52 protein-coding genes, 1 tRNA gene and 3 pseudogenes (1 of these 56 only partly in view) are annotated in these 56,721 nt (G+C 69.0%); 34 read left to right on the top strand and 22 right to left on the bottom strand.

From position 1 onward, the window contains the following. Both D456_RS0117365 and D456_RS0117360 read left to right on the top strand, forming a co-directional pair. On the top strand, window positions 1-569 hold the end of the coding sequence (locus D456_RS0117365) for a DUF5682 family protein (RefSeq protein WP_017577455.1). Its footprint begins 1,759 nt before the window's first position; the window shows 569 of its 2,328 coding nt (coding positions 1,760-2,328); the start codon falls outside the window, past its left edge; the stop codon is at window positions 567-569. Further along, window positions 566-1,711: a VWA domain-containing protein gene (locus D456_RS0117360; RefSeq protein WP_017577454.1), complete on the top strand. Its 1,146-nt coding sequence runs from the start codon at window positions 566-568 to the stop codon at window positions 1,709-1,711. The genes D456_RS0117365 and D456_RS0117360 overlap by 4 nt, the downstream gene beginning before the upstream one ends. A gap of 393 nt (window positions 1,712-2,104) precedes the next feature. Here the strand turns inward: D456_RS0117360 and D456_RS0117355 are convergent, their stop codons facing one another. Together D456_RS0117355 and D456_RS0117350 are read right to left on the bottom strand one after the other, a co-directional pair. Further along, a complete protein-coding gene (locus D456_RS0117355; protein ID WP_017577453.1) occupies window positions 2,105-2,461 on the bottom strand; it encodes a DUF3140 domain-containing protein in 357 nt (118 codons plus the stop codon). A 30-nt stretch (window positions 2,462-2,491) separates the two neighbouring features. Beyond that, window positions 2,492-3,505 carry an SDR family oxidoreductase gene (locus D456_RS0117350; RefSeq protein WP_017577452.1) on the bottom strand — a complete coding sequence of 338 codons (1,014 nt, stop codon included), beginning with the start codon at window positions 3,503-3,505 and terminating at the stop codon, window positions 2,492-2,494. A 164-nt stretch (window positions 3,506-3,669) separates the two neighbouring features. On the opposite strand from D456_RS0117350, the gene D456_RS0117345 reads away from it, so the two are divergent. Next, window positions 3,670-5,532: a glycoside hydrolase family 15 protein gene (locus tag D456_RS0117345; RefSeq protein ID WP_017577451.1), complete on the top strand. Its 1,863-nt coding sequence runs from the start codon at window positions 3,670-3,672 to the stop codon at window positions 5,530-5,532. Window position 5,533: 1 nt separating this feature from the next. Continuing rightward, window positions 5,534-6,046: a DUF1360 domain-containing protein gene (locus D456_RS0117340; protein ID WP_017577450.1), complete on the top strand. Its 513-nt coding sequence runs from the start codon at window positions 5,534-5,536 to the stop codon at window positions 6,044-6,046. A 28-nt stretch (window positions 6,047-6,074) separates the two neighbouring features. Here D456_RS0117340 and D456_RS0117335 read toward each other — a convergent pair whose 3' ends face one another. Further along, on the bottom strand, window positions 6,075-6,524 hold the full coding sequence (locus tag D456_RS0117335; protein WP_017577449.1) for a hypothetical protein: 450 nt from the start codon (window positions 6,522-6,524) through the stop codon (window positions 6,075-6,077). A 205-nt stretch (window positions 6,525-6,729) separates the two neighbouring features. On the opposite strand from D456_RS0117335, the gene D456_RS0117330 reads away from it, so the two are divergent. The 5 genes from D456_RS0117330 (at window position 6,730) to D456_RS0117315 (ending at window position 11,966) form a co-directional block, all read left to right on the top strand. Next, a complete protein-coding gene (locus D456_RS0117330) occupies window positions 6,730-7,479 on the top strand; it encodes an alpha/beta fold hydrolase (RefSeq protein ID WP_017577448.1) in 750 nt (249 codons plus the stop codon). Next, the gene (locus D456_RS0117325; protein ID WP_017577447.1) at window positions 7,476-8,873 is read left to right on the top strand and encodes a hypothetical protein; all 1,398 of its coding nucleotides are present in this window, start codon (window positions 7,476-7,478) and stop codon (window positions 8,871-8,873) included. Before D456_RS0117330 ends, D456_RS0117325 begins: the two co-directional genes overlap by 4 nt. An 88-nt stretch (window positions 8,874-8,961) precedes the next feature. Continuing rightward, window positions 8,962-9,738 carry an aromatic acid exporter family protein gene (locus tag D456_RS24420; protein WP_017577446.1) on the top strand — a complete coding sequence of 259 codons (777 nt, stop codon included), beginning with the start codon at window positions 8,962-8,964 and terminating at the stop codon, window positions 9,736-9,738. Beyond that, window positions 9,735-10,127, top strand: coding sequence for a hypothetical protein (locus D456_RS27575; protein ID WP_017577445.1), 393 nt, complete (start codon window positions 9,735-9,737; stop codon window positions 10,125-10,127). Before D456_RS24420 ends, D456_RS27575 begins: the two co-directional genes overlap by 4 nt. A gap of 156 nt (window positions 10,128-10,283) precedes the next feature. Further along, window positions 10,284-11,966, top strand: a complete 1,683-nt coding sequence (locus tag D456_RS0117315; RefSeq protein ID WP_017577444.1) for a glycosyltransferase family 4 protein — start codon at window positions 10,284-10,286, stop codon at window positions 11,964-11,966. Between the two features lie 7 nt (window positions 11,967-11,973). On the opposite strand, the gene D456_RS0117310 is transcribed toward D456_RS0117315, so the two are convergent. After that, window positions 11,974-12,729, bottom strand: coding sequence for a hypothetical protein (locus D456_RS0117310; protein WP_017577443.1), 756 nt, complete (start codon window positions 12,727-12,729; stop codon window positions 11,974-11,976). 430 nt (window positions 12,730-13,159) lie between these two features. Here D456_RS0117310 and D456_RS0117305 point away from each other — a divergent pair, with 430 nt between their 5' ends. Further along, a complete protein-coding gene (locus D456_RS0117305; RefSeq protein ID WP_017577442.1) occupies window positions 13,160-14,341 on the top strand; it encodes a UDP-N-acetylglucosamine--N-acetylmuramyl-(pentapeptide) pyrophosphoryl-undecaprenol N-acetylglucosamine transferase in 1,182 nt (393 codons plus the stop codon). A 20-nt stretch (window positions 14,342-14,361) separates the two neighbouring features. On the opposite strand, the gene D456_RS0117300 is transcribed toward D456_RS0117305, so the two are convergent. Then, window positions 14,362-15,591, bottom strand: a complete 1,230-nt coding sequence (locus D456_RS0117300) for an MFS transporter (RefSeq protein ID WP_026115967.1) — start codon at window positions 15,589-15,591, stop codon at window positions 14,362-14,364. 598 nt (window positions 15,592-16,189) lie between these two features. On the opposite strand from D456_RS0117300, the gene D456_RS0117295 reads away from it, so the two are divergent. From D456_RS0117295 to D456_RS0117280, 4 genes are read left to right on the top strand one after another with little or no spacing between them, the layout of a single operon-like run. Further along, window positions 16,190-17,212 carry an iron-siderophore ABC transporter substrate-binding protein gene (locus D456_RS0117295; protein WP_017577440.1) on the top strand — a complete coding sequence of 341 codons (1,023 nt, stop codon included), beginning with the start codon at window positions 16,190-16,192 and terminating at the stop codon, window positions 17,210-17,212. A 13-nt stretch (window positions 17,213-17,225) separates the two neighbouring features. Further along, window positions 17,226-18,263 (top strand): FecCD family ABC transporter permease, encoded by a 1,038-nt coding sequence (locus D456_RS0117290; RefSeq protein ID WP_026115966.1) that lies wholly within the window; start codon window positions 17,226-17,228, stop codon window positions 18,261-18,263. After that, complete coding sequence (locus tag D456_RS0117285) at window positions 18,260-19,366, top strand: FecCD family ABC transporter permease (RefSeq protein WP_017577438.1); 1,107 nt, start codon at window positions 18,260-18,262, stop codon at window positions 19,364-19,366. Before D456_RS0117290 ends, D456_RS0117285 begins: the two co-directional genes overlap by 4 nt. Then, window positions 19,363-20,166 (top strand): ABC transporter ATP-binding protein, encoded by an 804-nt coding sequence (locus D456_RS0117280; RefSeq protein ID WP_017577437.1) that lies wholly within the window; start codon window positions 19,363-19,365, stop codon window positions 20,164-20,166. The genes D456_RS0117285 and D456_RS0117280 overlap by 4 nt, the downstream gene beginning before the upstream one ends. Window positions 20,167-20,326: 160 nt before the next feature. On the opposite strand, the gene D456_RS0117275 is transcribed toward D456_RS0117280, so the two are convergent. Then, the gene (locus D456_RS0117275; protein ID WP_026115965.1) at window positions 20,327-21,541 is read right to left on the bottom strand and encodes a PQQ-dependent sugar dehydrogenase; all 1,215 of its coding nucleotides are present in this window, start codon (window positions 21,539-21,541) and stop codon (window positions 20,327-20,329) included. A gap of 271 nt (window positions 21,542-21,812) precedes the next feature. Between D456_RS0117275 and D456_RS0117270 the strand changes: the two genes are divergently transcribed. Further along, window positions 21,813-23,201, top strand: a complete 1,389-nt coding sequence (locus tag D456_RS0117270) for an L-lactate MFS transporter (RefSeq protein ID WP_017577435.1) — start codon at window positions 21,813-21,815, stop codon at window positions 23,199-23,201. Beyond that, complete coding sequence (locus D456_RS27810) at window positions 23,188-23,316, top strand: MFS transporter small subunit (RefSeq protein ID WP_017577434.1); 129 nt, start codon at window positions 23,188-23,190, stop codon at window positions 23,314-23,316. The genes D456_RS0117270 and D456_RS27810 overlap by 14 nt, the downstream gene beginning before the upstream one ends. A 64-nt stretch (window positions 23,317-23,380) precedes the next feature. Here D456_RS27810 and D456_RS0117260 read toward each other — a convergent pair whose 3' ends face one another. Next, entirely contained in the window at window positions 23,381-23,812 is a 432-nt protein-coding gene (locus tag D456_RS0117260) for a VOC family protein (RefSeq protein WP_017577433.1), read from the bottom strand. A gap of 87 nt (window positions 23,813-23,899) precedes the next feature. Between D456_RS0117260 and D456_RS0117255 the strand changes: the two genes are divergently transcribed. Next, window positions 23,900-24,577 carry a GntR family transcriptional regulator gene (locus D456_RS0117255; protein WP_017577432.1) on the top strand — a complete coding sequence of 226 codons (678 nt, stop codon included), beginning with the start codon at window positions 23,900-23,902 and terminating at the stop codon, window positions 24,575-24,577. 25 nt (window positions 24,578-24,602) lie between these two features. Here D456_RS0117255 and D456_RS0117250 read toward each other — a convergent pair whose 3' ends face one another. The 4 genes from D456_RS0117250 to D456_RS0117235 are packed head-to-tail and all read right to left on the bottom strand — an operon-like array spanning window position 24,603 to window position 27,674. Next, the gene (locus D456_RS0117250) at window positions 24,603-25,298 is read right to left on the bottom strand and encodes a glycosyltransferase (RefSeq protein ID WP_017577431.1); all 696 of its coding nucleotides are present in this window, start codon (window positions 25,296-25,298) and stop codon (window positions 24,603-24,605) included. Next, a complete protein-coding gene (locus D456_RS0117245) occupies window positions 25,295-25,891 on the bottom strand; it encodes a class I SAM-dependent DNA methyltransferase (RefSeq protein WP_017577430.1) in 597 nt (198 codons plus the stop codon). The genes D456_RS0117250 and D456_RS0117245 overlap by 4 nt, the downstream gene beginning before the upstream one ends. Next, window positions 25,888-26,634, bottom strand: a complete 747-nt coding sequence (locus tag D456_RS0117240; RefSeq protein WP_017577429.1) for a PIG-L deacetylase family protein — start codon at window positions 26,632-26,634, stop codon at window positions 25,888-25,890. Before D456_RS0117240 ends, D456_RS0117245 begins: the two co-directional genes overlap by 4 nt. Beyond that, window positions 26,631-27,674 (bottom strand): acyl-CoA dehydrogenase family protein, encoded by a 1,044-nt coding sequence (locus D456_RS0117235; RefSeq protein WP_026115964.1) that lies wholly within the window; start codon window positions 27,672-27,674, stop codon window positions 26,631-26,633. The genes D456_RS0117240 and D456_RS0117235 overlap by 4 nt, the downstream gene beginning before the upstream one ends. A gap of 1,017 nt (window positions 27,675-28,691) precedes the next feature. Between D456_RS0117235 and D456_RS0117230 the strand changes: the two genes are divergently transcribed. Further along, window positions 28,692-29,531, top strand: a complete 840-nt coding sequence (locus D456_RS0117230) for a peptidoglycan recognition protein family protein (RefSeq protein WP_017577427.1) — start codon at window positions 28,692-28,694, stop codon at window positions 29,529-29,531. Window positions 29,532-29,757: 226 nt separating this feature from the next. Here the strand turns inward: D456_RS0117230 and D456_RS0117225 are convergent, their stop codons facing one another. Next, window positions 29,758-30,195 carry a GNAT family N-acetyltransferase gene (locus D456_RS0117225; RefSeq protein WP_026115963.1) on the bottom strand — a complete coding sequence of 146 codons (438 nt, stop codon included), beginning with the start codon at window positions 30,193-30,195 and terminating at the stop codon, window positions 29,758-29,760. 150 nt (window positions 30,196-30,345) lie between these two features. On the opposite strand from D456_RS0117225, the pseudogene D456_RS27570 reads away from it, so the two are divergent. Continuing rightward, window positions 30,346-30,584, top strand: a pseudogene (locus D456_RS27570) (cell division protein FtsK); the annotation flags it as partial. On the opposite strand, the gene D456_RS0117220 reads toward D456_RS27570, so the two are convergent. Continuing rightward, window positions 30,539-30,763, bottom strand: a complete 225-nt coding sequence (locus tag D456_RS0117220) for a hypothetical protein (protein ID WP_017577425.1) — start codon at window positions 30,761-30,763, stop codon at window positions 30,539-30,541. The pseudogene D456_RS27570 and the gene D456_RS0117220 overlap by 46 nt on opposite strands. 429 nt (window positions 30,764-31,192) lie before the next feature. Then, window positions 31,193-31,266, bottom strand: a tRNA-Gly gene (locus D456_RS0117215). 198 nt (window positions 31,267-31,464) lie between these two features. Here D456_RS0117215 and dcd point away from each other — a divergent pair. From dcd to D456_RS0117190, 5 genes are all read left to right on the top strand, one after another. Next, entirely contained in the window at window positions 31,465-32,052 is a 588-nt protein-coding gene (gene dcd / locus D456_RS0117210; protein WP_017577424.1) for a dCTP deaminase, read from the top strand. A gap of 431 nt (window positions 32,053-32,483) precedes the next feature. Continuing rightward, window positions 32,484-33,482, top strand: coding sequence for a quaternary amine ABC transporter ATP-binding protein (locus tag D456_RS0117205; protein ID WP_017577423.1), 999 nt, complete (start codon window positions 32,484-32,486; stop codon window positions 33,480-33,482). Continuing rightward, entirely contained in the window at window positions 33,479-34,705 is a 1,227-nt protein-coding gene (locus tag D456_RS0117200) for an ABC transporter permease (RefSeq protein WP_017577422.1), read from the top strand. The genes D456_RS0117205 and D456_RS0117200 overlap by 4 nt, the downstream gene beginning before the upstream one ends. A 61-nt stretch (window positions 34,706-34,766) precedes the next feature. Further along, a complete protein-coding gene (locus D456_RS0117195; RefSeq protein WP_026115962.1) occupies window positions 34,767-35,702 on the top strand; it encodes a glycine betaine ABC transporter substrate-binding protein in 936 nt (311 codons plus the stop codon). Between the two features lie 159 nt (window positions 35,703-35,861). Next, window positions 35,862-36,794, top strand: coding sequence for a glycine betaine ABC transporter substrate-binding protein (locus D456_RS0117190; RefSeq protein ID WP_017577420.1), 933 nt, complete (start codon window positions 35,862-35,864; stop codon window positions 36,792-36,794). A 105-nt stretch (window positions 36,795-36,899) separates the two neighbouring features. Here D456_RS0117190 and D456_RS0117185 read toward each other — a convergent pair whose 3' ends face one another. Together D456_RS0117185 and D456_RS0117180 are read right to left on the bottom strand one after the other, a co-directional pair. Beyond that, window positions 36,900-37,520, bottom strand: coding sequence for a rhomboid family intramembrane serine protease (locus D456_RS0117185; RefSeq protein ID WP_017577419.1), 621 nt, complete (start codon window positions 37,518-37,520; stop codon window positions 36,900-36,902). 98 nt (window positions 37,521-37,618) lie between these two features. Then, complete coding sequence (locus D456_RS0117180; RefSeq protein WP_017577418.1) at window positions 37,619-38,077, bottom strand: hypothetical protein; 459 nt, start codon at window positions 38,075-38,077, stop codon at window positions 37,619-37,621. A gap of 681 nt (window positions 38,078-38,758) precedes the next feature. On the opposite strand from D456_RS0117180, the pseudogene D456_RS24415 reads away from it, so the two are divergent. From D456_RS24415 to D456_RS0117150, 6 genes and pseudogenes are all read left to right on the top strand, one after another. Next, window positions 38,759-40,458, top strand: a pseudogene (locus D456_RS24415) (ABC transporter family substrate-binding protein). A gap of 90 nt (window positions 40,459-40,548) precedes the next feature. After that, entirely contained in the window at window positions 40,549-41,559 is a 1,011-nt protein-coding gene (locus D456_RS0117170; protein ID WP_017577416.1) for an ABC transporter permease, read from the top strand. Further along, a complete protein-coding gene (locus D456_RS0117165) occupies window positions 41,552-42,466 on the top strand; it encodes an ABC transporter permease (protein ID WP_017577415.1) in 915 nt (304 codons plus the stop codon). The genes D456_RS0117170 and D456_RS0117165 overlap by 8 nt, the downstream gene beginning before the upstream one ends. Then, a complete protein-coding gene (locus D456_RS0117160; RefSeq protein ID WP_017577414.1) occupies window positions 42,463-44,619 on the top strand; it encodes an ABC transporter ATP-binding protein in 2,157 nt (718 codons plus the stop codon). Before D456_RS0117165 ends, D456_RS0117160 begins: the two co-directional genes overlap by 4 nt. Before the next feature lie 192 nt (window positions 44,620-44,811). Then, complete coding sequence (gene dacB, locus D456_RS0117155; RefSeq protein ID WP_017577413.1) at window positions 44,812-46,446, top strand: D-alanyl-D-alanine carboxypeptidase/D-alanyl-D-alanine endopeptidase; 1,635 nt, start codon at window positions 44,812-44,814, stop codon at window positions 46,444-46,446. A gap of 353 nt (window positions 46,447-46,799) precedes the next feature. Further along, complete coding sequence (locus tag D456_RS0117150) at window positions 46,800-48,800, top strand: ABC1 kinase family protein (RefSeq protein ID WP_017577412.1); 2,001 nt, start codon at window positions 46,800-46,802, stop codon at window positions 48,798-48,800. A gap of 171 nt (window positions 48,801-48,971) precedes the next feature. Here D456_RS0117150 and D456_RS0117145 read toward each other — a convergent pair whose 3' ends face one another. Both D456_RS0117145 and D456_RS0117140 read right to left on the bottom strand, forming a co-directional pair. Next, window positions 48,972-49,544 (bottom strand): TetR/AcrR family transcriptional regulator, encoded by a 573-nt coding sequence (locus tag D456_RS0117145; protein WP_017577411.1) that lies wholly within the window; start codon window positions 49,542-49,544, stop codon window positions 48,972-48,974. Window positions 49,545-49,558: 14 nt separating this feature from the next. Further along, entirely contained in the window at window positions 49,559-49,882 is a 324-nt protein-coding gene (locus D456_RS0117140; RefSeq protein ID WP_017577410.1) for a DMT family transporter, read from the bottom strand. A gap of 321 nt (window positions 49,883-50,203) precedes the next feature. Between D456_RS0117140 and D456_RS0117135 the strand changes: the two genes are divergently transcribed. Then, on the top strand, window positions 50,204-51,481 hold the full coding sequence (locus D456_RS0117135) for a L,D-transpeptidase (protein ID WP_017577409.1): 1,278 nt from the start codon (window positions 50,204-50,206) through the stop codon (window positions 51,479-51,481). Window positions 51,482-51,587: 106 nt separating this feature from the next. Here the strand turns inward: D456_RS0117135 and fmdA are convergent, their stop codons facing one another. After that, the gene (gene fmdA, locus D456_RS0117130) at window positions 51,588-52,844 is read right to left on the bottom strand and encodes a formamidase (RefSeq protein WP_017577408.1); all 1,257 of its coding nucleotides are present in this window, start codon (window positions 52,842-52,844) and stop codon (window positions 51,588-51,590) included. Window positions 52,845-52,881: 37 nt separating this feature from the next. Next, window positions 52,882-53,154 carry a hypothetical protein gene (locus tag D456_RS0117125; protein WP_017577407.1) on the bottom strand — a complete coding sequence of 91 codons (273 nt, stop codon included), beginning with the start codon at window positions 53,152-53,154 and terminating at the stop codon, window positions 52,882-52,884. A gap of 318 nt (window positions 53,155-53,472) precedes the next feature. On the opposite strand from D456_RS0117125, the gene D456_RS0117120 reads away from it, so the two are divergent. Beyond that, a complete protein-coding gene (locus D456_RS0117120; RefSeq protein ID WP_230479968.1) occupies window positions 53,473-53,910 on the top strand; it encodes a MarR family winged helix-turn-helix transcriptional regulator in 438 nt (145 codons plus the stop codon). Between the two features lie 64 nt (window positions 53,911-53,974). Here the strand turns inward: D456_RS0117120 and D456_RS0117115 are convergent, their stop codons facing one another. Further along, complete coding sequence (locus D456_RS0117115) at window positions 53,975-54,865, bottom strand: hypothetical protein (RefSeq protein WP_017577405.1); 891 nt, start codon at window positions 54,863-54,865, stop codon at window positions 53,975-53,977. Between the two features lie 182 nt (window positions 54,866-55,047). Between D456_RS0117115 and D456_RS0117110 the strand changes: the two genes are divergently transcribed. Both D456_RS0117110 and D456_RS0117105 read left to right on the top strand, forming a co-directional pair. Continuing rightward, window positions 55,048-55,530, top strand: a complete 483-nt coding sequence (locus D456_RS0117110) for a MarR family winged helix-turn-helix transcriptional regulator (RefSeq protein WP_017577404.1) — start codon at window positions 55,048-55,050, stop codon at window positions 55,528-55,530. Window positions 55,531-55,668: 138 nt separating this feature from the next. After that, a complete protein-coding gene (locus D456_RS0117105) occupies window positions 55,669-56,133 on the top strand; it encodes a DoxX family protein (protein WP_017577403.1) in 465 nt (154 codons plus the stop codon). A 250-nt stretch (window positions 56,134-56,383) separates the two neighbouring features. Here the strand turns inward: D456_RS0117105 and D456_RS25815 are convergent. Then, window positions 56,384-56,629, bottom strand: a pseudogene (locus D456_RS25815) (transposase); the annotation flags it as partial. Window positions 56,630-56,721: the final 92 nt, after the last annotated feature.

Raw genomic sequence — 56,721 nt, 5'->3', positions numbered from 1 at the left:
CGGCGGCCCACATGGCCACACTCGTCGACCACACCCACCACGCCGTCACCCTCCTGGGCGAAGAACCGCTCCGCACCTGGACCGCGACCCTCGCCGCGCACGCCGGTGACGACCGTCTTCCCGGACGTGTGGCCGGACGCCTCGACCGCATCCTCAACGACGCCGACGAACTCGACCGCGACACCCTCCGCCGGCGCCTGGCCCGCACCATGTCACCAGGGATCGACCCCGCACGCGCCGCCGCCTGGCTCGAGGGCTTCCTCCAGGGCAGCGGGCTGATCCTGGTCCACGACGAGCGCCTCCTCGACCTCATCGACACCTGGCTGACCGGGCTCGCCCCGGAACGTTTCGCCGCCGTTCTCCCGTTGCTGCGCCGTACCTTCGGTGCCTTCGCCGCACCCGAACGCCGTCAGATCGGGACCGCCGCCACCCGCGCCGTCCCGCCCACCGGGACAGTGTCCCTTCCCCTGGACCCCGAACGCGCCGTACCCGCCCTGAACTCGGTCGGCGCGCTCCTGGCCCGTGCCGCCACCGACCGCCGGAACAGCCCCGGGAGGGCAGAGGTATGAGTACCGACGAGACCGAACGCGCACGCCGCTGGCGCCTGGTCCTGGGCCAGGACGCTCCCGAGACCGATCTGTCCTCCTCCGACCGGGGCATGGACTCCGCTCTCGCCGACCTCTACGACAGTTCCGGCAGAGGGCCGGGCGAGCGTGCCGGGGGCCTCGGCGCATCCGTCCCCCGTGTGAACCGTTGGCTCGGCGACATCCGCACTTATTTCCCCTCCTCCGTCGTGCGGATCATGCAGAGGGACGCCATGAACCGCCTCGGTCTGCACCGCATGCTGCTCGAACCCGAGCTCATGGAAACGGTCGAGGCCGACGTGCACCTGGTCGGCACCCTGCTCTCCCTCAACTCCGTCATGCCGGACCGTGCCCGGGAGAGCGCCCGCGCCGTCGTACGCAGTGTCGTCGACGAGCTCGAACGCCGCCTCGCCCAGCACACACGTTCCCTGGTGCAGGGGGCGATCGACCGTTCCACCCGCACCCACCGCCCGCGCCGGGTCGCCGACATCGACTGGAACGCGACGATCCGCCGCAACCTCGCCCATTACCTGCCCGAACACCGAACGATCGTGCCGCGCACCCTCGTCGGCCACGGACGCCGCAACTCGGGCGTCCATAAGGACGTGGTGCTCGCCATCGATCAGAGCGGTTCCATGGCCGAGTCGGTCGTGTACGCGAGTGTGTTCGGTGCGGTCCTGGCATCGATGCGCAGCGTGAGCACGTCCCTGGTCGCCTTCGACACCGCCGTCGCAGACCTCACCGACCACCTCTCCGACCCCGTGGAGGTGCTGTTCGGTACCCAGTTGGGGGGTGGAACCGACATCAACCGGGCGATCGGTTACTGCCAGGGGCTGATCACCCGGCCCACCGAGTCGACGTTCGTTCTGGTCAGCGACTTGTGCGAGGGAGGGGTACGGGAACAGATGCTGCAACGGATCGCGCAGATGAAGGCCGCCGGCGTCCAGGTCGTGGTGCTGCTCGCCCTCTCCGACGAGGGCGCAGCCTTCTACGACCACGGCAACGCCGCAGCCCTCGCCGACCTCGGCGTGCCGGCGTTCGCCTGCACCCCCGACGCCTTCCCCGAGCTCATGGCCGCCGCGCTCCGGGGCGATCCCGTCACCGCCCCGGCGGGCACTCACGCATGACCGTGGTGCTGCACCGCACGAACCGAGCAGGCTGGTGACGTTCCGGAAGGAGAACCCTGTGAGCACACCGATCAGGATCCTCGCCCCGCAGCAGGCGCGGCTGACGGTGGGTGCACGGGGCCTTCCGGCTGGTGAACACCGACCGCTCACAGCCACGCAAGTACGGGTGGTGCTTCAGGACCGACGACGCGACGATCGCCCGGCTGAAACCGGGGACCGTGGCTCCGGTGGTCCCTCTCCCGTCCATAAGGGCGGCGTGGACCGTGACGCCACGGGCGCAGGGCCCGCGAACCTCTCTGACCGAGGACTCTCTCACGGCCTCGGAACTCCGCCAGGGCCGGTGCCCCCGGTTCCCCGCCGGCCGCCCCTGGACGCCATGGTCCCCGTACGCCGTCAGAGCTCCTCGTCCTGGGACGGGGACGAGGGCGCGAGTGGGTCGTGCCCCACGGCCATGAGCCGCCGGCGCCATTCCTGGTCCTCGCGTTTCGGGTCGGCGAGCTCATTGCGCACGAACTCCGCGACCTCGTTCATCAACTCCACGTCGGACTCGGTCACGTCGGTCTTGCGCTTGCCCAGGATCGCCACGACCTCCTCGCCGCGGTCGGACACCGGATGGCCCGGATCGCTCGACAGCCCCTCCTCGCCGGCGGCGTCGGTGAGCAGCCACTCCCGCAGCTCCTCGCTGGACATGTTGACCACGGAGTGGAACTCCTGCCAGACGCGATCGGTCTCGGCGCTGTGCTCGGCCATGATCCCTCCTCGTTCTCTCGGCCGCGGTGTTCACGCACGGGCCCGGCGCCAGGCGACCGCCCCGACGGCGGCCAGCCCGATCGCGGTGCCCGTCACCGCGAGCCGTCTCTCGTTCAGCCACTGCTGGACACTGCTACCGCGGGACTCGTCGTCGAACACGCCGTGGGCGCCGTAGTCGCGGTCGGCGTCGAAGGGGCGGAACAGGTTGCCCTCCTTCTCCGGTTCGCCCTCACGCAACTGTCCGTCGACTTCGGTACGGCCCAGGATCAGATCGAGCACACGCGGCGCGACCCGTTGGCCGAGCGCGGTCTGGACCGTCGACGGCGCCACCCAGTAGGTGCGTCGACGCGGGTGCTCCGCCGCCCAGGCGATCGCACGTCCTGCCACCTCGGGCTGGTAGACGGGGGCCATGGGCCGGGTGGGACGGTCGGTCCGTGTGCGAACCCAGGAGAACTGCGGGGTGTTGAGGCCGGGCAGGTGGACCTCGGTGATCCGCACACGTGACCCGGAGTCGACCAGTTCGGCCCGCACGGAGTCGGTGAAGCCCCGGACGGCGTGTTTGGCTCCGCAGTAGGCGGACTGGAGAGGGATGCCCCGGTAGGCGAGTGCGGACCCCACCTGCACGATCGTGCCCCGGTCGCGGGGTTCCATCAGATTCAGAGCGGCACGGGTCCCGTTCGCGGTGCCGTGGTAACAGACGTCTGTGACCCGCCGGAACTCCTCCGGGGTCGAGTCGACGAACCGGGACATCAAGGTCGCGAATGCCGCGTTGACCCACAGGGTCACCGGTCCGAGCTCTGCCTCGGCGCGTTCTGCGGCCTCCTGCACGGCCTCGCCGTCGGCCACGTCGACCTCGGCCGTGTACACCCGCACCCCCGTGGAACGAGCCTCCTCGGCTGCGGCCCCCAGACCTTCGCTCCCCCTGGCGAGGAGCCCGAGCGAGTAACCGCGTCGGGCGAGTTCGCGGGCGGTGGCCCGTCCCACACCCCCGCTGGCGCCGCACACCACAGCGACATCGCTCTCCTCGGCTCCTCTCCTGGTCATGTGGTCGCCCCCTCTCCTCTTGCTGTCGGCGCTACCCGACCGAACCGCCACATAAGCCTCTTCCGTCTACTCGGAGGGCACCGCCGGCCCACCGTTTCGGCCGACGGGTCGTAGGGCAGTCGAGGTCCGAGGGGCCTGCACACCGAACACCGCCTGGGGGAGGCATGGAGTGGACCGGTGAGCCCGGGATCGGGGAACACGCTTTCCTATCGGACTGCGGCACCGCAGCCCTGTTGGATCCGTACGGCACGATCGACTGGCTGTGCGTACCCGACTTCGATTCCCCGCCGCTCTTGTGGAGCCTGCTGGACCGCGATCGCGGCGGCTCCTGGAGCATGCACGTGGAGGACGCCGTGCCCACGCGTCTCACGTACGCCGCCGACACCCTCGTGGCGGAGACCCTGTGGGAGGGGCCGGGCTGCCGACTGCTGTCGCAGGACCTGTTGGCGGTCCGGCCCGACGGTGAAGGGCTGCGTCCGATCGGTGTGCTCGTCCGTTTCCTGGCGTGCCTCGAAGGCCGGGCACGGATCCGTTCCACGTTCCGGGCCGGGCCGGACCTCGGCCGTGCACGCGCGGAGTGGACGGCCGTGGAGTACGGGGCGCTGCGTCTGCGGGAGGGCGTGCTCCTCTCCGGAGGTACCGCGCCGGTTCTCGACGGAGAGGGCGATCCCGCCTACCGTGTCGGCCTGGCAGCCGGCGAGTCCACGTCGCTGGTGCTCGACTACTCCCGAGGGGACCGGCAGTACGGCGTCGAAGAGGCCCGCACCCTGCTCGAGGGCTCCCGTAGGGCCTGGCGGGACTGGGCCTCGCGTACCTCCTACGAGGGCGAGGGGGCCCAGCACGTGCGGCATTCCGCCGTGGTGCTGCGCGGGCTCCTGCACGAGGAGAGCGGAGGGATGGTCGCCGCGCCCACGGCCTCGCTCCCGGAATGGCCCGGCGGACCCAGGAACTGGGACTACCGCTACGTCTGGCACCGCGATGCGCCCTTGGTCGTGCTGTCCTTCCTCAGGCTCGGACACGCCCACGAGGCCGGTTCCTACCTGCGGTACCTGCTGAGTACGACCGAGGGACCCGTCGAACGCCTGACGCCGGTCCACGGCCTCGACGGGAGGGAACCGCCCGAGGAGACCGAGGTCGACCACGTCCGCGGGTACGCCGGCTCGCGGCCGGTGAGGGTGGGCAACGACGCCGATGTCCAGCACCAGTTGGACGTCTACGGCCACGTACTGGACGCCGTGCTGACCTATCAACAGGTCGTGGGCGACCTCCCGGAGAAGAAGGTGAAGCTCGCCGACGACGTGGTCGAAGCTCTCCGTGAGGTGTGGAGGGAACCCGACAGCGGGTTCTGGGAGGTGCGTTCGGGGCAGCGCCACTGGACCAGCTCCAAGGTCTACGCGTGGGCCTGCCTGGACCGGGCCGTCCAATTGGCCCAGCATCTCGGAAGACAGGAGGAGGTCACCTTCGAGGACTGGTGCCGGGAGCGCGACGTGATCCGCGCCGAGGTCCTCGAACGCGGTTACGACCCGGGGCCAGGGACCTTCACCCAGTCCTACGGCGCACCGCGCGTCGACGGTTCCCTGCTCCGGTTGCCGCTCCTCGGATTCCTGGAGGGGGACGACCCGAGGATCACACGCACCGTGGACCGGGTGATGGAAGAGCTCGGAGGGGTCGGGGCCCTGGTCCACCGGTACGACCCCGAGGGCACCGACGACGGGCTGCGGACCCCGGAGGGCGCGTTCCTGATGTGTTCGTTCGACCTGGTCTCGGCCCTGGTGCTGGCCGGGCGGGGCGAGGAGGCCGAGGACCGGTTCCGGCGGCTGTGCGGGTCGTGCGGCGACCTCGGGCTGTTCGCCGAGGAGATGTCCGACGAGGGCGTGATGCTCGGGAACTTCCCCCAGGCCTTCACCCACTTGGCCCTGATGGAGGCAGCGGTCAACCTCCGCGACGCCGACCACACCGAGGCACTGCACATCTGGGCCCGGCACCGTGACGGCCGGGGACCGCACATCGAGAACGAGAGGGGATGACATGGCACAGGTCGAGGAGACGATCCGGCAGGAGGCCGAGGAGTACCAGGGGGACAGTGATCAACCGCTCGGCGGGTACGCCCTCACGGCCGCCGCCTATCTCGGGCTGGTGGGCGCGGGGCTCCTCGTGGTGCGCCGCCGCCGCGACGCCGGACCGGGGAGCACCGTGGGACCGTGGGACCTGGTCCTGATGTCCTTGGCCACGCACAAGGCATCGCGCATGGTGGCCAAGGATCCCGTGACCAGCCCGCTGAGAGCCCTGTTCACCCGGTTCCGCGGTGTCTCCGCCCCGGCCGAACTGGCGGAGGAACCAAGGGGTGAGGGCGGCCGACGGACCGTGGGCGAACTCGTCGCCTGCCCGTTCTGCCTTGCGCAGTGGGTCGCGACGGGTTACGCGTTCGGCCTGGTACTTGCACCCCGTTTCACCAGGTCTGCGGGCGCGGTACTGAGCGCGGTGGCGGTCTCCGACTGGCTCCAGCTCGCCTACGCGAAACTGCAGCAGGCACAGGAGTGAGGCCGGGCGTGCCCGCCACCGTCGGGTTTCAGACCGGCCGCTCGGTGGCGGACCCGCCTCCCTCTTCTTCCTCGTGCGCCGGCACCGGACGTTTCGGCGGATCACCGAGGACCACCCCGTAGAGCAGGTGGTCGCAGAAGAGCGCGACACGTTCGGCGGGACGCGACCGGTGCGCGTGAGCCAGGCCGAGGGCGGGCGCCACCCCGAGCTCGAAGGCCGCCCAGACGAGGATTCCGTAGACCGGCCCGGTGGCACTGTGGCTCCGCAGCCGGGCGGGTAGGAGCGAGTAGGCCGCCCCGGCCGTACCGCCGTATCCCCAGTGCGCCAGCTCGACCAGGGCCGTCCGACGGTTCTCCGGCACACTGCGCAGCAGCGACGGCGCACCCTCGGCCAGGACGGCTTCGGGCGGGGTGCGGTCGATCAGTCCGAGCCCGACGAGGAGCTGCCGGGCCCCGCTCATGGCCATGGCGCCGACCATGCCTCTCCCCAAGCCACGTGGAACACGCCGTCGGATCGGGTCCTTGTGCAGAGTGCCCATCGTTTCCTCCCCACACGGAAAGATCTCTTGGAGGTCACTGACCGTTCGGTACGGGTGTGACACCTGTGCGAGCCGAGGTTTTGCCGCAACGAGAGCGGGGGTAGGGGCAGTCCTCATCGGACCAGGAGCCGGACAGGACACGGTGATGCGGGTGGGGCCCGAACAGGAGACCGACGAGGTGTTGGGTACGGAGATCGCGAGCTGGTACGTGCGGGGGAGGCACCCGCCTCTCGTGTGCGTGCACGGCGCCGGGGTCTCCTCCCGGCAGACCATGCCGCTGTTGGAGGCGCTCGACGGCAGGATCGAGACGTGGGCGCTGGACATGCCCGGGTACGGCCGGAGTGGGAACCCGGGCCGCTTCCTGCACGTGGCGGAGATGGCCGACGTCCTCGTGCAGTGGCTCCGGGAACGGGGACTGCAGGACCCCTGCCTCCTGGGTGTCTCCCTGGGAACCCAGGTGGTCGCGGAGGCCGCCGCACGGGAACCGGACGCCGTGGGTTCGGTCGTCCTGGTGGGTCCGACCACCGACCCGGCCGCCCGATCGTTGCCGCTCCTGGCCCTGCGGCTCGTGCACAACAACTTCCACGAAGGGCTGGGTGTGATCCCGCAGAGCTTCCGCGACTACCGCGATGCCGGTCTGCGCCGTGTGGCGATGAGCTGGCTCGAGAGCAAGAACCACCGCATCGAGGGGGTCCTGCCGCAGGTCCACCAACCGGCGCTGGTGGTGTGGGGGACCGCCGACAAGGTGAGCCGCCACTTCTGGGCCGAGGAAGTCACGCGCATGCTCCCGCACGGCCGCCTCACCGCGATCCCGGGCGGACCGCACGCCCTGACCGCTGCGGCCCCCGGCGAGTTGGCCGACATCGTCGACGAGTTCCTCGCGGAGGATCGATGAGGGCCGAACGCGTCGTGGCCGGGTTCGACTCCGCCACCGCGCTGCTGCGAGATCTCTCCTCCCACCTGTCCGGTGCCCGTGTACCGCGCCCGGGGGAACGGCCTGGTACGGGCCAGGACCTCCTGGCCTCGGCGGGGGAGAAGGCCAACCATCTCCCGCGTGGCCTAAAGGAGAGGATCTACGCGCTCTCCGGCTGGACCGAGGCCGTGCAGCGACACAAGGTCGGCGACATCCGGTCCGACCGGCTCGCGGAGTGGGTGGCGGGCCACTACCCGAAGCAGCAGAGCGACGTCGCCTTCGTCGGCTCCTCCAACGGGGCTCTGACCCACCTGGCCGCCGCGCTGAGGGCCCCGTGGCTGCCGCAGACCCTGCTCCTCCCGGTACGCAGGCACGGGGTACCGCCGGAGGATGCCTCGGAGGACCTCCGCCGGATGCGGTCCACGGGAGAGGAACTGCTGCGCGCGAACCCCGACTGGGCGCTGCACCACATGCACGACCCCAACCAGGACCGTCTGATGGTCGCGGGCATGTGCTACTTCCGCACCAAGTGGCTCCGCCTCCCGGCCGCTTACGAACGCCACCTGCGCGATGTGCTGCGGCCCGGAGGAAGCCTGGTCGTGTCCGATTGTGCGATGACATGGCCCACCACACGTGTGGGGGAGCGGTACATCTTCCAGCACGGCGGGTTCGGGGGAGCGACCACGGACGAGCTCCAGCACGGCAGTGACCGTGTGCGTGAGTTCCTGCGCGCCTACGGCTCCGATTACACGAAGTTCGTCGCTCCCGAGCCGGACGACGAGAGCCCCGAGGCCGAGTGGGGGTTCGAACCGCGCCTTCTGGAGGACCTACGTGACCTCGCCGACCGCCAGGGGTGGAACCTGGTCCGCCTGCGCTACGACGAACCCGAGACAGTGAGCCCGCCCGTCGCCGACATCCACCGGGACTGGTACCGGGACCGCGGCCTGCCGACCGGACGCCTGCTGGTGGAGTCCTTCATGCTGATGGACACCTACGGGGCCCTGCGCACCGGTTCCGTGCCCTTCTGGACGGTGTTCAACAAGGAGCCCTCGCTGCGTGCCCTCGAGAGTTACCTCGACTCGCGTGAACCCTTCGACGAGATCCGGATGGCGCTGTTCTCCCACGGGGTCGAATCGGTGGGGCTGGCCTGGGCCGACCAGTGGGCCGGTGTGTTGGCACGGGCGCGCGAACTGGGTACCTTCCTCGGCACCGACCCCGAGTCCTTTCCCCGCGACTTCGCGGTCCTGGTGCGGTTCGGACGGGAGCTCGCGCAGGTCAGGGGCAAGCAGCCGCTTCCGTCCCCGCTCCGTTGGGAGGAAGCGGCACCGCGTCTGGACGCGGCAGAGGGCGTCGAGCTCTCCGAACTCATGCGGTGAGTGTGCGTGCAGGGGTACAGCAGGTAGTCGGCGGGTTGTCCAGGTAAATGATGAGTATTTCGGGATAGATACAGACGGACGGGACAAGATGGCAACGGTGTGGGGCCGTGTGAAAGAGGCCTACCAACGTGTGTGGGAGCGTGCGAAAGAGGCCTACCAACGTGTGTGGGAACGGCGGGGATACGAGCGGGAGACCGCCGTCCTCGTCCTCAAGTCCGCTGTGGCGGCGACGCTCGCACTGGCCGTCGGGATGCCGCTCGACCCGCAGGGTTCCTTCGTCGGGTTCGCCCCCTTCTCCGCCCTCCTGATCGTCCAGCCGAGTGTGTACGGCGCGGTGTACCAGTCGTGGCGCTACGTGGCCGCCGTGGTGGCCGGTGCGCTCTTCGCCGGTGCCGGGGGACTCACCGTCGGGCTCGAGATCTGGTCGTTCGCGTTGGCCGTGTTGGCGGCTCTGGTCGTGGGGCAGGTCAGATTCTTCGGCGGACAGGGAAAACAGGTCCCGGTGGTGGCGGCCTTCGCCCTGGCGAACGGGTCGGCCGAAAGCGTCACGGATCTGGGCCAGCTCCTCCTCATGGTGGGCCTGGGCGCGTTGTCGGCCTTGCTCACCAACCTCGTCATGGCGCCGGCCATCCGCTTCAGGGACGCGGAGAACGCGGTCCTGGACTTCACCGACACCATGCGTGACATCACCACGGGGCTCACCGAGGAACTGCGGGGGGAAGTGGACGAGAGCAGGATCGATTACTGGACACGCAGGTCCGAGAGCCTGGACAATATCGCGGACAATGCCTGGGACACGGTGGAACGCCAGGAGAACCGCGTGCGGCTGAACCCGCGGCGCCTCCTGTCCCCCCCCAACGGGTGACCACACGCCTCAGCGGGTACCGCACATGGATCCTGGCGCTCGAACGTGCCTCACGTGACATCGAGTCGATCACGAAGGGTATCCGGAACCTGTACGGAGGGCGCTACGATCACATCGAGCTGGGTGGCGAGTTCCGACACGCGTACGCGGACCTGCTGGAGGAGACCGCGAGCGTCCTCCAGGGGATCCACGATGAGCAGGAGCCCGCCCGGGACACGATCTCGGACCGGTTGGCCGAGCGTCTGGACGAGGTCCTGGCGAACGTGAGCGAGTGCCGCCGCAACCTGCTGGCGGACCCGGGTGATGAGGAACCGGCGCGCGCCGCCCAGCTCACCGACCTCTCGCGGCTCCTGGACGAACTGAACCGGGCACGGGAGCACACCGGTTGACCCGACCGCCCCGGGCCGCAGTGGCTACCCCGCGGATGACACACGGGAAACGGTCACGCAGCGTGGCCACTCCTCTGGTTAACGTGGTCGGTGCTTCCCGGGCCCTCCAGTGACGGGACACCGGGAACCATCGCTGTTCAGCCATGAGGGGGCGACATGGGGTTCTCACCGGTAGGGAAGCGTCGGGCCGCAGCGGTCGCGGGGGCGGCCTGCACCGCGGCCGTACTCGGGGCCGCCGTCGCGGGGGCCCTCACGTGGCCCACCGCCCTGCTCCTCCTCGGCTCCCTGGCGGCCGTGGCCGCCGCCGGCACCGCCGCGTTCCTGGCCCGCCGGGCCGACCGGCGCACCGCCCGCCTGCACACCGCGCTCACCCACGAACAACAGCGCCCGGACCATCCTTCCGACCGTGTCCGGGACAAGGCCGCCGGACGTGCCCGCGCCAAGGCCGAGGAACTCTTCTCCGACGGGCGCATCCAGGAGGCCGCCGACGAACTCGCACCCCACACGGCCCACGACGAGGCAGCGGCCCGCCGACACCATGACTATCTCAGCCACCGCCGGAGCATCGGCCCGCTGCCGCCCCTGCCCGAACCCCCGATCGTCGCACGGATCCCCGTCCCAGGCCGGGTCCTGCACGTGGTCACCAACTCACTCCCGGGCACCCAGGCCGGTTACACCGTGCGCACCCAGCGCATCCTCGCCGCCCAGCGTGCCGCCGGCCTCGATGCCCGCGCCGTCACCTTCGCCGGGTATCCCGCCCCCAAGGACCAGGACACCGAACGCTACGTCGATGTCGAGGGGGTTCCCTACCACCGCATCGAACCGGGCCGCCGCTACCCCGGCATGTTCGAACGCATCGACGCCTCCGTCCACGCGGTCACCGAGCTCGCACGGGAACTGCGCCCGGCGGTCCTGCACGCGGCCAGCGGCAACAAGAACGGCACCATCGCCCTCAACGTCGGCCGCGCCCTCGGTATCCCCGTCGTCTACGAACTGCGCGGCCTCCTGGAGGAGAGCTGGCTGACCGGCCCCGGGTCCCACGACCGTCGCGGCAGCGAATGGTTCCGCCTCACCCTGCAGCGCGAGACCGACCTGGTCCGTGAGGCCGACGCCGTGGTCACCCTCGCCGACACCATGCGTGACCGGATCCTGGAACGCGGTGCGGACCCTGAACGGGTCTTCCTGGCCCCCAACGCCGTCGACGAGAGTCTGCTGGACGAACGCCCCGACGGCGCCGCCTTCCGTGCCGCACACGGCATCGGCCAGGAGGAGTTCGTCGTCGGCTCGGTCTCCAGCCTCCACCCCTACGAGGGGTTCGGTACGCTCCTGGAGGCCGCCGCCCTCATGCGTGATCGCGACCGCGAGGTACGGGTCCTGCTGGTGGGCGACGGCCAGGACCGCGGGGACCTGCTCGCTCTCGCCGAACGCCTGGGCATCGCGGACATGTGCGTGTTCCCCGGCCGGGTCGAGCCCGCCGACGCACTGTGTGCCCAGGCCTCCCTCGACGTGATGGTCGTCCCGCGCCTGGACACCGGTGTGGCCCGGCTGGTGACACCGCTCAAACCGGTGGAGGCCATGGCCTACGGGGTCCCGGTGGTGGCCAGTGACCTGCCGGCGCTGCGAGAGCTCCTCGCCGACGGCCGGGCCGGGAGCCTGGTGCCGCCGGCGGACCCGGAGGCCCTCGCCGAAGCGGTCACCAGACTCCGCAAGGACGACACCCACCGCCAGGGACAGGTCGCCGAGGCGTTGGAGGAGGTGCGCAGGTTCCGTACCTGGCCGAGCGTCGTGGAGACCTACCAGCAGGTCTACACCCGAGTCGGAGCCCACGCCCTCGGCTGAGACCGGATCAGTCCCGGCCGGGCACCAGCCCGCGTACGAGGACCTCCTCGGCCAGGACCCGGCGCAGCTCGTCGCGCTCCCCGGGGTGGCCCGGGTGTCCGCTGCGTTCACGGAGTTCGTCCCGGAGCGCGCTCAGCACCCGGTCACCGACCAGTGCGTCGGCCACCGACCCGGCCTCCAACCCCTCACGCCACTGGCGCAGGGCGTCCAGACGGCCGTGCTCGACCGCTTCCCTCGTCAGGTGGAAGAGACTGTCGACGTTGTGCTCGTGGGCGTCCTCGTCGAGCAGGTCCACGTCGAGGACCACGACCGGGCGGGGTGTACCACCGTCCGGGTCGGGCCGCAGGTGGTAGAGGCGCCACAACCGGCCGTTGGTGAGTACGACCCACTCGGCCCCCTCCTCCGCGGCCAGGCGACGGGACATCTGGATGTTGCGCAGGTCCAGTTCGGCACCCACCCCGCGCACCTCGATCGGTGCGAACAGGGCGCCGTCCAGTACCACCGCGTAGTCGATGGAGTCGCCGCTGGTGCGGTACTCGGTGGTGAGGTCCTGGTACTTGCTGAAGTTGAGGCCCATGCTGAAGAAGTCGGCGACCAGCAACCGGGTGTCGCCGTCGTTGGCGTCGCGTTCGACCAGGTCGGCGAGGGGACCGGAGAACCGGTCCAGGGCCGCCTCCACCCTGCCCCGGACGGTGCGTTCCCAGCCCATCGTGGTGGTGAACTCGCCCGTCCTGCTCATGACCTGGGTGTCTTCAGCGTCCATCTGTGTACCGTTTCCGAGTTGTCGGCGAAGCCCCTTCGGGGCCTCCGGCACCGGGCGGCCCGCGACGAAGGGGGAAGTTGCGGGCACGATCGTATCGCTCCCGGAGGCTCCGTACAGCGGGGCGGTCCGCAGCTCCGGGGAGCACGGTGCAGCCCCCGGGGTGACGGGGCACCGGCGAGGTGCGGTTACGGTGCATTGGGACCACGACGGGTGCGGGGCGCACTCCCCCGGCCGGACCTCGTGCCGGGCCCCGGCCTTCCGGCGGGCGCTGCGGCCGTGGGGCCTGCATGTTCGCCCGAACGGGGGCGGGGCACCTGGGCTCGGACACCGTCCGCACCCGCCCGAGTCTTGCAGGAAGGTACGACATGAGTAAGCCACATCTGGATCCCTTTCCCGGTCCTGAGGCCGGCACGTCCTCCGGGAGGGCCCGGTGAACGGTGACAACGGCCTCCTCGCGACCCAGGACATCCGCCTGATCGTGACCGGGGGCGGAACGGGAGGGCACACCTACCCGGCCCTGACGACCGTGAACGCCCTGCGCACACGCCTCGCCCAGGGCGGATTCTCCCTGGACGTGAAATGGGTGGGTGCCGAGAACAGCCTGGAGTCGCGGGTGGCGGCGTCGAACGGGATCCCGTTCGACGCCGTGGCCACCGGCAAGGTCCGGCGGGCCAGCAACCCGCTGAAGATGATCTCGCCGGCCAACATCAAGGACATGACCAACGTGCCCAGGGGCGCGGCACAGGCCTGCTCGCTCATCTCCGACTTCGCCCCGGACGTCGTCCTGGCGACCGGCGGGTACGTCGCCGTCCCGGTCGGCCTGGCCGCCAAGCTCGCCCGCCGGCCCCTGGTCGTGCACGAACAGACCGTACGTCTGGGGCTGGCCAACAAGGTCCTGGCCCGCACGGCCGCGCGCATGGCGGTCTCCTCCGAGTCCACGGTCGGGCTGCTCCCGGACGACGCCCGCGACTACGCGGTAGTGACCGGCAACCCGGTGCGTCCGGAGATCTTCGAGGGCCGTGCGGACCGCGCCGTGCAGGCCCTGGGTTTCACCGGCCACGACCCCGGCCGCCCCACCGTCTACGTCACCGGCGGCGCCCAGGGGTCGAAGCAGATCAACGACACCGTGGGCGCACTGCTGCCGTGGCTGCTGGCACGCGCCAACGTCGTCCACCAGTGCGGGGCCTCCCACCTGGAGCCGCTGCGTGAGGCGGCGAGTGAACTCCCGCCGGGCCTGCAGGAGCGGTACCACCTGACCGACTTCGTGGGCCCGGAACTGCCGGATGTCCTCGCTCTGGCCGACGTGGTCGTCTCACGCAGCGGTGCGGGCACGATCGCCGAACTGACCGCGCTGGGCAAGGCGTCGGTGCTCGTCCCGTTGGCGACCTCGGCCGGGGACGAACAGCGCCACAACGCCGAGCACCTGCAGGAAACGGGCGCGGCGGCAGCACTGGTGTCGGATGTGGGGCCGGACACGCTGCGGCAGGTGGCCGAACCCCTGTTGGCCGACCCGGTCCGGCGGGTTCGGATGGCCGAGCGCGCGCGTGAGCACGGGCGTCCCGACGCCGCCGACCGGCTAGTGGACGTGGTGCTCTCGGCCGCGCGCCAGTGAGCGGGCCCCGCGGTCCGGTCTCAGACACGGACCCGGCGGCGGCCGGTGGCGTTGAGCAGCCCGGCCCCCAGGACGACCACGAGCATCAGTCCGGCCGGGAGCATCAGGCCGGTCCCCACGCCGGTCTGGGCGGCCACGGCCCCGATGACCGGTGACCCCACCAGAGGGCCGGCGTAGCCCATCGACGCGACGGTGCCCATGTTGGTGCCCACGCGTTGCGGGTCGATGTCGGCCGCGGCGTTGAGGATCTGCGGGACCAGGCACGACAGCCCCAGCCCTACCAGGGAGAACCCGGCCAGGGCGGCCGAGGCGAGCGGGACCGAGAGGGCCAGCACGAACCCGGTGAAGGCCGTGGCCGCGCCTGCGCGGACCAGGAGCGTCCGCCCCAGGAGCAGGGTCAGCCTGTCGCCCATGAGGCGGCCGCACGCCATGGCGACGGTGAACGCCGCGAACACGCTGGCAGCCATGGTTTCGCTCGTCCCCACCGACTCCTGGGCGAAGAGGGCGCTCCAGTCCTGGACGGAGCTCTCGGCCAGCACGCCCATGAGGGCGAGGCCACCCAGCAGCAGCACCATGGGCGATGTGCTCGGCCGGAACCGGGGACGTCGGGCCATCGGCTGGGGACGGGTGGTCTCTTCCTGCGGCATGGTGCGCAGGAGGGTGCGTGCCGTGCCCAGGGCGACCACGACCAGGGCCAGGCCGGCCGCCTGGAACGTGGTGAACGGGTCCAGGTTCAGACGGGTCGAGGCCACACCTGTGAGTGCCCCGGCGCAGCCGCCGATGGACACGAAGGCGTGGAAGGTCGACAGCATGGACCGCCTCTGGAAGTTCTGCAGGCGAGCGGCCTGCATGTTGACGCTGACGTTCAGGAACGACTGACAGCTGCCCAGCACGAGCAGGGCGATGGTCAGGTGGAGGGCCCCGGTGGCGGTGCCGGGCAGCAGCAGCGCCACCGAGGCCGCGATGGCCACGGGCACGATGGCGCGCCGGGGGCCGATCCGGTCGAGCACCGCGCCTCCGGAGCGGGCGGTGATCGTGGCCGCTACCCCCATGCTGAACAGGGCGATGCCGAGGGCGTCGGGCCCCACCTCGCTCTGTGCCGTGACGGCGGGGATACGGGAGGCCCAGATGGGCAGCAGTGCTCCGGTGATGAAGAAATAGGCCGACAGAGCGGCCCGGGCGCGCCTGGCGGTGGCCCATGTGTCGGTGTTCCGGGCGTGGGTCTCTGGGGTGTCGGGTTTCAAGGACACGCTCCACTCTCGAAGAGCCGGATCTGAGAACTCGGCCGCTGCCAAGAAAAGTCCGGGGTGTCAGCGCGCGGACTTTCGCGGTCCCGGGTGCAGCAACAGAAAAAGTGGCCGAGAAAATTGAGGCTACAAGACTCACCCGACAACAAAAAGCCTTTTGTGCCCGATCCAACCTTTCGTGAATCATGAAACGGGTGCTATTTTCGCACTTGAGAGGGGTTGTGGTGCTGTGTGCGGGTCGTTTTGGGGAGGGCTGGAAGGGTCGTTCGTCCCGTGGAGCGGGCAAGGATTGACTTGCGGTTTTTGTGGTGTGCAATTCGCCCTGGGTTTGCGGGGACAATGCTTCTTATGTTGCTTTCGGGAAAGTTATTTATTTTCCTGGTTGCGTTGGCTGGGTGAAAATTTTTGCCGCGCCCGGGCGTGAGAAAAGTGGGTGATCCGACACACAAAGAGCCGCCCGGGCGGGGCGGCTCGGCAGGGGATGGTGCGGGGTGGTGGGGCATTGAACCCAGCAGGGGAGTTAGGTTAGGCTAATCTTCGTTCGCTTCCGCCGTAGTGGAAGCCGTACTCTCCCCTTCTCCCAGGAAGAACAGGCCGACCCATGCACATCGCCCTCAGAAGTCTCGGCGCCAGCGTAGCCGCTACGGTCCTGGCCGCGGCCCTGACGTCCTGCGGGGACGACGGGGACAGCGGCGAGGACGCTGCCTCGGGTGAAGGGTTCCCCGTCACCGTCGAGAGCGCGCTCGGAACAGCTGAGATCCCCGACACGCCCGAACGTGTGGTCACACTCGGCCAGGGCTCCGCCGAAACCTCCATCGCCCTGGGCAACGTCCCCGTGGGGGTCGAGGAGTACGAGTGGGGCAGTGACGAGACCGGCTACCTGCCCTGGATCCACGAAGCCGTCACCGAAGAGGGCGAGGAGCTGCCCGAGCAGTTCCGGGGCGGCGAGGACATCGACTTCGAGGCCATCATCGAACTCGAACCCGACGTCATCCTCGCCCCGTGGTCCGGCATCACCCAGGACGACTACGACATCCTGGCGGACATCGCACCCACGGTCGCCTACCCCGACCTGCCGTGGAGCACCGACTGGGACCAGCAGATCGAACTCATCGGCAAGGCGCTCGGCCAACCCGACGAAGCAACCGGCCTCATCGAGGACATCGAGAACACACTCGCCGAGACCGCCGAGGAGAACCCCCAGTTCGAGGACGTCACGTTCTCCTACATCTACACCGACGGTCCCGGCACGCTCGGCGTCTTCCTCCCCGACGAGCAGCGGGTGGCGATGGTCCGCGGCATGGGCCTGACCGTCGACCCGGTCGTCGAGGAGTTCCCCGAGACCGAGGGGACCGACTCCGCACTCATCGGTCTGGAGAACGCCGACCAGCTCTCCGACAGCGACCTCGTCTTCACCTTCTACAGCAACGAGGAGGACCGCGAGGAGATCCAGAGCCAGGAGCTCTACAGCGCCATCCCCGCCGTGGAGAACGACGCCGTGGTCGCCAGCGAGAACAACGCCTTCGTCACCGCCACCTCGCTCATCAACCCCCTCACCGTTCCCTGGGTCACCGAACGCTACGTGCCCATGATCGACGAGGCCCTCGAGAACGCCGAAGGCTGACCGAGAACCCACGATGGCAACACAGACGACCGCGGCTACGGGCCCCGACCGGCGCACACGCCCCGGTGGGGTCCGTGTCGCTCTCATGTTCGGCCTGGCCGCGGCCGCCCTGGCCGGCGCGGCCGTGCTCAGCCTGGTCATGGGCAGCCGCATCACCACACCCGCAGACGTCATCGGAGCGCTCACCGGCACCGGTGAAGAATTCACCACCACGGTCGTGGAATCGCGCTATCCCCGTACCGTCCTGGGCATCATGGCCGGCGCCTCCCTGGCCCTGGCGGGCACCCTCATGCAGGGCATCACCCGCAACCCCCTCGCCGACCCGGGCCTGCTCGGTGTCAACGCCGGCGCCGCCGCGGCCGTGGTCACGGTGACCGCAGTGGCCGGCCCCACCACCGTCACCGGCACCGTCTGGGCGGCCCTGCCCGGCGCGGTGCTGGCCGGCGCAGCCGCCTACACCGTGGGCACCCGCGGAGGCGACGGCGGCATGGTGCGCCTGATCCTGGCCGGAGCGGTCATCTCCGCCGTCCTGACCGCCTATGTGCAGGCCATCGCTCTCAGCCTGCCCGACTCCTTCGACAGCTACCGTTACTGGGTCGTCGGCTCCCTGGCCGGACGCAGCTTCGACGTCTTCTGGGCCGCACTGCCCGTCGTCGGCGCCGGGCTCGTGCTCGCCCTGTGCGTCATGGGCGGGCTCAACGCCATGGCCCTGGGCCGGGAGGCCGCCGTCTCCCTCGGGGTGTCCACGGCCTGGGTCCAAGGCGGTGGACTGGTCGCAGCGACCCTGCTCGCGGCCGGCGCCACCGCCGCCGTCGGCCCCATCGCCTTCGTCGGACTCGCGGTGCCCCACGTCGTGCGCGCCATGGTCGGCGTGGACTTCCGGCTCCAAGTGCCCTTCGCGCTCCTGGTCGGCCCCACGCTGCTGCTGCTCTCCGACGTCGTGGGCCGCACCCTTCTCCGTCCGACCGAACTCATGGTCGGTGTCGTCACCGCGTTCGTCGGGGCGCCCGTGCTGCTCTACGCCATTCGCCGGATGAGGAGTACCGCGTGAGCCGCCAGACCACCCTCGCCTCCCGCACACAGCAAGCACAGCCCGCACCGGAAGCCGAGTACGGGCCGCCGCCGGGCGTGCTGGTCCTGCGCCTGGGCCGTGTCGGTGCACTGCCGATCCGCCACCGGTCCCTGACCGTCTGGCTCCTGATCACGGCCGCAGTGCTCGGGGCCTCCGCCGTCACCCTCACCATCGGCGACCTCGGCATCTCCCTCACCCAGCTCCCGAGCCTCCTGACCGGCGGGGGAGAGGCCACCGACCGCTTCGTGCTCTCCCGGCTGCGCGGCCCACGCCTCCTGGTCGGTGTCGGGGTGGGCGCCGCGCTCGGTGTCGCCGGCGCCCTCTTCCAGGCCGTGACCCGCAACCCTCTGGGCAGTCCCGACGTCATCGGTCTCGGCGCCGGGGCAGGAGCCGGCGCGTCCGTGGCCGCACTCATCGCTCCGGGGGCCGTGCCCGTCCCCCTCGGCGCGCTCCTCGGCGCGGGGATCGCCATCGGGCTGGTCACCCTGTCCACCGGGACGGGACTGCGCCATCCGGGACGCATCATCGTGGCCGGTATCGGCGTGTCCGCCATGGCCCAGGCCTTCACCCACTTCGTCGTCGCCTTCATCGCCCGCGACGAGGCGACCTCCCTGGCCACCTACCTCAACGGCAGCCTCACAGCCCGCGACTGGGGACACGCAGGCATCATCTGGGGTGCGCTGCTGTTCTGCCTGCCCGTCCTGCTGTACCTGGCCGGTCCGGTCCGGCTCGGCGAGATGGGTGACGAGACCTCCCAGACCCTCGGCGCACCCGCCAGGACCACCCGTACGGTCGCCGTCCTCATGTCGGTCCTGCTCTCGGCCGCTGCCGTGAGTGTGGCCGGACCGATCTCGTTCGTGGCCCTGACCGCTCCGCAGATCGCCCGGCGCATGGCCGGTGCAGGAGGCCCCAGCCTGGTCCTGTCCGCTGCCGTCGGCGCCCTCCTGATCGTGTGCGCCGACCTGGTCGTCCAACGGGTACCCCTCGGTGAGGGGCTGCCCGTGGGCATCGTCACCATGGCCCTGGGAGGCATCTACCTGGGCCACCTGCTCATCCGTGAATGGCGAAAGGGAACCCTTTGAGCGCCCCCTCCAACGCCGTACTGGCCGCCCGGTCGCTGACGCTGGGCTACGGCGCCGACCCGGTCGTGCACGGGGTCGACCTCGAGATCGACCCCGGCGAGTTCACCGTCGTCGTCGGCCCCAACGGGTGCGGCAAATCGACCCTGCTCAAGGCACTGGGGAGGGTGAACCGACCCATGTCCGGGCAGGTGATGCTGCACGGCCGCGACCTGCGCACCCGACGCACCAAGGCGGTCGCCCGCGAGCTCGCCCTGCTGCCGCAGAGCCCCGTGGTGCCCGACGGGGTCACGGTGCGCTCCCTCGTCGAGCGGGGCCGGTTCGCCCACCACACGTTGCTGCGCCAATGGAGCCCCGAGGACGAGCAGGCCATCGCCGAAGCGCTCGACCTCACCGCCACCGCCGACCTGGCCGAAGTGCCGCTGGCCTCCCTCTCCGGCGGGCAGCGCCAACGCGCGTGGGTGGCGATGGTGCTGGCCCAGGACACCGGTGTGCTGCTGCTGGACGAGCCGACCACCTACCTCGACATCGCCCACCAGTACGACCTGTTGCAGCTCTTCGCGCGGCTGCACCGGCGCGGGCGCACGGTCGTCGCCGTGCTGCACGACCTGGCGCAGGCCGCCCGGTTCGCCACACGCCTGATCATGATGGACGGCGGCCGTGTGGTCGCCGACGGCGCCCCGCACGAGGTCGTCACCAGTGACCTCGTCGGTGAGGTCTTCGGTCTGGCCTGCGACGTCGTACCCGACCCGCGCACCGGTACCCCGCTGGTGATCCCGCACGAGGAGCCCGTCGCCGGCTGAGACCCCACATCCGGACGTACAGGTCACGGTGCTCTGGGTGGACCAGGTCCTCGGCATGCATCGGTGGACCGCTCCCACAGAGTGGCGTCCGTGCTGTGCCAACACGGCCTTGTGGCCGCACACGGGCATCGCGGGCCGGTCCTTCCGAGGTTTTCCGGTGTCACCCGTCGGCGGTCAGCCTCACGAGCGGGGCGCCCTCGTCGTCGAAGGCCACGTACACGGCGCCGTCCTGCGGGCCGACAGCCACGTCGCGCACCCTGAGACCCTCCTCGACCAACAGCTCCTCGGCCTCTTCGACCTCCCTGCCGTCGACGGTGAACCGGGCCAGGTACTGCTGTCCCAGGCCCGCCACCAGCAGGTCGCCGTCCCAGGACGGGAACTCCCCGCCCTCGTAGAAGGCCGCCCCGGCCGGCGGGAACCCGTCCGATCCGCACTCCCAGTGGTGCACCGGGGCCTCCACGTCCTCGCGCTCGAACGGGTCGTCACCCACGGGCACGTCGGTCCCGTACTCGCAGCCGGTGTGTGCGACCGGCCAACCGTGGTTCTGGCCGCCCTCGATCGTGCGCAGGGAGTCGCCCTCCTGCTCGCCGTGCTCGCTCAGCCAGATCCGGCCGGTTCCGGGCTGGACGGCGATGCCCTGCGCGTTCCGGTGTCCGTAGGTGAAGATCTCGTCTGTGACCTCGTCGTCGTCCACGAACGGGTTGTCCCCGGGTACCGAACCGTCGCGTTCCAGGCGCACCGTGGTGCCGAGTGTGTTCGAGGTGTCCTGCGCCGGGTGGTCGGCGAACTCCTTGCTTCCCCGGTCGCCGAGGGTCACGATGAGCTTGCCGTCGGCGTCGAAGGCCAGCACCGACCCGAAGTGCTCGCCGCTTGTGTCCGGCTCACCGGTGAAGAGCACCTCGAAGCCCCGCAGGCTGCCCTCGTCGGCGTCGAGCTGTCCGCGGCCCACGTGGGTGCTGGTGGTGCCCTCGCCGTCCCCGGCGGAGTAGGTGAGGTAGACCCACGGTTCCTCGGGATACTCCGGGTCGACCGCGACGTCGAGGAGGCCGCCCTGCCCCTCAGCGGTGACCTCGGGGGTCCCGCTGATCTGCGTGGTCCCACCGCTCTCGGTGTCCACCAGCGACAGGGCGCCGGTGACCTGGGTGACCAGCAGATCCCCGGAATCGGGCAGGAACGCCGTGCCCCAGGCCTGGCCCAGGTCGTCGACGACCGTCTCCACTCGGACCCCGGGCCCGTTCCCGCCCGTGCCCGAGATGTTGTCGGCGATGTCCGGGGCGCCGTCGGGGCCGTCACCACCCAGGACGAAGAACGCGGCCGCAACCACGACGGCCGACGCCGCTGCCACGGCTATTGCGATACGGGTCCTCGCGTTCAAACGGTTCTCCCGGAACAGGGGGCACGTCCTCCACCAACCCTGGACGGCGCGGTCGGGATCCGGAGGCAGCAACACGACCCCGGTCGCTGAGACCCGGCCGACACCACGGCCCGGAGGCGTGCTCCTCGGAACACCACGTTCCGAAGAACGAAAACTTCCGTTGACATCGTGAAAACCGCCCGTTTATCGTCGATTCACCTTAAAACTTCCGCTCAGCGGAACCCCTCAGCCACACCTTCCACACGACCCCCGCAATCCCCTACCGGCCCCCATGTCCACGGACGCACACAACGGTGAACGAGCGTGGTTGATGCTCTCTCTTCTTGACCGCGAGCGAAGCGTCGCTCCGGCCGACTACAACCGGTGGTTCATTCCACCGTCGGCGCTGGCCGTGCATCTGTCCATCGGCCAGGTGTACGCCTTCAGCGTCTTCCGCAACCCCCTGGTGGAACGTTTCGAGACCTCGCTGACGGCGATCGGGGTCATCTTCAGCATCGCCATCGTCATGCTGGGCCTCTCCGCCGCCTTCGGCGGCAAGTGGGTGGAGCGCAACGGTCCGCGCAAGGCGATGTTCTTCTCCGGGATCTTCTGGAGCGCAGGGTTCCTCGTCGGCGCCCTGGGCGTGGCCACCGGGCAACTCTGGCTCCTGTACCTCGGGTACGGGGTCCTGGGCGGCCTGGGCCTGGGGATCGGCTACATCTCCCCGGTCTCCACCCTCATCAAGTGGTTCCCCGACCGCCCCGGCATGGCCACGGGCATCGCCATCATGGGTTTCGGCGGCGGCGCACTCATCGCCTCGCCGCTCACCTCGGCACTGCTGGAGAACCTGGGTGAGACCCCCGCCGACGCCATCGCCCCCACGTTCCTGGTCCTGGGCGCGGGGTACTTCGCGGTCATGATGATGGGCGCCTTCACCGTGCGCGTGCCCCCGGAGGGCTGGACCCCGCAGGGCATGAGGGCCCCCAGGCCCCAACCCGACGGGGCGCCCGCCGCCGACGGCGTCACCGTGGAGACCGCCTTCACCACGCGGCAGTTCTGGCTGGTGTGGACCGTGCTCTTCTGCAACGTCACCGCCGGCATCGGGATCCTCGAACAGGCCGCACCGATGGTGCAGGAGTTCTTCGGCGACGTCGGACCCGCCGAAGCGGCCGGGTACGTCGGTTTCCTGTCGCTGTGCAACATGCTGGGCCGCCTCGTGTGGTCCTCGGCCTCGGACGCCCTCGGCCGCAAGCGCACCTACCTCGGCTACCTGGGGCTGGGCGGGCTGCTGTACCTGCTCATCGCGGTCGCCGGAACGAGCTCGGTGGTGCTGTTCGTGGCTCTGACCGGTGTGATCCTGTCCTTCTACGGGGGCGGGTTCTCGACCGCACCGGCCTACCTCAAGGACCTGTTCGGCACCCGCAACGTCGGCGCCATCCACGGACGCCTGCTCACCGCCTGGTCATTGGCGGGGATCGCAGGGCCGATGATCATCAACGTCATCGCCGACATCCAACTCGCCGCCGGACGCGAGGGCCCCGCCCTCTACGAGCTCTCGCTCCAGGTCATGGTCGGGGTGATGGCGGTCGGACTCCTCGCGAACACCCTGGTCCGCCCGCTGCCCGCGTCGGCTCTCCACAAGGACGGTACGAAGGAGGAGGTCGTCCATGACCGGGACTGAGACCAAGATCCGGTCGAAGATCGCCGCCGTGGTGCTCTGGGGGATCGTGCTCGTCGCCCTCGGGTACGGCGTCGTGCGGACGGCCGTCGACGCCGCCGCGCTCTTCGTCTCCTAGACCGCTCGACCAAGGACGGCCGCCCGTGCGCACGACGGGCGGCCGTCCTTCTCTCCTGCCGGGATCAGACCGCGAAGACCTGGGAATCGTCGGCGAAGGCCTTGAACTCCATCGCGTTGCCGGCCGGGTCGAACAGGAACATCGTCCACTGCTCACCCGGCTCGCCCTCGAACCGCACGTAGGGTTCGATGACGAACTCGGTGTCCGCAGCACGCAGGCGCTCGGCGAGCTTCTGGAACTCGGCGACGGTCAGGACGAGCCCGAAGTGCGGGACGGGCACGTCGTGGCCGTCCACGGGGTTGTGGATGCGGCGCTGCCCCTCGGGAGCCAGGTGGGTCACGAACTGGTGGCCCTCCAGATTCCAGTCGATCCAGGTGTCGGAGCTGCGCCCCTGGGAGAGACCGAGCACCTCACCGTAGAAACGCCGGGCGGCCGCGAGGTCGTCGACGGGAACGGCCAGGTGGAAACGGGGGATGGGTGAGTCCAGAACGGTCATGCCGACACCTTCCTGTGGAGGACCGAGAACGGTCGCACTCAATGTCCGAATGTTGACATTAGAGTGTCCGGAGGAGGTTCGACAAGAGTGGCAACAGACAACAGGCCGCTGGGCGGGGTCGGCCCGGCACGCCGCCGGGGGCTCGCCGACGAGGTCGCCGACAGCGTCCGCGCAGCGATCTTCGACGGGACCTACCCGCCCGGCACCCAGCTGCGCGAGACCGAACTGTCCTCCGCGCTCGAGGTCAGCCGCGGACCGGTCCGCGAGGCCCTCATGTGCCTGGAGGGCGAAGGGCTGCTGCGCAGCGGCTGGCACCGCGGCGCCGTGGTCGTCGAACTCTCCGGCGAGGACGTGGCCGAGATCGACAGCCTGCGCGGAACCCTCGAACACCTCGCCGTACGGCTCGCCGTCGAACGGGCGTCGGAGGAGGACCTCGACACCCTCGCACGTGTCGCCGACCGCATGCGCCGAGCCGAGGACGCCCACGAACTGGTGGCCCTCGACATCGCCTTCCACGATGCGGTCTACGCCGCAGGCGGCCACCGCCGCCTGCAGGAGGCCTGGCACACGATCCGCTCCCAGGTGCACCTGTTCCTCGTCAGCCGTATCGGCGTCAGCGTCGAGGACTACCTCGCGACCGTGCCCGGCGAACACCGCGACCTCGTCGAGGCCCTACGCGCACGCGATCCCGAGGCCGCGCTCCGTCTCTTCGCCGACCACCGCTCGCACGCCCTCCACGTGCTCACGGGACGGGACAGGGCCTGACCGCACCGGAGACCGTCCGAACCGGTCACACCACTCCCCGCTCCAGGGTGTCGAGCAACCGTCCGAAACCCTCCGGTGCCCGGAACGACCGCCGGGCCGAGGTCCGTACCGGGAGGTCCCCGGGGCTGCGCACGGAAAGGCCGAGGCCGGTGAGGCGCTCCACCAGGGCGTGGTCCTCCCCCGACCCGAGGTCGGGAAAGCCGCCTGCGTCGACGTACGCGGAGGCCCGGACCCCGAGGTTGGCACCGTGAACATGATCGTGCCCGTCCGCCACGGGGAACCGCAGTCCGAACCGTTCGGCCAGTCCCTCGGAGCGCAGTGACCAATCGGTCACCTCCACGGTCCCGGCCACGGCGTCGTGTCCGGCCTTCGCGTGCACGAGCTGGTCGGCGATCCACCGGACGGGAACGAGGGTGTCGGCGTCGGTCGAGGCCAACCAGACCGAGTCGGCCGGGACCCCGCCCGCCAGGGCCAGTGCGCGCCGCACGCCCACGTCCCGGGCCGCACCCACACCGCAATGGGGCACCTCCACCACGTGGGCGCCCAGGAGACGGGCTGCCGAGGCCGTTCCGTCCCGGCAGCCGTCGGCCACGACCACCACGTGGCGGTGCTCGGGAGGCACGGGCGCGTGCTCCAGGGCGCGGTGCACCGCAGAGAGGCAGGCCGCCACACATGCACTCTCGTCGTGGGCAGGGACGACCACCGCGACCGTCCGGATCACGGTGCCTCTCCGCGCGCCGTGCCCAGATGCCCGACCGTGAAGGCCTCCAGGAGGAAACCGTCCTCGATGTGGCGGCACGTACGCGACAGCCACGGTGTCCCGTCCAGGATCCGGTGGACGTCGTCACCGGTACGGACGTGCTCGGCGGCCTCGTGGCGCCAGTGCACGGCGATCACCGTCGCCCCCGGAGCCGAGGAGGACAGAGTGCGGTCCAGGACCCCGCGCAACTCGGTGTTGTCGAAGTAGTAGAGCACCTCCGACAGCACCACCAGGTCGAAGGTGCCCTCCGGCCAGTCCTCGGGCACCCGCCCCCGCACCACCCGTACGTGGTCGAGCCCGGACAGTTCACGCCGTGCCTGCGCGACCGCCCCGGGAGCGGAGTCCATGGACAGGATCCGGGAACACCGGGCCGCCAGCCCCCGGGTGAGCAGACCGATCGAGCATCCGGCTTCGAACGCCGACCCGTACCGCTCCTCAGGCAGGGCGGCCAGGGTGAGACCGCGTTTGCGGCGTTCGTACCAGCGGTCCCGGAAGTCCCACGGATCGGGCGAGCGTTCGTACATCCGGGTGAAGAGAGCAGGGTCCGTGCTCAACCGAACACCACCTCCTCACCACGCCCGAAGTGCTCGACCATCTCCGCGCCCAGTACGGCCTCGTCGCCCGGCAGATCACTCAACGGTGCGATCTGCGTGGTGAAGCACCCGATCGCGGCCGACTTCCGGGACAGGGCCCGTTCCGACAGTTCCACGCGGTACGCCCGGTCCCAGGGAACGGCCGCGGCGCCGGGCTCGGCCCAGTGCCACATCCACACCGGATACTGGAACAGCTGCACACCGCAGGCACGCGCGGCATCTGCCGCGGCCGATCCGGCGGCCATGTGGTCCGGGTGCAGGTCCCCCGCCCACGAGCTCACACACAGGTCGAACCCCGACAGGAGCCGGGACAGCCGCAGGGCAATCTCGGCCTCGGCGCCGCCGGCCTCGCCGTCGGGTACACCCAGCCGGATCACGTCGGTGTCGGGCACCCCGAGCTCGGCCAGGGCCGCGGAGCGCTCCTCCACGCGTCGCTGCACGAGCTCCTCGGGCGAGGTCGTGGGACTGCGCGGATGAGAACCCTCGCCGTCGGTCACGGCGACCACACGCACATGGACACCGCGCTCCGCCAGCATGGCGAGTGTCCCGCCGAAACCGAGGACCTCGTCGTCCGGGTGCGGGGCCACGACCGCGAGGGAGCGCACACCATCGAGGTCCAGGTCGGGGATGCGGGCCGTCCGCTCCCAGTCCAGCCACCGGTTCTCGTCCGTTCCCGGACCGTCGATCGGATGGGGTGGTTTCATGACCGGTCCCTCCCGTGTTCGTGTGCGGCCGACTCACCGAGACGCGCCAGATCGCGGTCCCCGTGGTGTTGGCGGATGTAGACGGACAGGTCCTGCGCGGCCCGGGTGTAGGCCGGGTCCGAGGCGAGGGGTCCCGCTCCCAGGGCCTCGGCGCAGTGCTGCAGAACCGAGGTGCAGGACGAGACCACCGCCGAGCGGACCAGGAGGGCACGCTCGGCGGCCCTGCCCTCGGCGTCGTCCGGGTCCTCGTCGATCTCCCGTGCTGCCCGCCGCAGTACGTCCTCGGCGCAGCGGAGGTCACGGACGACCGCGCCGAAATGGGCCAGTGTGTGCGGGTCGGTCCCTTGTCGGCGTGCCTTCGCCGCGAGGGGTTCGGCCACCGCGAGGGCGCCCCCGTACCAGCAGGCCGCCACGCCGGCCCCGCCGTGGTGGAAACCGGGGCGGTCCGTGTACGCGTTCGGTGCACCGACCCGGACCGCGCGGACGTTCCTGAAGTCCACGGTGCAGGTCTCGCTGTCGGACATGCCTGCTGCGGCCCACGTCCCGGGGTCAGCGATGGTGTGCTTGTTCTCGATCGTGAACAGGAGGCGTTCACCCGAGTCGGGTTCTGCGCTCACCAAGGCGCGTGTACAGGTCCGGGCTCCCGAACAGAACGGCTTGCTGCCCTCGAGGACCCATCCGGTGTCGAGTGGGCGGGCGCGCAGCCGGTACCCGGGTGGATGCGCGGCCCAGACGCCCCAGACCGCGCTCCGGGAAGGCGGGGGGTCGCCGAGTTCGGCCAGGATGGCCAGCGCATCGACGTGGCCCTCGGCCAACCGTGCCAAGGACAGGTCCTCGGTCCCCAGGCGGATCAGGGTCTGCCACCTGAGCCAGGTGTCGCCGCTCCCCGGGAGCGGGATATCGAGGCCCCCGCTCTCTATCTCCCGCAGGAGCGCCCGTGTCGCCGGGGACGTATTCTGTCCGTTCTCGTACCGGTGAGCGGAAGAGCCGGTACCCGCGGCGTTCCGCACGCGTGTTCGTGCTGTTCCGACCGTGCTCATGTGCACCCCCGTGCAGCAGCGGTGTGACCCTGCGCTGCCCCGGCGGGACGAGCACCAAACAGGAGCAGGGCCTCTGCCCGGCATGCCGTGCAGAGGCCCGTACTGTTCAGGGGCGTTCCTCCCGTTCTCCGGGAGCCTCGTGAACCCTGTCGGCCCCAACGGGGTGGGTGGCCAGGCCGTGGAGCCGGGTGTCGGGGCCCGGGAAGCGTGTACCAGCCGTGCGAACGCGTGTTCACCGGTCAGCTGGTACCGCTCCATGAGGATGCCGGTCGCCTCACAGCTCCGCGACCGCGGAGCTCCCGGCCGTTCGGTGAGCAGACGTCGGGGGCGGCCCGGTTCTCCCCCGGAAACCGGGCCGCCCCCGTGAGGGACACCCGCCCCGGCGTTGCCGGGATCCCTCGGGAGCTCGGGTGGCCCGACGGGAATGGACTTCCGCGGTCACCCGAGCAGGCTCACCCGCTCCCTGCACAGCACCCGCCCCTCTGAAACAGACCGGCCCCGTCGGAACGTCGAGGGCCGTGCGGCCGCCCCCGCGGGGTCGGGACGGCGTGTACGAACACCCATCGGCAGCGGCTCGTTCCTGACCGGCCGGGAGAACGTCCCCGTGTGAATCGGGGACCGGGTGGAGAAAGGAACCGGAACCCGACAAGGCGTGTGTCGGGTGAGGTGATCTCGCTCCTCAGTGCTTACGGTGGGAAAACCGTGTCCAGTCACTGTCCGGGCGCGACGAGGAACTCCCTTGTTCGGCCACCGGTTCTTTTGTCGATCCGATGTTCTTCCTGCGCACGGGGGTAGAAAGTTGGTTCATGGGTTCAGGGGGGATGTGGTGTCGATAAGAACCCTCTTCCCTTTTTTCGGGGTTCCTACAGCATCAGACTATTTCTGCCCATGGGGTGAAGAGACGGTCGCCTGGCCGGAATCGGACAAAGGAATATCGATATGACCCTTTGTGTGGCATATGCCCCATGGCTTTTCATGAACGGGCACGCATCCCAACGATTCGAAAGGGAATCCCCCATGGCCGACATCCTCCATTCGGGGCCCGACAGGCGCAGCCTCCTGCGTGGAGCCGCCCTCGCCTCGGGTGCCATCGCCCTGGGCGGAGGTTTCACCGCGATGGCCGCCACGAGCGCTTCCGCCGAAACCTCCGGAACGAGCTCGGCAGTCCGTGCGGCACAGCCTTACCTGTACTGGCGAGGCGCATGGAACGCACGCCCGCCGAGCAGCCCCGTCCAGGTTCTGGCCTCGGCCCCGAACTACATCGTGGTTCACCACACCGCGACGCCCAACAGCACCGACTACTCACTCGACCATGCCCTGAGGCTGTCCCAGTCGATCCAGAACTACCACATGGACACCCAGGGCTGGATCGACACCGGCCAGCAGCTGACCATCAGCCGTGGTGGCCACGTCATGGAGGGCCGCGACCGCACGGGCGAAGCCATCCAGGCGGGCCAGCACGTCGTGGGAGCCCATGTGGCCAACTACAACAGCAGCGCCATCGGTATCGAGAACGAGGGCCTCTACACGAGCGCGAGCCCGACGCAGGCCCTCAGCGACTCCCTGGTGACGACCATGGCGTGGCTGTGCGGGGCTTACGGGCTCAACCCGCAGAACGCGATCGTGGGCCACCGTGACTTCAACGCCACCGCCTGTCCCGGTGACGTGCTGTACAGCATGCTCCCCGAGCTGCGTAACAGGGTCGCCCGGACGATGGAGGTCTACGGATTCTCCACCGGCGAGCGCAGGAGCGTCCCGGCGGAGGACCGCCCGACCTACCCGTCCGTACCCGAGAACGAACCGGAGCGCGAGTTCTACCACGGTCCCGCCCGGGGCCCGGACGACTTCACCCGCTAGGAAGTCCCGTCCTCAGGTGGGGCTCAAGGGTCACCCCGGACACGGGGCGGCCCACGCTTCCTTCGGCCGGGCCGCGGACCGTGACCGCCGTGGCCCGGCCGGCCCGGGCGTCCCGGGTTCTGCACCGGTCCCGTGCGGGCCGACCGGGCACGCGGCGCACGACCCCGGAAACAAGAACGGCCAGGTGTTCGAAGAACTTCGAGAGCCAGGGTGGAGACACCCGGGGTTACAGAGGCTTTGTGAACCGCGTGCCTGAAGCGGTGTATCCGCGACTTGTGTAGAAGGTGTGCGCCTCGGTTCGCCGGTTTCCGGAGTTCAGTTGAGCCCGGCCCGCGCCCTTGGCCATGGCCCACTGTTCGAACATGGTGCACAGAGCTGTTCCGACGCCTCGCCCCCGTGCTCGCCCGGCGGTGACCAGAGCGATGAGCTGCGCGGCTGGAGCGTCGTCCTCCACGGGAAACAGCAGATGGCCGGCAGCGAAGCCGATCAGCTCTCCGGTTGCATCCTCGACGACCCAGAGCTCATAGGTGGGGTCACCAGCGAGACGTTCGAGGCGGTTCCGCACTTGCATGGCCGTCGCGGGGTGCGACAGATCTGCAAAGAGCGGCACGAGTTGGCCTGCATCTGTGGGATGAGCGCTCCGGACCGACAGTTGGGGTGACATCCTCAGAACCCTAGTTCTGGGGGACGGCCGTCAGTTCTCGCCCGCCACGGCCTTTGGCCGGAAGTGTCCGGTAACGCTGGAGCCCGTCACCCGGGACGGACGTATCCTCGCTACCGGGCGGGCTCGGGATCTGCGCACGTCATCAGCCGAGCCCTGCGACCGGACGAGGCCTCGCGGGTCGACACGGTCCTCGGGAAGGTGCGCGTGAACGCGGGGCTGAGGCGCACCTGATCGGCCCCACTCTCCCCGGGGTGGCCTATGTGCTGCTGGAGACCTCACAACCTCCCGCCCGGGTACGGGCCGCGTTCGTCTCTGATGACGACATCGCCGCCATGGCAGGAAGCTACGCGGTGGGCTCCTCGGGATCCGTGGATGAGGAGGTTTCCTGATGCTGCTCGTACCGATGGTCGCGGAACCAGAAGAGCCCGATCCCCGAAAAAGCCAGTGCCATGAACAGGTGCCACACCAAGTCCATCGAGGGCCCGACCAGGAAAAACCGGGTGATGCCCCATCCCGCCCACAGCAGGCCAAGAACCAGGTTCATCCAGCCCGCGTAATAGCTGTTCAACGGTGTCCTTCATCCGGACCGGAGGTTCTGTGATGCCCATGTCCACTGGCAGGAGCACCCGGTCCGAGCGGCTTGCACAACCCCTGCCCTACGAGTAGGAGCACACGGGTCGAGTGGTGCGCGCAACCCCCCAGAAGTATCGGGCGGACGTCTGCGTGGTGGTAGGCCCGGCGAGCGTCCCCCTTCTCGACCCCCGGAACACGGGTAACACCTTCGCCGGTGGGGCCGGGGGAGAGGGGCGCCGGGGGAGAGGGGCGCCGGGGAACTCGAGCGCAACGGTGCGGACGGGGACGCCTCACCGACCGATCGCCACTGCGCCCGGGGCTCGCCCATGGGGCGCGTGCGTGGCACGCCGCCGGGCGAACGGCCCCGGAAACACGAACGGCCAGGTGTTCGAAGAACCTCGAACGACCTGGCCTTGCGTCTGTCTGGAGCGGATGACGGGAATCGAACCCGCGTTATCAGCTTGGGAAGCTGAAGTTCTACCATTGAACTACATCCGCGTCGTCGTGCCGGGTGCGTGGCCCCGGTCGGCAACAGGACTCATCCTAGCCCACGTTCGGCCCCCGTCGGCAACTCGGTCCGCCGGTCCGAGTCGCGCCGGCTCGTGCGGGGCGATGGGAACCTGCCCGCACCGGGGCGGAAGAGCGGTGCGTCGACCGAGGTCGTCCGGGGTGTCGGCACAGCGGTAAGTTCGGAGCGTGCTGCTCTCCGATCGTGATCTCAGGTTCGAAATCGATTCCGGCCGGGTCAAGCTCGACCCCTTCGATCCCGGCCTCGTCCAACCCTCCAGTATCGATGTCCGGCTGGACCGCTTCTTCCGGGTCTTCGAGAACCACAAGTACCCCCACATCGACCCGTCGGCCGAACAGCCGGACCTGACGCGGTTGGTGGAGACGGACGGGAAGGAATCGTTCATACTCCACCCGGGTGAATTCGTGCTGGCTTCGACCTACGAGATGGTCTCGTTGCCCGACGACATCGCCAGCCGCCTGGAAGGCAAGAGCTCCCTCGGGCGCCTGGGGCTGCTCACACACTCCACGGCCGGTTTCATCGATCCCGGCTTCTCCGGCCACGTGACGCTGGAGCTGTCGAACGTGGCGACGCTGCCGATCAAGCTCTACCCAGGCATGAAGATCGGACAGCTGTGCATGTTCCGGCTCTCCTCACCGGCCGAACACCCCTACGGGTCGGCGGTCTACGGCTCTCGCTACCAGGGACAACGGGGGCCCACACCTTCGCGTGCACACCAGAACTTCATCCGGACCCGTATCGAAACCGAAGACTGACCTGCGTGCCTTCACGGCTCACCGTGTTTACGGTACGGTCATAGACCGCCACATACTGTCCTCATATCTCCTCTATGCATGATTGTTACGCATATCACCGTAAAAACGGGAGTGGCGTAAATCACGATCGGGCGCCTTGTGGGATCCACAACCGCCGCTGTAGGTCGGAGTACGGCTTTTATCTCAGTTAAACCTGTTATCTCCTGGTGACATACCTCCTGAACTGTGCGTTCACAAATCGGTAAGGTGGCGCTCCGACGTGAACCGGGTAGCAGGCCCTGCCTTGGCTGGTGCGCACAGGGGGCTCTGCGTAGGCCTGCTGCCCTCGGTATCCGCGGGTCCGACGTAGGGAGTGAACACAGGCTCCGTGCGTGCCTCGCGGTCGGGACAGCCCCATAGAGGAGACCGTGCCAGCAGTACGCGCAGACAACTTGTACAAGGTGTTCGGGAAGCAGTCGAGATCTGCCGTCGAGCGACTCTCCGACGGCAGCCACCGTGACACCATCACAGATCTCGACGTGACCGCAGCCGTCATCGACGTGTCCTTCGAGGTCGAAGCCGGAGAGACCTTCGTCGTCATGGGCCTCTCCGGATCGGGGAAATCGACCCTGATCCGGATGCTCAACGGCCTCCTGGAACCCACCGCGGGCACCGTGGAGGTCGACGGCGTCGACATCACCTCCCTGAGCAAGAAGCACCTGTTGAACCTGCGGGGCGAGAAGGTCAGCATGGTCTTCCAGCACTTCGCCCTGCTCCCGCACCGCACGGTGCTGGAGAACGCCGCCTACGGCCTGGAACTGCGCGGCCTCCCCAAACAGGAGCGCGAGACCAGGGCGATGCGCAATCTCGAGATGGTCGGCCTGGAGGGCTGGGAGCACAAGCTCCCGCACCAGCTGTCCGGCGGTATGCAGCAGCGTGTGGGCCTGGCCCGCGCACTCGCCGCCGACACCGACATCATCCTCATGGACGAGGCCTTCAGCGCCCTCGACCCGTTGATCCGTCGGGACATGCAGACCCAGCTCCTGGAGCTGCAGAAGCAGCTGGGCAAGACGATCATCTTCATCACGCACGACCTGAACGAGGCCATGCGCCTCGGTGACCGGATCTGTGTGCTGAAGGACGGTCGTGTCTCCCAGATCGGAACGGCCGAGGAGATCCTGAACAAGCCGGCCAACGAGTACGTGACCCGCTTCATCGAGGACGTGGACCGTACCCGTGTGCTGACCGCCGCTTCGGCCATCGACGCCGACGCGGCCGCCGACCCCGAAGCGCGCCAGGTCGACGCCGCCACCCCGATCGCAGAACTGTACGACGACATGAGCACGGCCGATCAGCTCCGTGTCGTGTCCGAGGAGGGCGAGGTCCTGGGCATGGTGTCCCGTGGTTCCGTTCTTGCCGCCCTCGCACCCGGGAAGGAGGACCAGGGATGAGTCAGGTCGCTTTCCCGCCCGAGATCCCGATCGGCGACTGGTTCGAGGCCGGTAACGCGTGGCTCAAGGCCAACTTCGGCATCGTCTTCGACGCCATCGGTGCTTTTGTACGCTGGGCCGTCGAAGTACTGTCCGGTTTCTTCATGGAACCGGCCGCCGGCCAGCTGGCCTTCATCGCCGCTCTGCTCATCGCCGCGCCCCTGGTCCGTTCGGCCAAGCGGTTGCCGTTGGCGATCATCGTCGGCGTGGTCTCGTTGCTCTACATCCTGCACATGCAGTTCGAGCTCGGGAACACCATCATCAACAGCATGCCGCCCTTCCTGTTCCTGTGGGCGGTCAACCTGTTCGACGCCGGGGTCGTCGACGCCTACTTCTGCATCTCACTGCTCTTCCTGATCGCGGTGACGGTTCTCGGTGCGTTGCACAAGAGCACCCGGATCCGCACTGCGGTGATCTCCGGCGGCTGGCTGGTCGCGGTCCTCCTGGGCTGGCTCGTCCTGCCCATGGTCGTCACCACCCCCATGTCGCTGCTGACGATCCTGCTGCTGAGCCTGCTCGCCCTGGTGGTGGCCGGATGGCGTATGGGTCTGTTCGCGGTCCTGACACTGACCCTGGTCGCCTCGGTGGGCCAGTGGGACAACGCGATGGACACCCTCGGCCTGGTCCTGGTGGCCAGCGCCATCGCCGTCGTCATCGCGATCCCCATCGGTGTTCTGGCGGCCTACAACAACACGGTCAGCAAGATCGTGAAGCCGGTCCTGGACCTCATGCAGACCCTGCCGGCGTTCGTGTACCTGATCCCCGCGATCTTCTTCTTCTCCATCGGCGCGGTCCCCGGCGTCGTCGCCACCATCGTCTTCGCGATGCCCCCCGGTGTGCGCCTCACGGAACTGGGCATCCGCCAGATCGACAAGGAACTGGTCGAGGCGGGCGAGGCCTTCGGTGCCTCCAGCCGCAAGATCCTCACCGGTATCCAGCTGCCGCTGGCCCTGCCGACGATCATGGCCGGCGTCAACCAGGTCATCATGCTCAGTCTGTCCATGGTCGTCATCGCCGGCATGGTCGGCGCCGGCGGTCTGGGCAGCGACGTCTACCAGGGCATCACCCGCAACGACGGTGCGCTGGGCTTCGAGGCCGGTATCGCCGTGGTGATCCTGGCGATCTTCCTCGACCGGCTGACCGCGGCCGTCACCAAGAACGGACCGAAGTCCGCTGCGGTCTGACCCGGCCGCACACAGCCACAACCCCGCACAATCACAAAATTCCCCGAGGGAAGGAACCCGTATGTACAGCCGTAAGCGAATGACCGGGCTGGCTGCCGCCGGCATGAGCGGTGCCCTGCTGCTCACCGCGTGTGGCGGTGGTGACGGCCAGGACCTGACCGGCGACAACGGTGGCGCCGGGGAGGACGCCAAGGAGATCGAGATCGCGCTGATCGCCTGGGAAGAAGGCATCGCGGTCACCCACATGTGGGAGGCGATCCTGGAGGAGAAGGGTTACGACGTCACCCTCACCGAGGTGGACGTCGCTCCGGCCTTCCAGGGCATCGCGAACGGCGACGTCGACCTGTTCCTCGACACCTGGCTCCCCACCACTCACGAGGAGTACTGGAACGACTACGGGGACGACCTCGAGGACCTGGGTTCCTGGTACGACAATGCGACCCTGACGTTGACGGTCCCCGCGTACATGGAGGACGTCAACGAGATCGGTGACCTGGCCGACCACGCCGACGAGCTCGACAACCGGATCGTCGGTATCGACCCGGGCGCCGGTCTGACCGCCCAGACCGAGAACGAGGCCATGCCGGGCTACGGCCTGGACGAGGACTTCGAGCTGGTCACCTCCTCCGGTGCGGCCATGCAGGCCGAGCTGGCCTCGGCGATCTCCGAGGAGGAGCCGATCGTGGTCACGCTGTGGCGTCCGCACCCGGCCTACGCCGAGCACGACCTGAAGGACCTCGAGGACCCCGAGGGCCACATGGGTGAGACCGAGAGCCTCCACTCCATGGGCCGTACCGGCTTCTCCGAGGACTACCCGTCTCTGTCCGGCTGGATCGAGGACTGGGAGATGAGCGACGAGGAGCTCTCCGCGCTCGAGGTCCTCACCCTTGAGGAGTACGAGGACGAGCCGACGGAGGGCGCTCGGGTCTGGCTGAGCGAGAACCCCGAGTTCCTGGAGCGCACCATGGGCGAGGACGCCGAGGGCCTGGAGTTCTGATCCCGGTCCGGCGCAGCCCGTTTCCTTGAGGCCCGGTTCCCCCTGAACGCCGACTGCGGCTGTCGAGCGCAACGGTCTAGGGGGAACCGGGTCTTCCTGTGCACAGGTGTTTCAGTGACCCCCCGATCACCGAGTCCCTTGAGAAGAAGGAATCTCACGATGTTCAGCCATGAGCGCATGCTCGGGTTGGCCGCAGCCGGTATGAGCAGTGTCCTGCTGCTCACGGCGTGTGGCGGTGACGGCCAGAACCCCACCAGTGACACCGAGGAGGCTGCTGAGGATCCCAAGGAGATCGAGCTGGCGGTGGTGGCCTGGGAGGAAGCCCTCATGGTCACCGCGATGTGGGAAGTGATCCTGGAGGAGAAGGGCTACGAAGTCGAGGTCACCGAGATGGACCCCGCACCGGTCTTCCAGAGTTTGGAGAACGGGGAAGCGGACGCCTACCTCGACGCCTGGCTTCCCAACACCCACGGGGAGTACTGGGACGAGTACGGGGACGACCTCGAGGACCTGGGCGTCTGGTACGACAACGCGGTCCTGACGTTGACGGTGCCCGGGTACATGGAGGACGTCGACGAGATCGGTGACCTGCCCGGCCATGCCGATGAGCTCGGCAACCGGATCGTCGGTATCGACCCGGGTGCCGGCCTGACCGCGCAGACCGAGAACGAGGCCATGCCGGGCTACGGCCTGGACGAACACTTCGAACTGGTCACCTCCTCCGACGCCCGGATGCAGGAGGAGCTGGAATCCGCGGTCACCAGGCAGGAACCGATCGTGGTGACCCTGTGGAGACCGCACCAGGCCTACGCCCAGCACGACCTGAAGGACCTCGAGGATCCCCAAGGCCTCATGGGTGAGCCCGAGACTCTGCACGCGGTGGGACGTGACGGTTTCACCGAGGAGTATCCGGTCCTGTCCGGCTGGCTCGAGAACTGGCAGATGAGTGACGAGGAGCTCGCCGAGCTCGCGGTCTTCGCCCTGGACGGGTACGAGGACGCCCCGAAGGAGGGCGCCCGCGTCTGGCTGGGCGCCAACCCCCAGTTCCTGGAGCGCACCCTGGGCGCGGACGCCGCAGGGCTGATGTTCTGATCCCGGCTCTGCGCGTGCGGTCGCTGAACCGGGCTCTCGCCATATGAGCGCGGGCCGCTTCCCGGACGGGAAGCGGCCCGCGTCGTCGTGTCAGGGGCGGCCGGTTCAGATGCCGTAGTAACGCCCTTGGGCGCCGCCCTCCTGACCGGGATCGATCCGTGCGCGCCGTGCGTCGCGTCGGGGCAGCATGTAGGCCGACGCCAGGCCGCCGATGAAGCCGAACAGGTGGGCCTGCCAGGAGACACCGGGGTACTGGGGCAGCACACCCCAGATCATCGTTCCGTAGAAGAGGACCACGCAGATCATGATGACGATGTCGACGGTCTTGCGTTCGATGACGCCGCGTAGGACCGTGTAGCCGAAGTAGCCGAAGACGAGGCCGCTGGCACCGACGGTCAGGCTGTGGGGGGTGCTGAACAGCCACACGCCCACGCCGCTCACCAGGACGATCACGAGCGAGGTGAGCAGGAACCTGCCCAGTCCGCTGAAAGCGACGAGTGAGCCCAGGACCAGGAACGGCAGTGAGTTGCCGAGCAGGTGCTCCAGGTTTCCGTGCATGAACGGCGCGGTGAGCACGGTCCAGGGCGAGTCGAGGTTCCAGGCACGCAGGCCGAAGGCGCGGTCTAGTTGGCCGAACATCAGGAAGCTGTCGATCAGCTCGAAGACCCACATGGCGGCGAGCATGCCGGCCACGGTCACGATGGCGGTGATTCTGGACTCCTTCACGCCATCGAGGGTAGAACACGCGGCTCCGGTCGAGCATGCGCATGTGGTGTGTGTGACGCAATGGGCTGAGATGACAGGAAAAGCCCGATATGGGTGTTTCAGTGCTGGGTGAGGGAGCGGTCCCGTGGAGGGATCCCTGCGGCGGCCATGAACATCTCGACGCGACCCGGGTCGGTCATGCCGGTCAGTGGCAGGTAGGAACGTGCGGTGCGCCGGTTGTGCAGCGAGGGGAAACGCATGGGCCGTCCGGTGTTGTCGCGCAGGCCGAGGGAGCGGGTGCGCCCGGGGAGCACGTGGTAGGAGCCGATCTCCTCGAGGACCACGCTGACGCTGTAGTGGCCGAGGGTGTAACGGAACTCCTCGGTGTCGAACTCCATGACGGGCGCCTGGATGCGGTGGCCGTGCACGATCAGTGCGGCGCCGAGGAGGGCGAGCAGGAGGCCGAGGACGATGTTCGCCCAGTGCGCCGGGTCGAGGACGACGGTGAGCACCGCGAGCACGAACAGAGTGTAACCGGACCACAGCTCCACGTGTTTGCGGCCTGCGGGGCAGGCCATGCGGACTGTCTCGGGCACGACGCGAACCTCTCTCGGTGGGCGCTGCGCTGAGTGGGGGCGGCAGCGGGGGTGGTCCTGCGCGTCGATCCTAACGGCTCGGGTCGGGTGGCATTCCTGGTTTCGGTCATCCCGGGGGCTCGTTTGCGGACACGCTCTGTGATCTTTTGTCGCACTTAATTCCTTTTGTCTGTTTTGTGGGAAACCCAGAGATAGATGGGATGATTGAGTGGTCAGATCTGCCGATGATGTGTCAGGTTCGGCGTGAGGCGATGTGTGGGTGACTAAAATTACCTTATGCGTGTTTTGTCTCTTATGCCTGCTTCTCTCTGCGTCACTATTCGGCTTTTCTCCGTGAAAAAAAGGCCGAGGAGAAAGGTAAGCACTGTTGACGCAAGGATCGTCGGGTGCATTTCTCTGCGGTGGCCGAATCCAGGGCGCGGATGTGGCTGTATCTCTGGTGGTCTGCGGAAACGCCGCTGTTTCGGCCCTGGGGATCCCATGTTCGCTGTCGGGGGCCGATGGGCGCGAGCGGGTTGCGGATGTGTCACGAATCCGGCATTGGGGCTATACATACATTTCGCTGAATGGTGTCGTGTGCGACTAATCGCCTAAGTTCGGCGAGTGTGCAGAAGTGTGCCTCGCCGCGAGAACGGGTCGTTTCACGGATCAAAGGTGTCATCAATGCACAAACGCAGGAAAACGCTGGCTCTGGCCGCGGCCGCGACATCAGTGGCGATGCTCGCGAGCGGCTGCTCCGGTGAGGGTGGCGGCGACAGCGGACCGGACAGGCCACGTGGGTGATCAACAGCCTCCCGTCCGCCTGGCAGGCCGTCAGCATTGCCGGCGGCAGTGTCTATGTCGTCCAGATGCTCTCCGGGGTGCTGCCCTACACCGGCCAGTGGAACCCCGAGGGCGAGTACGAATACAACATGGACGTGCTCGCCGAGGAGCCCGAGCTCGTCAACGACGACCCCGACGAGGGCCCCTTCGAGTGGAAGTTCACCTTCGACGAGGACGCCGTGTGGAGCGACGGCACCCCGATGAGCGGGGAGGACCTGAGGGCCACCTGGATGATGTCGGCCTCGCCGGACGAGGGTTACTGCGAGGGTTGCGACTCCCGAGGCACCATGAGCGCCGACAAGATCGAGGAGATCGAGACCGACGGCCAGACCGCCACCATCCGCCTCAAGGAGGGGCTGGCCGACCCCGAGTGGGAAAGTGTCTTCGACGCCCACAGCGTCGCCGGCGGTTTCCTGCCCGCGCACCTGGCCGAGGAGAACGGGTGGGACATCGACGACCCGGCTCAGCTCGGTGAGTACTACGAGTGGCTGCACAGCACCATGCCCGAGTGGTCGGGCGGCCCGTACCAGATCGTCGAGGGAGACCTGAACACTGAGGTCATCAAGGAGCCCAACCCCGAGTGGTGGGGTGACGAGCCAGGCCTCGACCGCATCCGGATGCCGTTCAACGACGACGAGGGCACCTTCTACAACGCCTTCGTCAACGACGAGATCGACGGCGCCAACCCCGCGGACTACAACGAGGACGTCTTCACCCAACTCGAGGGTGTGGACAACGCGAACATGGGCATCGACGAGGGCTCGACCTGGGAGCACCTGTCCTTCAACCTGGAAGTCGAGGCGCTCCAGGACGTCGAACTGCGCCGGGCGATCTTCACCGCGATCGACCGCGACGACATCGCCAGCCGCAACTACGAGGCCGGCTACCCCGAGTACGAGCTGAAGAACAACCACATCTTCGGCAACGACAGCGAGTACTTCGTCGACCATTACGAGGACGAGACCCAGGGCACCGGTGACATCGACGCCGCCACCGAGATCCTCGAGGACGCCGGTTACGAGATCGAGGGCGACCAGCTCACCCTCGACGGCGAGGAGGTCGGCCCCTTCAGCCTGCGCAGCACCGACTCCAGCGTGCGCAACACCTCGGTCCAGCTGATCCAGCAGAAGCTCGCCGAGATCGGTATCACCGCCAACATCGACATGACCGATGACCTGGGCACCATGACCGCCGAGGCCGACTACGACATCGTGCAGTTCGGCTGGTCCGGTTCCCCCTGGTTCGCCACCAACCCGGAACAGTTCTGGCACTCCGAGAGCGGCAGCAACTTCGGCGGCTACGCCAACGACGAGGTCGACGAGCTCACCGAGGCGGTCACCAACGCCTCGAGCCTCGATGAGGCTGCCGACAAGGCCAACCAGGCCATGGAAGTCCTCGTCCCCGAGGCCTACGTGATGCCGCTCATGGCCGATCCGAACTACTTCTTCGCCGACGAGCGGCTGGAGAACGTGCACGACAACCTGAACTCCAGCTACCGCGCCACTTACAACATCGGTGAGTGGACCCTGGCCGACCAGTAGGCACCGGCCCGTCAGGGCCCACTCGGCCCGGCCCAGGAACACCCCCGCCCGGGCCGGGCCGGTCCTCGTCATCCTCGAAGGATCACACCCATGCTCGTTTACACGATGCGGCGGCTGGTGGGCGCGATACCCGTCCTGGTCCTCGCATCCATCCTCACGTTCGTGATGGTCGACATCTCCGGAGACCCACTCCTCGAGCTACGGACGGCGACCCCGCCCCCGCCCGAGGCAGTCATCGAGCAGGAGGCCGAACGCCTCTACCTGGACCGCTCGATGCCCGAGCGCTACTGGCTCTGGGTCACCGGGATCGGCGGCGAAGGCAACATCGGCCTGCTGCAGGGGGAGTTCGGCCCCTCCACCCAGGGGCAGCAGTACGAGATCGGACCGGAGATCGCCGAACGGCTGTGGACCACGCTCCGCCTGGTCGGCATCGCGATGCTGCTCGCGCTGGGCCTGGCCATCATCGCCGGTGCAGTGAGCGCCATGCGCCAGTACTCCAAGCTCGACTACACACTGACCTTCGTCGGTTTCCTGTGCCTGGCCATGCCGACCTTCTGGCTCGCCGGGATCGTCCAGGCCTCCGGCGTGGAGATCAATCAGCTCATCGGCGAGAACCTCTTCAAAACCATCGGCGACGGGCGCTACGGCGCCGAGGGCGCACCACCCTGGGACCAGTTCGTCAACGCGTTCGCCCACATGGCCCTACCGACCCTGGTGCTGATGCTGACCAGCTTCGCCTCCTGGAGCCGGTACCAGCGCACGTCGATGTTGGAGGTCCTCAACAGCGACTACGTCCGCCTGGCCCGGGCCAAAGGGCTGCGCGACAAGGTGGTGATCCGCCGCCACGCGCTGCGTACCGCCCTGATCCCCCTGACGACCGTGTTCGCGTTGGGTGTCGCCGGCATCATCGACGGCACGATCCTCACCGAGACGGTCTTCCAGTGGCGGGGTCTCGGAGACTTCTTCATCACCGCCGTGGAGAACAACGACTCCTACGCGCTGATGGGATGGCTGCTGCTGAGCGGCTTCATGGTCATCCTGGCCAACCTCATCGCCGACCTGCTGTACGGCGTGCTCGACCCGAGGATCCGCTATGAGTAACGGCACGCCCACCACCGCCCCCGGCAGGACCGCGCAGCGGTCGGCGGCCGACCGCACCCAGCTGCAGACCATCGTCCGACGGTTCGTCCGGCACCGGCCGGCGATGATCAGCCTGTTCGTGCTGATCGTCATCGCCGCCTTCGCCTTCATCGGACCCTTCTTCTGGATGTGGGACCACAGGGTCTCCTCGGAGATCCTCAGCAACCAGCCCCCGGACTCCACGCACCCGCTCGGCACTTCCTCGGCCGGTCACGACGTGCTCGGCCAGCTCATGCGAGGCGCCCAACAGACCCTCAAGGTCGCGCTGACCGTCTCACTGTGCGCCACCGCGTTCGGTTCCCTGTGGGGTGCCACGGCCGGTTACTACGGCGGCCGGACCGACGCGATGATGATGCGGATCGTGGACGTGTTCCTCATCGTCCCGCCGCTGGTCGCGGTCGCGGCGCTGGCGGGCAACACCAAGGGCGGCACCACCTGGTCCACCATCGCGATCATCATCGCCCTGTTCTCGTGGGCACAGATCGCCCGTGTGGTCCGTGGTGTGGTCCTGTCCCTGCGGGAACAGGAATTCATCGAGGCGGCCAAGGCCTCCGGAGCTTCCGCCCCGTGGATCATCCTCCGCCACCTGCTGCCCAACGCGGCGGGGCCGATCATCGTCGCGGCGACCCTGCTCGTGGCGATCGCGATCCTCATGGAGGCGGGCCTGTCCTTCCTCCAGTTCGGGATCCAGCTGCCCGACATCTCGCTCGGCCAGCTGATCGGCGAGGCCCGCACGGCGGTCTCAACCCGACCGTGGACCTTCTACCCGCCGGGTGTGCTGCTGGTGCTGATCTGCCTGACGATCAACTTCATCGGTGACGGCCTGCGGGACGCGCTCGATCCGAAACAGACGATGGTGCGGCGATGACGACTGAGAACATGAGCAACGCAGAGACGGACGTGTCCTCGCACGGCGACACGGTCCTGGAGGTCGACGCGCTCAACGTCACCTTCCCCTCCGAGGACGGTTCCCTTCCGGCGGTCCGCGAGGTCTCCTACAGACTGCGCCGGGGCGAGGCCCTGGGCATCGTGGGGGAGTCGGGGTCGGGCAAATCGGTGACCTCGATGGCGATCATGGGCCTGCTGCCCAAGAACACACGGATCGACGGCTCGGTCCGGCTCATGGGCGAGGAGATCCTCGGTCTGCCGGACAAGGCCATCAGCAAGGTGCGCGGCAAGAAGATCGCGATGATCTTCCAGGACCCGCTGACCTCCCTCAACCCCGTCTACACGATCGGGTTCCAGATCTCCGAGGCGGTACTCGCGCACAACGACGTGGGGAGGAAGAGGGCCTGGGAACGGTCGCGGGAGCTGCTGGAGATCGTGGGGATCCCCTCCCCCGGCCAGCGGCTGCGGCAGTACCCGCACGAGCTCTCCGGCGGTATGCGCCAGCGTGTGGTGATCGCGATCGCGATGGCCAACAACCCCGATGTCATCATTGCCGACGAACCCACGACCGCCCTGGACGTGACGGTTCAGGCGCAAGTGCTCGACGCCCTGCAGTCCGCCCGCAAGGAGACCGGTGCGGCGTTGGTGCTCATCACCCACGACCTGGGTGTGGTCGCCGGCCAGGTCGAACGGGTCGCCGTCATGTACGGCGGGCGCATCGTGGAGTCCGGGCCGGTGGAGGAGGTCTTCTACCGGCCGCAGATGCCTTACGCCCTGGGCCTGCTGGGGTCGCTGCCCCGGCTGGACGAGGAACGCGCCGAACGCCTCGCCCCCATCGGCGGTACCCCGCCCTCCCTCATGAACCTGCCGCGGGGGTGTGCGTTCGCGCCCCGCTGCCCCATGGCACGGGACGTGTGCCACACGGAGGAACCGGTGCTGTTGCGCACCCTCGACAACGGCGACCGTGTCCCTCCCCGGCCGGAGGACGCCGCCGCACACGTCGCGGCCTGCCACTTCAGTGACGAGCTGGGCGCCGGGATCCGGCCCGAGGCGCTGTTCCGGGAGGCGGGGAAGGGTTCCGGCGAGGAGACCGAGCGTTCTGAGCAGGGGGCCGCGGGGGACCCCGAGGTGTTGTTGAGGGCCGAGGACCTGGTCAAGAACTTCCCGATCCGGTCCAAGGGCCTGCTGAAGCGCAAGGTCGGCGACGTCCAGGCGGTCTCCGGGATCTCCCTGGAACTGCGCGAGCGCGAGACCCTCGCGCTGGTGGGCGAGTCCGGATGCGGCAAGTCCACGACCGCGCGCCTGCTGCTCAACCTCATCCGGTCGACCTCGGGCAGGGTCAGTTACATGGGCAAACCGCTGCAGGGGTTGTCCGACAAGCAGATGCGGCCCTTGCGCCGCGACCTGCAGATCGTCTTCCAGGACCCGTTCGCTTCCCTGGACCCGCGGATGACGGTGGCCGACATCATCGCCGAGCCGATGCTGATCCACCGCACCCGTAACGGGGACGCGAAGAAGCGGGTGAAGGAACTGCTGGAACTGGTCGGGCTCAACCCCGAGCACGGTTCCCGGTACCCGCACGAGTTCTCCGGCGGGCAACGCCAGCGCATCGGTGTGGCGCGTGCGCTCTCGCTCAACCCGAAGGTGCTGGTGCTGGACGAGCCGGTCTCTGCCCTGGACGTGTCGATCCAGGCGGGTGTGATCAACCTGTTGGAGGACCTCCAGGAGGAGCTGGGACTGTCGTACCTGTTCGTCTCGCACGACCTGTCGGTGGTCAAACACATCGCCGACCGGGTCGCGGTGATGTACCTCGGCAAGATCGTGGAGACGGCCACGACCGACCAGCTCTTCGAAGCACCCGCGCATCCGTACACGCAGGCGCTCATCTCGGCGATCCCGCTGCCCGACCCGGTCAAGGAACGCACGCGTGAGCGCATCGTGGTCACCGGCGACGTGCCGAGCCCCGCGGACCCGCCGTCCGGCTGCCGCTTCCGGACCCGGTGCCCGAAGTTCGCCCAGGACCTCTCGAAGACCGAACGCGAGAAGTGTGTGCAGGAGGTGCCGGGACTGCTGGAGCGCGGTTCGGGCCACCGCGACGCCTGCCACTACTCGGAGGTGGTCGAGCTCCTCTGAGTCGGCGTGGTGCCGGTCCGGGGCCGGGGCGGGGGTTCTCCTCTGCCCCGGCCCTGCGTTCTGTACGGGGCCGAAAACGGAGGAACTGCCCGTACATCAGGGGCGATATCGCCCCATAAGGGCGCGGAATCCTGGCGTCCGGACGCTTCCGGATGTACCTTCGTGGCTTCGTCGGTGACTCCGAGGAGACATATGAGACACGTTCCGTCACCGGACCGCATCCGCCGTGCCCCCGCCCCCCACCCCCGACGTGAGTGCACCTGGTCGGCGGTGACCGCCGTCGCCGCCGCACCCCTCGTCCTCCTGACCCCGATCGCGGCCCCCGCGGCACATGCCGACACGGCCCCCGGCCCCGGGAGCGCGGAGCTGGCCGAGAGGATCGACACGATCCTCGACGACCCGGCACTGGAGGGTGCCACCTCCGGCGTCCTGGTGCAGGATCCCGGGACCGGCGAGGTCCTCTACCGGGAAGATGCGGGCACACAGTTGCTGCCGGCCTCCAACATGAAGATGTTCACCGCCGCCGCGGCGCTGGAGATCCTCGGTCCCGACCACACCTTCGAGACACGTGTGGTGGCCGAGGACGGTCAGGGCGCCCCCGGAACCGTCCAGGACCTGCACCTGGTCGGCGGCGGGGACCCGGTCCTGTCCCCGGACGACCTCGACACCCTCGCCGCCGACGTGGCCGGGGCTGGGGTGGAAGTGGTCGAGGGCGACCTGCTCGCCGACGACAGCCGGTTCGACGATCAGCGCCTCGTCGGAGACTGGTGGGAGGAGGACGAGCCCTTCGCCTATTCCGCACAGATCTCCGCGCTCACCGTCGCCCACGGGGACCGATTCGACACCGGTGTCACCGAGATCGAGGTCCGTCCCGCCTCCGAGGGCGAGCCCGTCACCGTCGGCCTCGGCGCCGCCGACGGATACGCCGGACTCGACAACAACGCCGGGACCGGAGCACCCGGGAGCGAGGACACGCTCCGGGTCGACCGGCCCACCGGCACCAACACCATCGAGGTCACCGGGTCCCTCCCGGCCGACGCCGACCCCTTCCGGGTCCTGCGCACCGTCGACGAACCCGCCGGTCTGGCCGGCCACCTCTTCGCCGAGGCGCTGGCCGAACACGGCGTCGAGGTACGCGGCGACCTGGAGTACGGCCAGCTGCCCGGGGACTGGGACGACCCGCTCGAACTGGCCGGACACACCTCACCCGAGTTGAGCCGGATCCTCGTCCCGTCCATGAAGTTCAGCAACAACGCCCACGCCGAGATGCTCGTCAAGGAGATCGGCCGGGAGGCCGCAGGTGAAGGCACGTGGGAGACCGGGCTCGCCGAGGCCGAGCAGGCCCTCGACGGGATCGGTGTGGACACCGGCGACCTGGTGTTCAACGACGGATCGGGCCTGTCCCGGAGCAACCTCGTCACCGCCGCGACCACGGGCGAGCTGCTGACCCGGGTCCGGGAAGCCGACTGGAGCGGGCACTTCCGCGACTCCCTGCCCGTGGCCGGTGTGGAGGACCCGCTCGTGGGCGGCACTCTGTCCGGGCGGATGGCAGGAAGCGCGGCCGAAGGGGTCCTGACCGCCAAGACCGGGACCCTGAGCGGGGTGAGCGCGCTGTCCGGGTACGTTCCCGCCCCCGGCGGCGGTGAGCTGGTCTTCAGCGTCGTCAACAACGGGCACGGGGGCGCCGCCCCCACCCATGTGCAGGACGCGATCGGTGTCGCCGTGGCCGAGCACCTGGGCCACGAGGCCGGCACCACTGTGGTCCCGCTGCGCGCGGGGGAGCCCTCCGGGGGCGAGCTGGAGTGCTCCTGGGCGGACACCTGCTGACCGCACGCCCGCGCTGAGGCGGGCCCCGTACCGACGACAGGGCCCCGGCGACCTCTGGAGACCACCATGAGCGTCCCGGGGCCCGACCCGTGCCCGCGTGCTTTCGAGGATCGGGGAACATGCCTGGTGGCCGCGTGTCCGTGGCGGCCGGGGAGCAGTTGTCCACAGCTCACTCCGCAGGGCTGTTGCCACCTGTCCGAGGCTGGCAGGGTGGAATCGGAGGAAACACCGACCCCTCGCGAGCCGGGCCGCCCCTTCGGGCCCGAGACCCGGTCGACCCTCCGGCCGTGTGCCCCGCACACCCCACCCCCCTGCGCCCCGGAGCGGGGCGTGTCACCACCCGGAAGGTGCGTATGGCTCTGCCCGACATCGGCGCGTGGATCGGCCAACTCCTGTCCGTCCTCGTGTTCGTCCCGATCCTGCTTCTGCTGGGCCTGCTGGCCAGCCGCATGATGGGTGTGCCCTTCAGCCTGCCCAGGCTCCTGTTCGCCGGGATGCTGGGCATGCTCCTGGGCAGCGTCGCCGCGGTGGTGCTCTACTACGGCTCCTTCGGGGCCGCCGAGGAGCGGATCGGGACCTACGAACCCGGTTTCGTGGTCGTGGTGTACGTGGTCATGGCCGCCCTGGCGATGCTGGCCTTCGTCACCACCGAGCTGGTGCTGCCGCGCGGGACCCGGGTACGGCCGTTGGCGATGGCCCTGGCGGTCAAGGACTGGGCCGGCCGTGTGCGGCGCTACCGCACCATCACCTGGATCCTGGCCCGGCACGGCCTCTGGAGCTACGTGGGTGGGAACCGCGACGGCGGTAAGGACGCCTCCACCCAGCGTCGCCTGGCCCGGTCGCTGGCGCGCTCCTTCGAGGAGTCCGGGGTGGTCTTCGTGAAGCTGGGGCAGGCGCTGGCCACCCGCAGGGACCTGTTGCCGCCGGTCTTCGTGGAGGAGCTCGGGCGGTTGCACAACGAGGTCGCGCCGGTCTCCTTCGATGCGGTCCGCTCCCGGATCCAGGACGAACTCGGCCGCCCCCTGGACGAACTCTTCGCCGAGCTCGACCCGGTCCCGCTGGCGGCGGCCTCCATCGGCCAGGTGCACGCGGCCCGCCTCCACACCGGGGAGGAGGTCGTGGTCAAGGTGCAAAGACCCGGGATCGCCCCGGTGGTCCACCGCGACCTCGACATCATCTGCCGCCTGGCACGCCGTTTCCACGAACACACCGACTGGGGGCCGGCGATCGGGGTCGTGGACCTGGCCGACCGGTTCGCCGAGTCGCTGCGCGAGGAACTCGACTTCGAGGTGGAGGCCACCAGCATCGCCGCGATGGCCGAGGCGTCCGTGGGGACGCCGGTGCGTGTCCCGCGGGTGCACGAGGCCTGGACGAGCCGGCGGGTGCTGGTCATGGAACGGTTCCACGGCACCCCCATCAGCGCGGTCGATCCGGCCGACATGGACGGCGACCGCATCGCCCACGAGCTCCTGCAGTGCCTGCTCGACCAGATGCTGATCAAGGGGATCTTCCACGCCGACCCCCATCCGGGCAACATCTTCCTGCTGGACAGCGGCGAGGTGGGACTGCTCGACCACGGGTCGGTGGGTCGACTGGACGGACACACCCGTGAGGCGCTCCAGCTGATGATGCTGGCCATCGACCGGGCCGACGCAGTGCTGCTCACCGACACACTCCTGGACGTGGCCACCGACGCCGACGGGATCGACCCCGAGCGGCTGCGGCGTTCACTGGGGCAGTTCATGGTCCGCTACCTCAACACCGGGACCACGGCCCACGCGCGGATGTTCAGCGAGCTGCTCCTGATCGTCACCCGGTTCGGGCTGGCGCTGCCGGGGGAGCTGGCGGCGGTCTTCCGGGCCCTGGCGACGGTGGAGGGCACACTGGTCCGCCTGTCCCCGGGGTTCGATGCCGTGGGGGAGGCGAAACGGTTCGTGAGCGCGCGCGTGGCCGAGCGGGTCAGCCCCAAGGACCTGAGGGACAAGGCGATGGGTGAGGTCATGGCGATGCTGCCGACGCTGCGCCGGTTGCCGCGCAGGATCGACCGCATCACCGACCAACTCCACCGGGGCCGGTTCACGGTGCAGGTGCGACCTTTCGCCCACCCCGACGATCGCCGGACCATGCGCGACATCGTGACCCGGATGGTGCTCATGGTGTTGTCGGTGGTGACCGGGCTGATGTCGGTGGGGCTGTTCATCGCGACCGACGGCACCCGGACGACGTGGGTGGAGATGTCGATCCAGGCGCAGGTGCTGGAGGTGGCCGCGTGGGTGTTGTTGGGTTCGGCGGGGCTGATGATGTTGAGGTTGTTGGTGGGTGTGGCTCGTGACAACACCGACCGAAGACGATGAACCGGGTGCCTGTGTGCGGATCGGCCGGTATGGACCTGAGCACGAAGGCCTCGGCCCCGATCCCTCACCCCCGCGAACCGGGCGGTGGTGCTCTCACGAGCGCTGACGGTGCTCAGCGGTGCCCCAGGAGCACTGACGGCTGCCGGAGCCGGCACTGCGGCCGGCCCCGGATCACTGCTCGGGACGGTCGAGCAGGCGCCGCAGCACCCGGTGGACCTCCTCGGCCCCGGGAGCGGAGGTGCCCGAGTAGGCCCCGCGCAGGAACATCCCCTCGATGGCGTTGGACACGCCGGTGCGCTGGACGGTGTCGGTGGTGTACGGGGCCAAGAAGGCATCGAGCGTGGCGGACCAGCGTTCGATCTCCGTGCGCATGGCCGGGCGCCGGGCGGCCATGAGGAAGAGCTCGCACTCGGCCACCAGGTGGGCGTGGGCCTCCTCGTCGGCGGGGGCGATGATGCGGGCCAGCGCGGCGAGCCCCTCGTCCCCGGTGCCGATAGTGCCGACCAGTTCGACGTAGGAGTCGTTGACCCGGGTCAGGGTGGCCACGAGAAGGTCGTCGACGGAGTCGTAGTAGTAGGTGACGGAGCTGGGCGGGACCCCGGCCTCGGCGGCGACGCGGCGTTGGCTCACCGAGCCGGCCCCGTCGCGTTCGATGACACGCATGGTCGCCTCCACCAGCAGTTGTCGGCGCTGTTCGCCCTTGCGTCGGCGGCCGTCCTGGATGTGCTCGGGGTCGGTGTTCACGTTCCCTCCGGGGTTCAGTGCTGTCCGCCCATTTCCAGGGCCATCACTCCGGCGATGAGGAGGGCGATGCCGCCGGTCTGTACCCAGGTGAGGGACTCACCCAGGAACACGACCCCGATGGTGGCGACGAGGGCCACACCCAGGGCCGCCCACAGACCGTAGGCGACACCGAGCTCCATGCCCCTGACCAACGATTGGGAGAGGAGGAAGAACGCGGTGGCGTACCCCACGACCACGAAGACCGAGGGCAGCAGTTTGGTGAAGCCCTCGGAGAACTTGAGTGAGGTGGTCGCGAACACCTCCGCGGCGATCGCGCCCACCAGGAAGACCCACTGCATGATGAAGCCCCTTCCGAAACATCCTGAGCGATCGCTCAGCTTTCCCGATAAACTTGTTCGAACGCTCCACATTCTATGGTCTCGGGGGGAGCGGGGGAAGCGGGTGCAACGTGTCCAACAGGGGCAGGTCCGCCACATATCCTGAGATCCTGACATGTACCCCCAGTACCCCCAGGGTGTATCGTCAGCGGTTCCGAGGACCGGATCCGCAGGATTGTCGGTAACTGCTCGATACCGATACGAACGAGGCCCGAACCTTTTCCGCTCTCGTGCGTCCAATACTGGGACACGGCGTTCGAGACGATTCATGGAGGTCCAGACGTGACGGGGAAGACCTACGCGGCCCGCCCGCGCCGGTTCGGTGCCGTGCTGGCATCGCTGGCACTGATGGCGACTGCCTGCACTTCCGGGGACGCCGAGACGCAGAGCAGTGACGAGGCCGCCCCCGCCGAGATCGCCATCGCCCCCGGTGACGGTGAGGAGAACCTCCCGCCCAACTCCCCGGTCACTGTCACCTCCGACGGAGGTTCCATCACCGACGTCCGGATCGACCAGTCCGTCGGTGAGGAGAGCGAGGAAGAGGACGAGTCCCTCTACGAGATGAGCGGATCCCTCAACGAGGACGACACCGAGTGGGTCAGCGACTGGAACCTGCGTCCCGGCGCCGAGGTCGTCGTCACTGCCACCGCTGAGAACGGGGACGGCGAGGAGAGCGAGCTCGTCCACGAGTTCACCACCGAAGCCGCCCCCGAGGGCCAGCGCCTCGGCCTGACCTCCAACTTCCCGAACTCCGGCGACACCGTCGGTGTTGGCATGCCTGTCATCATCAACTTCGACCGTCCCGTGACCAACAAGGTCGAGGTCGAGAACTCCATGGACGTGCAGTCCGAGGAGGAGATCGAGGGTGCGTGGAACTGGGTCGACGACCAGATGGCCGTCTTCCGCCCCCAGGAGTACTGGGAGCCCCATCAGCAGGTGAGTGTCGACCTCAACCTCGCCGGTGTCGAGTCCGCCGACGGTGTCTACGGCAACCGCAACTACGCCTTCGACTTCGAGGTCGGCCGTGAGCTCATCGCGACGATGCACGTGCCCGACCACGAGATGGAGATCGAGATCGACGGTGAGCACGACCGCACCTTCGAGGTGAGCAACGGCGCTGCCAACCGCAACTTCGACACCACCTCCAGCGGGACCCACGTCCTCATGGAGCGCTACGAGACCCTCACGATGGACTCCGCCACCCTCGGCATCAACGAGGGTGACCCCGGCTACTACCGCCTCGACGTCCAGTACGCCGTCCGTACCTCCAACAGCGGCGAGTTCATCCACGAGATGTCCTCCAACGGCAACATCGGTTCGGCCAACACCTCCAACGGGTGCACCAACCTGCGCATGGACGACGCCCGGTGGTTCTTCGAGAACACCTTGATGGGCGATGTCGTCGAGACCACCGGCACCGACCGCGAGTTCGCGTGGAACAACGGTTGGGGCTACTGGCAGAAGTCGTGGGAAGAGTGGCTCGAGGAGAGCGAGACCGGGGAGCCCCAGGTCACCGACGGCTCGGGCACCCCCGGGCCGGTCCACGGAGAGGACCTCTGAGCGACCCCGGGACCCGACGCCCGGCGGGGGCCACGGAACAGCGGTTCCGTGGCCCCCGCCTCGTGTGTGGGGTGCCCACCGCGGGCAGCCGGCGGCCGGGGCGGGGTCAGCTCGTGACGGCGACCTGGCCGCGGTCCTTGAACACCGGCCCGCCCGCACCCGGGCGGATGTCCTCGGCGAAGATCTCCGTGGGCAGGTAGACCGCACAACAGGCGTTGGGGATGTCCACGACACCGCCGATGCGGCCCTCGATCGGCGAGGTCCCCAGGATCAGATAGGCCTGCTCGCCGGTGTACCCCCATTTCGTCAGGTACGAGATCGCGTTGAGGCAGGCGTTGCGGTAGGCCTCGGTCGCGTCCATGTACAGGTTCGTGTCGTCGCGGTGGTCCACACTCACCCCGATGAAGGTCAGGTACTCCGAGTACTGCGGTGCGACCCGGCCGGGCTGGAAGACCGGGTTGCGGTGTACCCCATAGGTCTCCATGCCGCCCTTGACCACCTCCACGCGAAGGTCGATGAAGCCGCCCATCTCGATCGCGCCGCAGAAGTTGATCTCCCCGTCGCCCTGGCTGAAGTGCAGGTCGCCCACGGACAGCAGCGCACCCGGAACGTGCACCGGGTAGAAGACCCGTGATCCCCGGGTGAGGTTCTTGATGTCGTGGTTCCCACCGTTCTCACGCGGTGGCACGGTGCGTGCGCCCTCCGCGCCGATGCGGTCCAGGAGCTCGCCCTCGGCGTTGCCGGCCAGCGTTCCGGACGCCAGGGGCGGCAGTGCCAGCGGCGGCACCCGTTCGGGGTCGGTGGCGATGAGTGCGCGCTCGCGCCGGTTCCAGCGTTCCAGGAGCTCCGGTGAGGGTGCCACCCCCATGAGGCCGGGGTGTGTGATGCCTGTGTACTCCACCCCCGGCACGTGGCGGGAGGTGGCGACCTGGCCGCTGAAGTCCCATACGGCCTTGTAGGCGTCCGGGTAGTGGTCGGTGAGGAACCCGCCGCCGTTGACCTTGGCGAAGATGCCGCTGTAGCCCCAGCCCTGGCCGCAGACCGGCCCCTTCCCCGAGGTCTCCTGCGGGATCGGGCCGAGATCGAGGATGTCCACGATCAGCAGGTCACCGGGTTCGGCGCCCTCCACACGGACCGGGCCGCTGAGCATGTGGGAATTGTCGAGATCGACGTCGCGTACATCGTTCGCGGAGTCGTTGTCACCGATCTGGCCGTCGGTCCACTCCCGGCACTCGATGCGGAACTCCTGGCCGGGGCGGGCGGTCGCGGCGGGAGGTACGTCCGGATGGAAACGGTTGTGTCCGGGCACGGCCTGTCGGGCCATGGGACGGGACGGGTCGTGGCTGAAGAGCACCTCGGGCATGGCAGCGGCCTTCCTGTGAGCGGACTCGGGACACGGGTCAGGCGCGGGGGAGGAGCGAGTGTCTGGGACCGGCCGGTGCAGGCGCGGGTGTTCCGGCTGCGCGGCGGGCGATGCGGGGTTGCTCCGAACTCTCCACGGCCGCATCGCGCATGCGGTGGGCCGTTCGCGGTAGGGAGCGCACCATGGGTGCGGTGAAGGCCCGGGCGGCGCGGGCCCCACACCTGCACTCCACACTCGCGGGTGCCTCGCCCATGGGTGCGTGTTCGGTGGTCTCGTGCCGTTCGGGGCATCGGTACAGGTATGCGGCCATGCCAACCTCATTCCCTTTCAGATGAAAATAGACCACTTGGAATGAAGGGGCAAGGGGTGGCCCTGTGCCCTACGGGAAGGCCGTTGCCGGGATGCCCCGGAAATGCGTGAGGGTTCGGAACCCGGGCCGTCCGCGCCGGGCGCACCCGGCAGCGCAGGCGCGGCACATGTGTCCGGCGGTCTCCGGGCGGGCGGCCACGGTCCCGTTCGTGCGATGTACGCCCTGGGTGCGCCCGCCGGTGCCGGGGATGCTAAATTCGCCCCGAATGAAAGCTTCCCGAATGGTCAGGGTTCGGGCAAGGGACGGAACACGGGCACCATGAGTCGACACACCATGACGAGCGGCCTCGATGCGCTCTTCCTCCGCAGGGTCGCCACCCGCCTCGATCGCGGAGCCGCCGCAGCCGTACGCGGACGCGGGCTCACCGTCGACCAGTGGCGGATGCTCGATCTGTTGGCCGGCTCCGGGCCCCTGCCGATGGCCGCCCTGTGTGAGGAACTGAGCCTGGCCGGGGCCACCGCCACCCGCGTCGCCGACCGACTGGTGGCAGGGGCACTGGCCTACCGCTCCATCGATGACACCGACCGCCGGCGTGTGGTCCTGGGGGCTTCCGAACGCGGCCTCGAAGTGCGCGAACAGCTCTCCGGCGAGGTCGAACAGGCACAGACCCAGCAGATCGACACCCTCGACGAGACCGACCACGGGCGTCTGGTGCGGATGCTCGGTCCGGTGGCCGGGCGGGCCGACACGGCCTGAGCCCCGGGGCGGGCCTGTGCCCGAGCCGCGTGCGTGTCTCCCTGCCTCCGGGCCGTGCCCGGGATCAGCCGCGGTACGAGCCGCAGAGGGGCGGGCACACGATGTGCAGCACCCAGCCCCTGTCCGGGCCCGGGCCGGGTGCCGGTCCCAGCGGTGAAGCGTGTTCCTCGGCGGTGGTCGCGGAGGCCGCCACGGGTTCGGCCGAGGCCGGTCCGACCCAGGGTGGTCCGGGGCTGATGAGCGGGGTCGTGGCCAGGAGCGCCGCCAGGAGCGGTGCCGGGACCGGATGAGCCGCACGCGGGGCCGGCCCGGTCCGCGCGGGGTACGGGGACGTGTGCAGCATCACCGCCGTCCAAGGGGTCACCGCCAGCACCCACAGCAGCCCGAGGCCGAGGTCGGCCTGCGCCGCCGGCACGGCCGGGGCCAACGGGACGATGCCCGCCAGGGCGAGCACCGCACCCTGGCGGGCGGGGACCCGGGGCGGCCGCAACAGCAGGGCCGCGGCCACGGCCATGAACACCCACACCGCCGCCGCCCACGGCACGGTCAGGTGCGTGGCGGCCCACAGCCCTGCGGCGGTCAGGGCGGTCAGGGCCGCGAGCACGCCTGCGGTCAGCGGGGCGCGGCGGAAGCCGGTACGCCACGCACGGCCGAGGTCGGGGCCATGTCCCCGTGCGGCGTCCTCGGCCACCCGCGCAGCGGACCCCACGGCGGTCGGTCCCCCGATCAGCATCGCCACGAGCCCGGCACCGGCGAAAACCCGGGTGAGCAGAGGAAGTGAGGACCACACGAGCGCCTGACCGCTGGTGATGGCCCCGTGCGCGGTCAGTGCGGCGGCTGTGAGTGCTCCCAGCAACAAGGCGGGGAGCAACGGCATGAGAAGGGCCGTCAACAGCGCCCGGTAATGCCGCCACGTGGTGCGTGCGGCCCGCCCGGCCGCTTCCCGTACGCCCACCGCGATCCCTCCCGAAAAGCCCGTGCCGTAGGAAGATTACCCACGGCGGGAGGGTTCGGGAGGCCCCGGAGCACGCGTCCGTCGGTGCGGTCGGCCCCCGGTGCCCGACCGGTAGCGTTGCAGCACGCCCGGGCCCGGGTTCCGGGGGGCCGTGCACAGCAGGATGTGAGGGAGCGGGCAGGATGTCCGACACTCGGTGGCTCGACGAGGGCGAGCAGTGGACCTGGCGCAACTTCCTGACGGCGTCGCACCTGCTGGAGGCCCAACTGGACCGGCAGTTGCGGCGGGACTCGGGGATCTCGCACTCGGCCTACTCCACGCTCGCGGCGCTGTCGGAGGCACCCGAGCGCGCGATGACGATGAGCGCCCTGGCTGCCTACCTGCGTGCGTCCCAGAGCCGGATGTCGCACTCGGTCTCCGGCCTGGAACGCGAGGGCCTGGTCCGCCGCTTCAAACGTCGGGGCGACCGCCGCACCACCGTCGTCGAGATCACCGACCACGGGTTCGGTGTCCTCGGAGCCGCGGCCCCCGGGCACGTCGAGGAGGTGCGCCGGGTGCTGTTCGATGCCCTGACCCCTGAACAGGTGAGCCAGCTCGACGGGATCAGTGCGGCGTTGCTGGATGCTCTCGACCCCGAGGAGACCGAACCCCGGTACACACGCTGACCGGGTGTGGAGCGCCACTACGGATCGTGCCCCGAACGGCTGGGGACGGTCGGTACCCTATAGTTTCCTAGGAAAATATTGCGCCCTCAAGTGTTGAGTGCGTCCTGAGTAGAGCCCGATCACGAAGCAGGAGAACCGATGTCCCGACGTCCGTTCATGTCCAAGGTCCACGACATCACGGCCCTGGCCGCACGTGCCGCCGTCGGTGCCGTCCTCATCGCCCACGGCCTGCCCAAGGCCACCGACCCCGGTGGTACCGCAGCGGGCTTCGAGGCCATGGGTGTGCCCGTGCCCGAGGCCGCCGCGCTCGTCGGGGCCGTGATCGAGGTGGGGTTCGGTGCTGCGCTCGTCGTCGGCCTCCTGCTCCCGGTCACCGGTGTCGTCCTGGCCGCGATGATGGGGTCCGCGCTCGCCTTCGCGCACGTGGGGGACCCGCTCGTCGGAGGTTACGAGCTCCCGATGGTCCTGGGCCTGGCCGCCCTCGCCCTCGGGTTCTCCGGCGGCCGCCTCGCGCTCGACAGTCTGCTGCCGCTGCCCTGGAGCGAGCGCAGCTCCCGGAAGCAGGAGACCCCGGCCGCAGAGCGGGAAACGGTGACCGCCTGAACGGCCGGGACCGAATGCCCGGAGGGTCGCGCACCGAAGCCGGTGCGCGACCCTCTTCTTTTCCTCTCTCCCCATGAAGAACAATGTCCACAGGTATCACCATTAATTCGCGATAACAATCCGCTTTCTGTCGGCTCCGAATGGTGGCCTCGGGGTTGTTCGGGGGTAAATACATAGAGTCGAACCCAATAAACGCCGTGTTGTTTGGATCCGGTGTTCTGGGAATGTCCCCCATCCCCCGGGTGCCCAACCTCCGACAACGGGAGCGTCGTGTCCGCAGTTTCTTTCCGGCCCGGCGCAGGAACCGGGGGTTGGCGACCTTCTCCCCGGTCGAGAGCACCGCGAAGTGCCTCAACCCGAGATCGATACCGACCTCGGGTGTGGTCTCCGGAAGCGGTTGGTCGTGGGTTTGCACGACCAAACCCGCGAAGTACCGGCCGGCGGCGTCCTTGATCACGGTCACCGACGACGGGGCCGAGGGAAGGCTGCGCGACCACACAGGTAGCCCGCGTCGGGCGCGGTTCGAAGGACTGAGCCTTTCCGAGTAATGATCGGTGACTCTGTGTGAGTACAGGTCAAGCTGTGCGG

Source organism: Nocardiopsis kunsanensis DSM 44524, from assembly GCF_000340965.1.
GTDB classification, from domain to species: domain Bacteria; phylum Actinomycetota; class Actinomycetes; order Streptosporangiales; family Streptosporangiaceae; genus Nocardiopsis; species Nocardiopsis kunsanensis.
This window is presented reverse-complemented; position numbering and strand designations above follow the sequence as displayed.

Bases quoted from the DNA above. Each gene is read 5' to 3' on its own strand.
- D456_RS0117360 (WP_017577454.1), top strand. From the start codon at position 566: ATGAGTACCGACGAGACCGAACGCGCACGCCGCTGGCGCCTGGTCCTG.
- D456_RS0117355 (WP_017577453.1), bottom strand. From the start codon at position 2,461: ATGGCCGAGCACAGCGCCGAGACCGATCGCGTCTGGCAGGAGTTCCAC.
- D456_RS0117350 (WP_017577452.1), bottom strand. From the start codon at position 3,505: ATGACCAGGAGAGGAGCCGAGGAGAGCGATGTCGCTGTGGTGTGCGGC.
- D456_RS0117345 (WP_017577451.1), top strand. From the start codon at position 3,670: ATGGAGTGGACCGGTGAGCCCGGGATCGGGGAACACGCTTTCCTATCG.
- D456_RS0117340 (WP_017577450.1), top strand. From the start codon at position 5,534: ATGGCACAGGTCGAGGAGACGATCCGGCAGGAGGCCGAGGAGTACCAG.
- D456_RS0117335 (WP_017577449.1), bottom strand. From the start codon at position 6,524: ATGGTCGGCGCCATGGCCATGAGCGGGGCCCGGCAGCTCCTCGTCGGG.
- D456_RS0117330 (WP_017577448.1), top strand. From the start codon at position 6,730: ATGCGGGTGGGGCCCGAACAGGAGACCGACGAGGTGTTGGGTACGGAG.
- D456_RS0117325 (WP_017577447.1), top strand. From the start codon at position 7,476: ATGAGGGCCGAACGCGTCGTGGCCGGGTTCGACTCCGCCACCGCGCTG.
- D456_RS24420 (WP_017577446.1), top strand. From the start codon at position 8,962: ATGGCAACGGTGTGGGGCCGTGTGAAAGAGGCCTACCAACGTGTGTGG.
- D456_RS0117315 (WP_017577444.1), top strand. From the start codon at position 10,284: ATGGGGTTCTCACCGGTAGGGAAGCGTCGGGCCGCAGCGGTCGCGGGG.
- D456_RS0117310 (WP_017577443.1), bottom strand. From the start codon at position 12,729: ATGGACGCTGAAGACACCCAGGTCATGAGCAGGACGGGCGAGTTCACC.
- D456_RS0117295 (WP_017577440.1), top strand. From the start codon at position 16,190: ATGCACATCGCCCTCAGAAGTCTCGGCGCCAGCGTAGCCGCTACGGTC.
- D456_RS0117290 (WP_026115966.1), top strand. From the start codon at position 17,226: ATGGCAACACAGACGACCGCGGCTACGGGCCCCGACCGGCGCACACGC.
- D456_RS0117270 (WP_017577435.1), top strand. From the start codon at position 21,813: ATGTCCACGGACGCACACAACGGTGAACGAGCGTGGTTGATGCTCTCT.
- D456_RS27810 (WP_017577434.1), top strand. From the start codon at position 23,188: ATGACCGGGACTGAGACCAAGATCCGGTCGAAGATCGCCGCCGTGGTG.
- D456_RS0117260 (WP_017577433.1), bottom strand. From the start codon at position 23,812: ATGACCGTTCTGGACTCACCCATCCCCCGTTTCCACCTGGCCGTTCCC.
- D456_RS0117240 (WP_017577429.1), bottom strand. From the start codon at position 26,634: ATGAAACCACCCCATCCGATCGACGGTCCGGGAACGGACGAGAACCGG.
- D456_RS0117235 (WP_026115964.1), bottom strand. From the start codon at position 27,674: ATGAGCACGGTCGGAACAGCACGAACACGCGTGCGGAACGCCGCGGGT.
- D456_RS0117230 (WP_017577427.1), top strand. From the start codon at position 28,692: ATGGCCGACATCCTCCATTCGGGGCCCGACAGGCGCAGCCTCCTGCGT.
- D456_RS0117225 (WP_026115963.1), bottom strand. From the start codon at position 30,195: ATGTCACCCCAACTGTCGGTCCGGAGCGCTCATCCCACAGATGCAGGC.
- D456_RS0117200 (WP_017577422.1), top strand. From the start codon at position 33,479: ATGAGTCAGGTCGCTTTCCCGCCCGAGATCCCGATCGGCGACTGGTTC.
- D456_RS0117195 (WP_026115962.1), top strand. From the start codon at position 34,767: ATGTACAGCCGTAAGCGAATGACCGGGCTGGCTGCCGCCGGCATGAGC.
- D456_RS0117190 (WP_017577420.1), top strand. From the start codon at position 35,862: ATGTTCAGCCATGAGCGCATGCTCGGGTTGGCCGCAGCCGGTATGAGC.
- D456_RS0117180 (WP_017577418.1), bottom strand. From the start codon at position 38,077: ATGGCCTGCCCCGCAGGCCGCAAACACGTGGAGCTGTGGTCCGGTTAC.
- D456_RS0117170 (WP_017577416.1), top strand. From the start codon at position 40,549: ATGCTCGTTTACACGATGCGGCGGCTGGTGGGCGCGATACCCGTCCTG.
- D456_RS0117165 (WP_017577415.1), top strand. From the start codon at position 41,552: ATGAGTAACGGCACGCCCACCACCGCCCCCGGCAGGACCGCGCAGCGG.
- D456_RS0117160 (WP_017577414.1), top strand. From the start codon at position 42,463: ATGACGACTGAGAACATGAGCAACGCAGAGACGGACGTGTCCTCGCAC.
- dacB (WP_017577413.1), top strand. From the start codon at position 44,812: ATGAGACACGTTCCGTCACCGGACCGCATCCGCCGTGCCCCCGCCCCC.
- D456_RS0117150 (WP_017577412.1), top strand. From the start codon at position 46,800: ATGGCTCTGCCCGACATCGGCGCGTGGATCGGCCAACTCCTGTCCGTC.
- D456_RS0117140 (WP_017577410.1), bottom strand. From the start codon at position 49,882: ATGCAGTGGGTCTTCCTGGTGGGCGCGATCGCCGCGGAGGTGTTCGCG.
- fmdA (WP_017577408.1), bottom strand. From the start codon at position 52,844: ATGCCCGAGGTGCTCTTCAGCCACGACCCGTCCCGTCCCATGGCCCGA.
- D456_RS0117125 (WP_017577407.1), bottom strand. From the start codon at position 53,154: ATGGCCGCATACCTGTACCGATGCCCCGAACGGCACGAGACCACCGAA.
- D456_RS0117120 (WP_230479968.1), top strand. From the start codon at position 53,473: ATGAGTCGACACACCATGACGAGCGGCCTCGATGCGCTCTTCCTCCGC.
- D456_RS0117110 (WP_017577404.1), top strand. From the start codon at position 55,048: ATGTCCGACACTCGGTGGCTCGACGAGGGCGAGCAGTGGACCTGGCGC.
- D456_RS0117105 (WP_017577403.1), top strand. From the start codon at position 55,669: ATGTCCCGACGTCCGTTCATGTCCAAGGTCCACGACATCACGGCCCTG.